This window comes from Gimesia sp. (assembly GCF_048260065.1).
Taxonomy (GTDB): Bacteria; Planctomycetota; Planctomycetia; order Planctomycetales; family Planctomycetaceae; genus Gimesia.
The window spans coordinates 519,044-576,714 of record NZ_JBLXHC010000003.1; the positions used below are offsets into that span (position 1 = coordinate 519,044).

Here is a 57,671-nt window from a genome sequence, read left to right on the forward strand (position 1 = left end):
TCTCTTCCAGTTCCGCCTGTGAACTTTGGACGCCGGCAACACTGGCCCGCATACAGAGTGCAGAATAGCCAGCTCTGGCGGCAATCTCTGCGACCTGGGGAAAGGGAATATTTAATTTTGTCTTACAGGCTGCTTCAGCGATCCGCACTGAAAGTGATAGCTTCATCGAGTTTCCTTCAACTGATTATTGATCTGCTCCCGAGGGATCAACCTGAACGCGACGTGACACGACGGGAATCGGAAATTTACCGGCTGCCCAGGCTTCTGCTTTTTCACTCCCCGGATAAGCAGAATCCACCTCAACATGATAGGTACGCCAGCGGCCTCCGGTGGCACCTCGCATGATCTTACTGGCATTCTGAGGCTTCAGTTTTATTTTTCGGCGAATCCCCACATCTGGCAGATACCATTCCGCATACGTTCCCGCATCGGTCAGCACGGTGATATGAAATGTCATCGGACGAAAAGGCGAAATATTCTGCAGCCAGCCCTCAATTCGTGGAGGCAGAGCTGGAGAATACGATACCGCCGTCATTTTCACAATGGCCATCTCCTGTTTGTGTTTTTCCAGATGCACATATTTATCGTCGAGTGGCGGCAATTTGATCTTCTCTTTGAGAATCGATTCAATCAGTTGCACTTTAAATTTCAGCTGCAGTTCCTCCGGGCGGACTTTGAGAATCTCGACAAATTCTTTGTACTGATCCTTCGGAGAAATTTCCGCGAACGGTTCTTTCGTAGAAAGATTTTGTACATATTTGAGATATTCATTCGGATGTTCCGTCACCAGCATCCAGTGCAGACCCCAGGCATGCACATAGGCGTCACCGGAAAGCACACTCCCCCCGAAGACCCCATCCAAGGCCACGACTTCCCCCCAGTTCAGCAACTTGGCAACACCGGACATCAAAGCATAGTGCGTATTGATTCGATCCGGGCTGACGTTAATCCGGTCTCCTTTTCCTTCAAAACCGGTCGCGATGCCTTCCATAAACCAGGTCGGCACCGGAGCAAAACGTTTGACAACGCCGCGGTTAATCGTCTGCAGGTGAATCGCTTCATGCAAAGGCGTCTCGAAGGAACTGCACTCACTCATTCTGAGGATCAGGTTGTTCGACACATGAGAATAATACGCCAGGATATTTTCGACGCCATCCCCCAACCCCGTCGTCTCTTTCGCGAACGATTCAAAATCAGCGTCCGATTCGAAGATCAGCATCGCCATTGGAAACTCGTAGTCCGCCAGTTCGATTCCCATTTTCCGGGAGTAAGTTTCAAAGATGACATCCACGTTCCGCATGAACCGCCCTGCTTTTTCCAGGAACGTTTTGACACGGAGTTCCGTACGGTCCGAACCATCCAGGGGCGCCGCCAGCACAACACCTACCAGAAACGGACTCTCGAGATGGAAGCGAAATTTCTCTTTGCCGAATTTCTTCGTCAGGTCTTCCGACATCTGTTCGACGGTCAGCGGTTTTGGTGCCGCTTTGAGTTCGCGTTTTTGAATTTTCCCCTGGGGAACCAGCACTATCGAACCATCCGGTTTTAACAGTCCGTGCATCATCTCACCACGGCGTTTGCCGGATCCGTACAACGATGCTTCAAGAGTGACGGTTTTGCCCGACTCATCGACGTAAGTAAAAATATCAGCCTGCAGATCCGGGCTGCAGAGTGAGAGAGATACTGTGATAACAAACAGGCTGAGAAACTGCCTGGTAATAATGTTATGCATAGGGCACCTTGATGCTTTCTGATGCGACTTTGATTCAAAGTCAGTCTGCATTTGCGGGAACGAGCTGGAGCGCATCGACAATGACATGCCCTTTCGTCCCCTGGTTCGTCACACGCAGCACTTCCCTTTTCCCCTGCTCGAACGGGAACCGTCCCAGCAGATGGTATTTCCCCTGATTGGGTTGCTGCTTCTGATTGACCAGGATCTCTTTGGTGCCTGTAGAACTGGTCACAATATAGGGTGTATTAATTGAACGATTGGAACCGGGAGCGTAATAGACGCGGACTTCATACAGACCACTCTGCGGGATGTCTGCGGTGAAGGAAATTTCCCGTTCCCCTTTATCGGCATCGCCATCATGCTGATAGCCTTGCCCGACGTAAGGAGCGCTGGCGGAACTGCTTTTCCAGCCCAGGCTGCGTTTCGCATCGCGATCGTCGACAACGATGCCTTTCAGAGAACTGGTACGGATCGGCGGTTCCCGGCGGGGTCCGTCCCAGATGAGGATCTGCCTGTCTTCGAGTAATTTTTTTCGCAGTGGTGCATAGTCAATATCCTGCACTGCCTGACCGGCATCAATCGACTGGCAGGCCGCGGTCGCTGCGGACTGACCTAACACCATAAAGACCGGTTCCATACGAATTGAACCATAGGCGATATGAGAGGCTGCCATCGCAACTGGTACCATCAGGTTTTCACATTCTTCTTTTTTGGGACGAATCGACCGGTAAGAAATCGGATAAGGGTTTGGCACTCCCACCTGCACATCACCTTCGTTCAACGTTTTTCCATCGATGGCGTAGCGCTGCTGGTTGTGAGAATCCATTGTGTAAGCTGCCAGACCGATACTGTCTTCCGCGACCAGTTCCGAAATACAGTTCTTTTCCGTCATGACATATTCGGAGATCAGGCGGCGGGCTTCGCGAATGTACAACTGGAACGGCCAGCCTGCAGTATCCTGAAATTCATCTTTGGCCGGCTTCCAGGTCTGGAACTGCTTTCGCACTTCAGCGGGAACACGCGGATTGTTTGCCAGCGTCCACATGAGCCCCTGCTGATAAGTCAGATGTTCCTGAATGATCTCTGCCCGTTTTTGATAGTCGGCGTCGGGATATTCGTAGTTCATCCCGATATTGTCGGTGGAGATCGCAAAATTATTATTCGTGTCTGTTTTGCGGTTCGGCATCAGAACCGGATTCCAGGGCACCCGTAAATCGCCGGCTTCAAAGTTTCGCAACAGCAGTTCATAATGCAGTGGATCATAATTGTCGGGCTTCACCCATTCCCGTTGATTCTCGGGTACGTCCGTCGTACACATCCGAAAACAGTAGGCCTGCACGCGATGATCGCCGTCGCCGTCTTTGCCTCCCGGTCCTTCCTGCTGCACGCCTGGCAACAAACCACTACTCTTATCGCCGGGCACCACATAGGGATCGACCGGCTTGATGAACTGGTGAGAGACCGCATTGCGAGTCTGAATTCCATTCAACGTTTCACCGTAAGTCGCATTCGCTTCTCGCCCCACATGGTAGGAGACACCGGCCACTGCCATCAGATCCCCTTCATAGGTCGCATCGATAAACACTTTCCCGGAAATAACGAGGCCACTCTCCATCTTGATCGAAGTAATTCGTGCCTGTTCTTTTTTCACGCCCTGCTTCAGATCCAGACGCTGCTGTTTCAGAACGGGGATGGCCTGTTCGCCGAGCATTTTTTCAAACGTTGCTTCTGCGACATGTGGCTCGAAAGTCCACATCTCTTTTTCAGCCCCTTTGCTGTATCGATTTTTGTAGTCCCCCTTTTTCTGATATTCCCAGGAGGAGTCCAGGCTGTAATAGTTGCCCAGTCGTCGATAAAATTCACGCGCGATGCCGCCAATCGCCGCCTTATTCCCGATGTCGGTGGCCCCCAGTCCCCCTGAAGAGAGACCGCCCAGATGCGTTCCCGGTTCGATCAGCAGCACGCTTTTCCCCATACGGTCTGCCTGAAGTGCTGCGGCGATGCCCCCGGACGTTCCGCCATAGACGACCACGTCATAGCTGGATTTGAGCTGTTCCGGTTTGATTTCCTGTGCCTGAGAGAAAGTTGAAATCCCCACCCAGGAAATCAGAATTAACGCAAATCGGATTATTTTCGTAGAAACAGGCAGCATGCAGACGACCTTCTCACTCGGCTGGTGTGGACAAATCAAATATTATTCGTTAGCGGACATGTTTACACAGGCCCGTTTCGTCCATCATAATCATTACGGTGGAATATCTAAACAGGCTTACGGCAATTCTGAATTTATGTCGGACTTAAATTGTTAAATATGTGAGCAATACCATTTAGGACGATTTCACCATATAATTGTAACCGTCTCTTTTATGAAACCATCCCAGGCGCGCCGTTCCCTACCAACTCCAATCCCCAGCAGGCTGACATGAGTTTTGATTTCCTTAATCCGATGATGCTGCTCGGTTTACTGGGAATTTCACTGCCTGTGCTCGTGCATCTGCTCAGTCGTAAAAAATACGATGTGGTGCAATGGGGGGCAATGCAGTTTCTGGAACTGGGACGCCGCACGCGACGCCGGATTCGGCTGGAAGGCTGGTTGCTGCTGGCGATGCGGATGCTGTTGATTGCATTGATTGCCCTCGCGTTATCCCGCCCCTGGGTTTCCGGCGGATTTTTATCGAAATTTATTTCTACGCAATCCCGTGATGTCGTCTTCGTGATCGACGGTTCCTACAGCATGGGCTGGGAAGGCGAAGCAGAAACGCCGCATGCCGCTGCCATCCAATGGGTGCACCGCTTTTTAGAAGAACTGAACCCCGGCGATACCATCACCCTGATTGATGCCCGCGACCAGCCCCGATTGATTACCGAGTCCCCCACATCCCAGTTTGATGTCGTCCGCGAGAAATTAAATCAGCTGCCTCCCCCTGCCGGTTCCTCCAATCTGGCAAATTCCATTTCCAAAGCCATTCAGACACTCAGTAAAACTTCCAATCTGGAACGGGAAGTCATCGTACTGACAGACGACCAGGCCTTCTGCTGGACACCGGAAGATTCTATCTTGTGGGCCCAGGTCAATGACCTGCTGCAGCAGTCTGCAGTCCCCGTTGACCTGTGGGCCACCAACGTCGCCGGCGAAAAGAATGAGGGACTGCTCACCAATCGCAAAGTAGAACAGCTTTCTGTCTCTCGCGAAGTCTGTGTAAAAAATCTGCCCGTCCGAATTTCGACGACCATTCGTTATGACGGACCGGAGGAGAATCTGATCTGCCCGGTTTACTTTGAAGTCGACGGACAACAGCTGCCGGAAAAAACCCAATCGGTGAAAATCGAAAATCATGGCGAGACCGCCGTCGAGTTTCAACATCGCTTTGAAGATGAAGGGACTCACATTGTCAGCATCGTCGTCGATCCCGACCCGTTGCCCGGCGATGATCGGTCTGATGCTGCCCTGCATGTTACCAGTGCTTTACCCGTCCTGCTGGTAGACGGCACCCCCAGTTTTGACCCGACCCGCAGCGAAGTCTTTTTTGCCAACCTGGCATTGATGGCGCCTGCGAACCGGACCCCCTGGATTCAGACCACCGTCATTGAGAAAAGTCAGCTCAATGCGGATATCCTGAAAAATCAGGCTGTCGTCGTACTCGCGAATGTGGATACCCTCTCGGAAACACAGGCAGGCGCTTTAATCGATTTTGTCAATCACCAGGGGGGAGGCGTATTGATCGCGCTGGGTGATCAGATCAACGCCGACGATTACCAGCGACTGCTGTTCCACGATAAAGCGTTGATTCCGGTGGAGCTGAAGTCCCGGGAATCCAATCCGGGAGCTGAATTCGGGAACCTGACACAGATTCGTTCCGACAGCCTGCAGAGTCCGTGGCTCAATCGCTTTCGCGGCGAGTACGCCAATGGACTGACGTCGGCCCGGTTCAGTGACTGGTGGGATACCTCAGCCATCACACAATCCGATCAGCCTGAAGAGGAACAGCAAGGTGAGAAAAGCGACCCGAAAACACCGGTGGAACTGGCAACGTTGAGTAATAATTCCCCCTTCATGCTGATGATGAACCATGAACGGGGACGTGTGCTGCTGCTGACCTCTTCCCTCGATGCGGACTGGAACAACCTGCCGGCAAAACCCGATTACGTCCCTTTTCTGCATGAGGCGGTCTTTGAACTGTCTTCAGGTCGCGTCTATCGAAACCTGCAGACAGACGAACCCATCGTGGTTCCGGTCCCTGCAAAGACCACGGTAGAACAGATCGAATTTCTCGACCCGAACGGCAAAGCGATTACCGGCATGATCGAAGCAGATCCTGCTGCTAACGCGGCCACGTTTCAGTCTCAGAATACCTCTCTGCCCGGCATCTACAGCCTGTCTCCCAAGCCAGGTGTGCAGACCGATCTCAAAGCAGATCGTTTTGTGGTGAACTTCGACCGGAGTGAATCCGACCTGACGCCATTAAGTGAAGCACAACAGAAAACACTGACGGATGAATCACACCTGACATTTTTCAAGACCCTCGACGAATTGAAACAGGCCATGTTTTCGGATGTTTCCGAAACCGAATTCTGGCGGGTCCTGTTACTGATTTTCCTGCTGTTGATGGTAGGAGAAATGTTTCTGACCAGAAGACTGGTTCAAGGAGGCCATTCCACTCTTCCCGAACAGAACGAAACATGATGCAGCTAACTTATACAGAGATGACGGATTGAAATGATTGAAAGGCACTTTCAGTTTAACGGCTTCGAATGGAGCGGATGGACGATTTTCAGCGTCTGTGCCGTCGTGGCGGCGCTCGTCTCCATCGTCATGCTGTTCCGTTATGAACGTCGCCTGGTCTCATCCTCGATTGGTAACGTACTTATCTCGCTGCGCATTGCCGCTCTGATTCTGATCCTGCTCACCTTTCTGGAACCGGTGCTGACCTGGTCATTCAATGTGAATAAAACCGGCCGGTTGATTGTCGCCGTAGATGTGTCAGACAGTATGAATACCCAGGATCGTCACGCCAGCGATCTGGAAAAACTGAGACTGGCACGCGCGTTGAAAATGATTGGCAATGATCAGGTCAACAGCCGTCTGGATCGCTGGGAAGCTGCTTATGCAGCCGACCAGGAACCGCCGTGGGTGGATGAAGATGAAACGGCCAACCCGCAAAAACGGGAAGAACTGGCGGCCAGCCGGAAAGAGAATCTGACAGCGATTTTTGCCGACATTGATCAGATGTCGCGCAAGGAAATTGCGCAAAAACTGCTGTTAAATCCGGCTAATCCGATCCTGGAAAAACTTCAGGAACGGGGACAGGTCGATGTGGTCCTGTTTGCCGGCGATGCTGTCACTACAGATCAGACCACACTGGAGAAGTCGTTGAAAGAAGTTCCCGATAAAGTACATATGGAACTTTCCAATCTGACACAGGCATTGAAAAACACAGGCAGCGGAGCAGAAACCGGAGAGGCACCGATCGCAGGCTACATCCTGTTGACGGACGGGCGAGATAACAGCCAGTTGAATCCCGTCACCATGGCCGCACAGCTGGGGCAGATGAAAGTCCCCATTTATCCGGTGGTAGTGGGCACCGATCACGAGCCGAAAGACATTTCCATTGCTAACCTGGATTACCCGCAGACGGCATTCAAGGATGACCGCCCCCTGCTGAAGGCCCGTATTGGAACCAATGGGTATGAAGGCCAGGAAATCAGTGTGATCCTGAAACAGGGTGACCAGGAACTGGCGATAAAGCGTTTTACGTCTCAGGGAATCAGCAAGCTGCTGGAATTTGAACTGGATTCGGACAAGCTGGGTCGGCAGGAATTCACACTGGAAACCGAAGTCCTGCCAGGCGAAACGCGTGACGACAATAACGACAAAAAGTTTGCCATTAACATCGTGGACGATAAATCACACGTACTGCTGGTCGAAGAAACCGCGCGCTGGGAATATCGATTTCTGCATCATGCACTGGAGCGTGATAAACGGATCGCCTTGGAACAGGTTCTGTTCGAACAGCCTTACATGGGATTGCTGCCGCAACCGTTTTTTCCCAATCAACTCAAAATTAATGTGCCGGTGGCAAAACCGAATGAGGATCCGGGCTCGAAACCTCATCCGTTTGCCGATCAGGATCTGATTATCATCGGAGATGTCTCGCCGGAGCATCTGGAAGAAGAAAACTGGAAGCATATCCAGACGTTTGTCGGCGATCAGGGGGGGACCCTGGTTCTGCTGGCAGGAAAAAAATACATGCCTCTGGGACATCGTTCTCCCACGTTGAACGAACTGCTGCCTTTGAAATCTCCTAAAGTCATTGACTGGAACCAGGCGAATTTCAAAGTTCCTCCCGGCGAACGGGGCATGCGGCTGCGACTGACGCCGGAAGGGGAAGCGGAACCGCTGCTGCAGTTTGATGCCAATGCGGAAATCAACCGCGATATCTGGCAGGAACTGCCGGGACATCTCTGGTTTCTGCAAGGCGAACTGAAACCGGGGGCAACCGTGCTCGCGTATGGGATCTCCCCGTTCAATGCCCCCCCCAATGAAAAAACGGACGGCGTCATCATCCATCGTCAATATGGTGCCGGACAGGTCGTCTGGATTGGAATCGACAGCACCTGGCGCTGGCGGTTTCGCGTGGGTGATCGCTACCACCACCGTTTCTGGGGACAACTGGCCCGCTGGGCGGCGAAGAATAAAGCAGCCGCTGGAAACGAATTCGTCAAATTCAGCTTAACCAAAACGGACATTGATGCGGGTGAAATCACCACAGCCAGCGCCCGCTGGACCCAGGAATACCGAGATCAGTTCCCGGAAGTCAAATCGACGGTCTCGATTGTGAGAGCATCGGAACCAGAAAAGGTGATTGCCTCACTGGAACTGCTCAATCAAAAAAATCAGCCCCTGCTGCAGGAAGCCAATCTGCCTGCCCTGTCCGAAGGGGAATACCTGTTGAAACTGCAGACGACGCCCCCCATCGCGGGCGAAAAAGAAATCACGACCCCGCTGTTTGTTCATGGCGTCAAAACGATTGAACTGGGCAATCTGACCTCGAATCCGCAACTGCTGACAGAAATGGCAGAATCGAGCGGGGGTAAGCTGCTGACGCCGCAGACAATCAACGAACTCATGGAATTACTCCCTTCTCTCAAGCAGGAAACGACAAAACAGGATGAAATTTCGGTCTGGGACCACTGGTTTTTCCTGATTCTGATCATGGGTATCCTCACAGTAGAATGGGCTATCCGTAAATTGAACGGATTACCTTGAACCAGCTGCCAGGTTTTTGGCTCTGAATCCGTTTTTTTATCCCTATTTCAACCTGGATCTTGTTACAATATCAGGGGGCGAGGTCTGCGCTATGAAGGCTCTTGACCCGGGTGCCTGCAAAACAAAGTGTGCTCGCTGAAACAGATTCCTCAATCACTTCCTGCTGAGATAAGCTATGGATGGTCAGTTAGATCAATTTGTGAACGAATTGAAACGGCAATTGAACCAGCTTGATCGCCGGATTCGCTCCCTGGCGCTGTTACGCGGACTGGGTCTGGTGATCCTTGTACTGGTCTGTCTGATTACGCTGCAGATCAGTATCGACTTTGTCTTTTCGCTCGACTCCACTGCCCGCATTATCATGAGTTCAATCTCACTGGCTGTGCTGACGGGATGTCTCTGGTTTGGAATCCTGCGGCGGGTCATGCAAAAACGCACCCCGGTCGAACTGGCCGCGATTGTGGAAGAGTCACAATCCTCGCTGAATGAACGACTGACCTCAGTTCTGGAACTGGCTACCGCCCAGAATGAAACCAGTTCCGTCATGATGCGGGAACGACTGGCACGTGAGACCATCGCCTCTCTGACCACATTTAATATCACCGATTCGGTTCCTTCGGATCGCGCCATGCGATTTATCATGAGTGCCGGCATCGCCATTCTGATTTTTATTACGCCCCTGCTGTTCTGGCCCGACGCATACCGACTGCTGCTCTCGCGGAGCGTGATCCCGTGGGGGAACTTCGCGACAGTGAGTTCTCTTTATTTCGAAGTCCAGCCCGGTGATGAAACCATCGCTCGCGGAACCGATCTGAAAATTGTAGCGGAACCTCACTGGCATACCAAAAAACCAGGACAGATCAATGAGGTCTGGATCGAATGGAAAGACAGCGCCGGCAAATCAAACGCACGCCGCATGGATCTGGATCAGGAAACCGGTTTTTATCTGACGCAGTTTCCGCGTCTTCTCAGCGGATTCCAGTACACGATTTCATCCGATCGCAGTCGCTCAAAGCAATATACGATTGAAATTGCGGAACCGCCTTCGATTACCGAAACGCTGCTGACAGTCAATTCTCCCGGCTACACTCAGAAACTAACAGAGCAACTGACCGTCCTCCCCAGCGAGCTCCGCGTCATCGAACAGAGCCGCCTGGATTTCAAATTGAAATTTGACCGTCCTGTCACTGCTGTCACTCTTGAACAACAGAGCTACGCATCGGGCACAGAAGAGCGGCACCCCGTGGAACAGAAAGCGTTTTCCATCAGCGAAGACCAGTTATCTGCAGAACTCTCGCTTCCGGTTCACAAAAACAGCTTTCTGTATCACCTCAAACTGGAAAGTCTGGAGGGGAAACTGACGACTCAGACCTCAGAGCATCTGGTGAAGGTCATTCCAGACCGGGCTCCTGAAATTGAACTTTCCCTCTACAATCAGGCGGAATTCATTAAACCTACGGACGGATTAAAGGTACCTGTAAAAGTACTGGATGACTTTTCGGTCGCTGAACTGGAAATCCATGTCCAGAAACTGGACGAGAAAGCCACTGTGGTCAAGGTTCCCGCACAACTGCTGGGTAAGCCTGCAATTGAATACGAGTTTGAAATCGATCTGGAAGGGCTGCGTGCACAACAGGGCGATATCTATACCTATCGTGTGCGGGCAGCTGACAATCGGGAAATTCCGGAACCCAATATCGTCTGGACCACTCCACGCGTTTTTGGAATTGATCAGAATGCAGACCAGCAGCTCTCCGCGGGCGTTGTCTCTCGTCAGGAAAAACTGCGGGATGAGCTGCAGAAAATTCAACAGGAATACAAAGAACACAAAAATCAGGTCGACCAGAAAATTGCAGAGCTGAAAAAAGCCAAAGAAAAAGAAGCTCTGAAAGCGGCCGATCAGGAACAACTGCAGGAATTGAGTAATCAGGAACGCAAGCTGGCTCAAAAGCTGGAAAACCTTGCCAACGAATTTCTACAGCTTCCCCTGTATCAGAAACTGGCAGCGCAGACACAGGAAGTGGCGCGAACTGACTTCGTGAAAAATCATGACACGCTGAAATCAACCGCAGACGCCGAAGATATCAAACAGGCCCAAAACGAACTGAAGCCGGTCCCCAAAGCCATGCAGGGGACCGAACAGAAGCTCGATCAGCTGGCCCGTCAGTATGATAAACTCGTCGAACTGGAAAATGATCTGTTAAATCTGAATCGACTGGCGGATGAAACCAATCATCTGGCCGAAGATCTGCTGGCCTTCAACGACAAACTGGAATCGACGAAGCCACAGTCACAGGAAAACAAAGACGGCACACAACAGGCGACTGAAAAATCGGAAATGGATCGCAAAAAAGAGGAAGCTCATCAACAGCGTTCCCCCGAGATGGAAAAAGAACTGGCCAATCTGCAGGCGGAACTGAAACATCGCCAGAGCCGCCTGGCGAAAGACCTGGATCAACTGCTGGAACGTCGTCCTGAACTCGTGGATGCCGCCCGTAACTATCAGATGAAACAACTGGATTCACTGGTCCGACAGACTTCACAACTGGTGGAACCGCAAACTCAACTGGCGGAAGCCATCCAGGAACAGGCTCCCGTAGCCGCACCAAGACCCACGGTCCCCCAGCCAGCAGAACAACCGGCGGAAGCCAATCCCCCCGCGACCGTGCAGGGAGAAAATCAACCTGCTGGCAATAATGCTGCACCAGCAACAGCCTCCGCCGGACAAGCGGCGCCTGCCACTGCAGAGTCTACCCAGAATGCCGCCGGGGTAGCCGCCGATGGTAAGCCCACGACCGCTATGCAAACGGCCGAACGCAATATGAGCAATGAGCCTTCCCGGGCAAAAGCGGAGCCTGTGAAAGAGGATTCCGTGCTTGATCTGCAAAGGCAGCAGCAGATGCTGGCAGAAGCGGCGACCAATTTTGTTTTGGAAACCGCCCAGCAGTTCGGTCCTGATTCTGAACCGACCCGCAAAGCCACTGAACTCGCTGAAGAATCCATCAAAGCGAAACAGGCAGCCGATGCAGGTCGACTGCATGAAGCCAGCCAGGCAGCAAATCGGGCGTCAAAAGTGGCTGATGAAATCATGCAGGCCCACAAAGACCAAAATCCGGAAAATACCGAGCGGGATCCTTTTCTGGAGCAGGCGGAACTCATGGCAAACCTGCAGCAGTCCCAGGCGGAAAAAATGGAACAGGCTTCTGCTTCCGAATCGAAGCGACAGGAAGCCTTGCAGAATACACAACAGGCGCTCGCCCAACAGACCCAGGCATTATCACAGGAACTGTCTGAGACCTCGCGTAAGCTGGAGACCGACCCGATTGGCTTGAAAAAAGAGAGCCAGCAGGCGGACCGGACTCGCCAGAAAACTGAGACCGCCGGCCAGGCCATGGAAAAAGCAGTCGCAGGTCTGCAGGAAGAAAATCTGGCACAGGCAGCAGAGCAGGCGCAACAGGCAGCCCAGGCACTTCAGGAAGCAGCCCGACAGGCACAGCAGGCCAGCAGGCAGAAAGCCAAGGAATCTCCCGTCCCCGAAAAAGTGGGGAACCAGGTAACTGATGCCGCTCAACAACTGCGTGAAGCTCAGAAGCAGCTGGAACAGAGTCCGGAATTCAAAGACCAGTCAGACCAGAAGATGGCACAACAGCAGCAGTCCTCACCCGGCGATGCGAAAGAAAATTCTCAACAGTCCAGTCCTGCTGATCAGAAAGAGAAAGCGACCGAATCGGGAGATGCCAAAGCACAGGCGAATTCTGAAGCGGGAGACAAATCGCAATCACAGGAACAGATGGCGGAAAACGCGAACAGTCAGCAGGGCGATTCCCAGCAGCAGGGCAAGCCGTCGAAGTCTCGGGAAGCAGCCGAGTCGCTGAAGCGGGCCGCGGAATCATTGTCTCAGGCGGCAACCGAACTGAAATCAAAAGCACAGCAGGGTTCCGATCCGGGCAAAGGACAACAGTCACAGACCGCTTCAAAAAATATGGCGCAAGGCAAAGGGCAAGGCGAAAGTGAAGGCGGCGGTGCACAGACCAGCGTGGACTTCTCTGAACTGAAGATTAAACTGCAGGCGATGTCGGATCAAAACTGGGGTGAACTTCCCGGGCAGTTGAATACCGAAATCCTGCAAGGCTCGCGCACCCGTACCGATCCCGAATATGCCCGGCTGATCAAACATTATTTTGAAGCGATTTCCAAATCAAAACCTGAGAGTAACTGAACCGGTTACTCTGATCAAATCTTCTGGATTCATTTATGATTCGCTGGTCACTCCCGCTGATACTCGTCATTTCCCTGTTACTGCCTGCCAACATCAGTCAGGCTCAGGAACTGGACGCACAGAAGAAACAGCTGGATGCCAGTATTCAGCGGGCGGTTCAGTTTCTGTCTAACTCACAACAGCCTTCCGGCGCGTGGTCGTTTAATTCCTACGGCGAATCGACGGCTGCCACTTCGCTGGCGATTATGGCATTCATGGCCGCCGGTTATGTTCCCGAAGAAGGACCGTACGGGGACCAGATCAACAAAGGAATTGACTGGGTTCTGGATCATCAGGCAGATAATGGTCTGGTGGTTCATCATAAAAGCCACGGGCCGATGTACAGCCACGGTATCAGTACGCTGATGCTGGCAGAAGTCGCCGGGATGCTGAAAGGCGAGCGCGAGAAAAAATGCAGAGAAGTGCTGGAACGCGCCATAAAACTGATCGTCTCTGCTCAGAACGTCAACAAAGACAAACGGAACGCGGGAGGCTGGCGCTACACACAGACCAGTACCGACAGTGATCTCAGCGTGACCGGCTGGCAGTTACTGGCTTTACGGGCTGCCAAGAATATTGGCTGTGATATTTCCAAAGATCACATCGACAAAGCCGTCGCTTATGTCCGCAACTGTCGTGGACGCAATAACGTGGGTTTTGCTTATCAACCGGGTGGCGCTCCCAGTGCAACGCGTACAGGCACCGGAATTTTAGCTCTGGAAATCTGCGGTCAACATCACACCCGGGATGCACTGGAAGCCAGCGATTACCTGATGCAGAAACCATTGCATCCGGATGAATTCTATTACTTTTACGGTGCCTACTACTGCAGCGTCGGAATGTTTCAGATGGGAGGCGAGTACTGGCGTAAAACACGGGACACGATTGTTCCGCAACTGCTGGAAACTCAGAAACATGACGGCAGCTGGCTCGCCACCAAGGGGAGTGAAAAGCAGGCAGGAAAAGTGTATGCGACCTCCCTGGCAGTCCTTGCTCTGGCGGTGGAATACCAATATCTGCCTATCTACCAGCGATAAGGTCTCAGCCTTTCATTAGAGGGAATGTGCTGATTCACAGCTGTTTCAGAAAACTTTCCTGCAAATACCAACGAAACCCGGTGTTCCTGTTCAGTGCCGTCTCTAAGTATCTCCCTGTCAACAAACGGGTTACTCCATTCCATGAATCGAGGGCTGCCACGAATTGACCTTGGTGAACCCGCTGGTTATCTTTAAAATTCGCTTCTGATTTTTGCCTGCTTCCCTCGACCTTAACCCCTCTGGATACCTGACTGTGCGGATTGCTTACTTAGATTGTTCAACTGGAATTAGTGGTGATATGACTCTGGCGGCTCTCGTGGACGCCGGAGTGGACGCCGATCAGATTTGTGCCGGCATCGACTCACTCGGTCTGCCTGGTGTGAAACTCACTTTCTCTTCAACCGTGAAGGGAGGATTCCATGCGACTTCCGTCAAAATCGAACATCCCGAGCAGCACGCACACCGCCATCTAAGTGATATTATCAAGATCCTCAAACAGTCAGACCGCCTGACTGCCCGGCAGTATGAACTGTCGCTGGCGCTGTTCTCCGCAATTGCTGCTGCGGAAGCCAAAGTCCACGGGTCCACTATCGACAAAGTCCACTTTCACGAAGTGGGAGCCATCGATTCCATCGTGGACATTGTCGGCGTCGCCATCGGCTTTGACCTACTGGGAGTAGAACAGATCATTTCCAGTCCGGTGCCTACCGGCTATGGTCAGATCAAAATTGATCACGGGATCTGTACGGTCCCTGCACCGGGGACGGCCGAAATTCTGAAAGGGATTCCCCTGGCTGACATTCCGATTCAGGCAGAACTGACAACTCCGACAGGCGCTGCCATCATCTCAACACTCGTCGATCGTTTTTCGATGCTGCCTGCGATGACAATTGAAGGAATCGGTTATGGGGCCGGCACGAAGAATTTCCCCGAACGGGCAAATCTGCTGCGGATTTTTGTCGGTGAACTGTCGCATTCCAGCAATACCGATTACGTCACACTGCTGGAAACCAATCTGGATGACATCACTCCGGAAGTCATCGGCTATACCAAACAGAAACTGATGGAAGCCGGCGCCCTGGATGTTTATACGGCTGCGATTCACATGAAAAAAGATCGCCCGGCTGTCATGTTGAGCGTGATCTGTCAACCCGCGGACGTCGAACGTCTGGAAGCGATCCTGTTTCAGGAAACCGAAACCCTGGGAATCAGGCGGCATGTGCTGCAGCGCACCATTCGCCCTCGACAGCCACACACCGTCAAAACAACCTGGGGAGAAGTCGCCGGCAAACTGTCACTGACTCCGAGCCATCAATCCGTCTTCACGCCGGAATATGAAGCATGTGCTCAACTGGCGGCTGAAAAACAGGTCTCGTTGAGAACCATTTACCGGGCAGCAGAAGCAGCTTATCTGTTTGATGGAACACAAATGAGTCCTGCTTTACCCGCAGCAAATGTTCCCCACGACCACGACCACGACCACGACCACGACCACGACCACGACCACGACCACGACCACGACCACGACCACGACCACGACCACGATCACGATCACGATCACGATCACGATCACGATCACGATCACGGGTAGGCGCGCGTAAAAGGATCAGGAAGATCCAGCGAGCGTTAAAAAAAGAGAGCCGCAGTTCAAATTTGTCTGGTAGTAAAGGATGACTGACCAATCATGTTCAATTTGAGCGATCCCAATCTGATACTGACGGGAGTGTTACTCTTAACGGTTGCCTGGATGCTGCGAAAAAACTTTCGCTATCAGCATCAGGTGAGAAGCCGCAACCCGCTGGACGAAGCGCAACAGGAGCTTTCCAGCCTGGAACAGAGCCAGTTCAACCGCCTCAATCAGCTGGAAATCAAGCTGTATGAATATGGCCGAGAAGTAGAATCACGGAGCGACGACCGCCTGCGTGTTCTCGATGAACTGCTGCGGGAAGCCGATCAGGAAATCAACCGGCTGCGCCAGCAGCTGGCGCTGACACAACAGAAGCAGAAGGACCCGAGTCAGGAAGCGGGGCCCGATATCCTCGTTTATGAAAAATCGCAGCCCCTTTCTGCCAGTGCGGAAAAGCGATTGATGATGGTTTATCTCAGCCAGGCCGGTTTTTCAGCTCAGGAAATCAGCAACTGTTTTCAGTGCCCCCGCGAGGATGTTGAACGCGTACTGTCCGAAGACTGTCCCCCCGGATCAGAAATCGCGTGAGGTTTGAGTTCAGCATCATTGCAGATCAGCCGCTGATCAATTCGCCCACGGGAGAAGCATCAACGAGTCTGATTTCGTCCTGTTCCGATCGTGCCAGACAGCTGCCCGGATTTAATCCCAGATGATGGTAAACCGTCGCGGTCAACTCAGAAGCATGTACTGGACGTTCGACAGGTGCACTGGCCCGGGCATCGCTGGCACCAATCACCTGGCCGCCGGGAGTTCCGCCGCCGGCAACGAGTGCAGACCAGACGTGCGGCCAGTGATCGCGGCCGCCGTGGGCATTCACCTGAGGCGTACGACCGAATTCTCCTGTCGCGATGACCAGCGTATCATCGAGTAAGCCTCGCGTCGAAAGATCGTCGAGTAACGTCGAGAGAGCTTTGTCAAACGCGGGGCCCAGTGAATCCCGATACTCGTAGACTTTACCGGAAGTCCCTGCACCGGTCCCGTGGCAGTCCCATGTTAACTGCTGATGCAGATCATCAAACAGATTGACGACCACACACCGCGTTCCCCGTTCCACCAGCTGACGTGCCTGCAGTAACAGTTGACCAAAGCGATGTTTACCATACTGCTGTTGAATCGCCTTGGACTCTCCGGTAATTTCGATTTCAAATTCAGCCGAAGATGATCCGACTGCCGTGGCGGGTTCGAATTCTGCTCCCAGGAACGATGCCTGCTGTCCGCGATAGGTATTCACTCCGAGGGAAGTGACCTGGCGGGGTAACACGACAAACGGTGGGGCATCGCCACGAGGTCCCCACTGACGCGCGATGACGGAACCAAAGCAGGGATAATTCAATGCGCCCCGTGACAATCGTCCGGTCATGAGCAGTTGATGGCCGGTTTCGTGAATCGGTGCGGCATCGTGGTACAGAGAACGGACGAGGGAAAACTGCCCCGTTCGCTGCGCCAACTGGGGAAACGCTTCACTCAGATAGACGCCGGGAATGGTGGTGGAGATTGCTTTGAGTGGCCCTCTGAATTCTGAGGGTGCCTCCGGCTTGGGATCGAAGGTTTCCAGCTGGCTCGCGCCGCCGGTCATCATGATGAAAATACAGTTTTTATGAGAGCGGTCCCGCTGCGTGGCCGCCAGCGCGGCACGTTCTGCGATCGACAGCCCGACGAAACTCAAACTGCCCACACGCAGGAAATCACGTCGTGAAACTTCCGATTGATTTTGCCTGGAACTCATAGTGTATATTACTCACTTCTTTTCAGTGTGTTTCGACTTAATCGGGGTCACCATATTATAACAGCCTTCCCCTATAGTCGTAGAATTCCTCTCCGGAATTCAACCTGATTCTGGAACTTCCGCTACAAAAGGCAAAGTTTAGCGGATCTGGTTGATCTGAATTTGCGCCCCTTCGTTCAGGGGATGGACTGTTCTCAATTCACAGAATTCACTGTAACCGTATTCTGTGATTAGACTTGTCACCATTTCGACATCCTGACAGATGATGGACAGGGTCGGCCCCCACGAAGTTTGTGCGATTCCCCGAATTCCCCGGGAAATCAGTCTCTGTTCCAGTTCCGCCATCTGGGGATCCGCGAAGATTCCCCCCTGGGCGGGTCGAAAAAATTCGCCAACCACGTGCCCGAATTCGGTCAGACCCGCTGTAAATTCTTCGAAATCATGGGTCTGGACAGCGGGTGCCAGCCGCATCAGCGCCAGGCGGCAGAGTTTTTCGGTGGTCGCTGTGGGCATGGGGCCCAGCTGCTGCATGGCATCGGCTTCAATGTAACCTGAGATTCCCGCACGATTTTCGGGAGTCACCAGGAGGATCTGCCAGTCTTCAGGGAAATCAGAGCGGACCACCAGCGGACTGATCTCATCTGCAGACTGCTTGCCTCCTTCAATCAGGAAGCCACCTGTTGTAAATCCATGAATGCCCAGAGCCGAGCGGGCACCGCGCTGAACCCGCTGTGCCAGTTCTACAGCGGTCAATGCAGGTTCTTCAGACAACGATGCCAGTGCCTGCGCGACAGCCAGACTCAACTGTGTCCCGGAACCGAACCCGCAGTGCTGGGGGATTTCCGATTGCAGTTCCAGTTCATAGAACCGATCCTGATACAGATCGGGACACTCCCTGCGGATCGCAGCAAGTGCTTCGCTGATTTTTTCGTTACTACCAGGGCTGCCCTTTACACTGTCTGAACTGCCAGTTGATTCTGTGACCGAGAGTTTCAGTTGCGGCTCCTGGATCATCAGACCAATGCCGCCAAACTCGCGTCCCACTTGAGGAGCGAGGGAGAGTAACCCCCAATGCAGACGACTTCCCGTCGTGATGTTCACTTCACGCGACATGACAGATTCAGTTTCAGACTGAGTGAGTTCGATTAAAAAACAGTGGTTTCATGACTGCGTTTCAGCATACGCTTTTGAAATGAATTCTTCCAGTAAACGGAACGCCGTCTGTTCATCTGGTCCCGCTGTTTTTCTGACAATTTCAGCCAGCGCCTGATATTGTGCCAGCAGTTCCCCCTGTGCAATCAGATGTGTACGGGTAGCAAGAATGGCTGCTTCCAGGACTGCATGCTTCGCGCGATTCAAACCGAAATAATCGCGTATACGCCCCTGATGGATTACGTTTGCCTGCATGACCGTGCGGGCTTCTGACTCATCAATGGATTCAACCTGAAATTCATACCAGCGACAGGCCGAAGCCAGCACGCGACCGGAGACTTTCTCCGCGGGAAAGGTTTCCGGAATTTCCTGCAGTGTACCGATTGCGGTTTTTGCCAGCAGCAAGACATCGTCGACCACGTGAAAAATGCCACACCGGGTTTCCTTCAGATTGCTGAAGGTGCGCGAGGTCTGAAAAGGGCGCAATACGAGCTGGGTCATTCCCTGATCGACCTGGGGGCCCATGGGAGCGATATTCAGTTCTCCCAGTTCATTTTGACTGGTGACAATTCCTTCCAGAATCATGCCTGCCGCTTCCTGAAGTATTTCGAATTCCAAATAACCGGTGGTCCATCAAGCTTGTATCATAAGCGAGAGTCTGAGACTTTGGAACCAGTGCCGGCTCTGAAAGTGGAACCCGACAGCAGATCAACTCGACAGCAGGTGTTTCAAACCGTTAGCGGGTGAAGCCGACATAGAAACTGAAGACCTGTGTCTGGTCGAATGTTTCTTTCGCCAGTGGCACAGAGAAGTCGAGTGCAACAGGAACAGGTCCCATAGCAGGCACCGTCAATCGCAGACCGGCACCGACGGAGACACGGAACTGGTCTAGAGAGACATCTTCTTCCACGGTACCGAAGTCACTGAAGAAGACCATCTGAATCATTTCGTCGGCCGTAATCGGCACCATGTACTGAGCACTACCCAGGAAGCTCCAGCGACCACCGATGGCGACGCCGTACTGGCGGGGTGTCACACCACGGAATTCGAAACCGCGGAAGGTCTGGAAACCACCGGCATAGTATCGTTCGAAGACAGGGGTATCGGTATCCGTCCAGCCCAGTGAGGCACTCAATGAAAGAATGTGACGTCCGCCACCATCAGGTCGTTTGTAGATGGTAAAGTACTGACTGGCGTTCGTTTCCAGGCGGCTGTAATCGAAATCACCCACAGCCTGCTCGGCAGCAAATTCCAGGATATGTCCTTCAGCAGGCAGGAATGCTGCATCGCGTGTATCATGTGTGGCTGACAGGCGGAATGTGTTGAGCAGATTGTTGCCCACAGATTCTTGCACGATGGGCGGCGTCGGCTGGCGGGGATTTCTGAGGTCAACATTTTCCAGTCGGAATTGACCGTTCACCGACCATTCCTGTGTCAACTGTCGCCCCAGATTGAGTCGCATACCAACACGCTCTTCATCCCAGTCTGTATAGAACCGGGTAAAGTAAAATCCACTGACGCCCAGGCTGAAATTCGTATCCAGGAAATAAGGATCGGTCCAGTTCACCAGATATCGGCTGACCTGATCACCGGGAACGGCTTCTGCACGGAAACGCTGTCCGCCACCGCGCCAGGCGGTACCATCCAGAATGTCTTCCATGCTGCGTGGTGGTCTCAGGATATCGAAGTTTTCTTCCTGCAGTACGATCGAACCGACGACCCCTGCGTCACTGTTTACACCAACGCCGAACATCAGACGGCCGGTACGACTTTCTGAAGCGTACACATCCAGATCGACCCAGCCCGGCTGCTGTTGTGGAAACTCGGTTCCCATGGGATCCCCCAGAGGACTGTTACCGAACAACGGATTCAAAGGTTCGGGAATACCGTTGTCGTAATTCTGACCACGGAACACTTCCTGGGTTCGCTGCTGTTCATGAATGATGCCGTCATCATAAATCACTCCCTGATCAAGCTTCTGATCGAGTTCATAATTCTGACCACGTACGACATCGTCCCGTCGGACCTCGGCCAGTTCGCGCTGGGGATCAACGCGGGTCACATTAATGCGAGGTCCATTCTGTGGTCCGGTCTGGAAGACTTTGTTACCTTCAATGCGCCGTTTACTCTTGGTGATCAGTCGTTGATTCGCCAGATCGCCGGGCGCAACCATCAGGGGATTGGTTAAGACAGAACTTTTGGTTCGAGGGTTGTCCCCGGAGATATGCGGTGTAATTTTGCGGATGCGATAGGGTTTGTCTTCGCTGATCTGATAAACGAGATCGACTTCACCCGGTGCTTCCAGAAAACGGGGAACGGGATTCACTTTGGCAAACAGGTGTCCGAGTTCGCCATATTTGACCGTCAGTTGATCCACATCCTTCGAGAGCGTGCGGCTGTTAAAATACTCGCCGGAAGCCAGTTTGATGTTATCGCGGATTTCATCTTCCGAAAAGATGCGGTTCCCTTCGATCAGGATGTCCCGGATCTTGTAGCGTTTTCCTTCGTTGACGGTATATTCAATCTGAACGTGAGAACGTTCTTTATTGAAACCGATCTTCTCGTCGATTTTCACATCGAAGAAACCCAGGCTGTTGTAATACTGTTTAAGAGCAACCAGATCGTCTTCCACGGTAGAAGGATCAAATTTACCCCCGAAAACCCCCATACCCAATGGTGCTTTTTTGGTAAGAAGCTTTGTTTTCAAGACGCCGTCGCTGACGAATTTGTTACCGCTGAACTTGATACCTGTGACGATGACCTTAGGGCCTTCTTTGATTTCAAAGATGACCTGACGGTCCTCGGGGTCGCCCCCTTTCAGCAGACTGATTTCGGCAAAGCGGTAACCACGTTCGACATACAGCTGTTTAATGCGCTGTACGGATTCCTGATTGGCAGAGACATCAAAAGGGGAACCGACTTTCAAACCAGTGGTTGCTTCCAGTCGTTTGGTCTTCACTTTTTTATTACCACGAAATTCGACCTTTTCTACAATTGGTCGTTCTTTCACTTTGAAAACCAGTACCAGCCCCTGCTCTGTATTTCGATAAACGGGTTGCACACTGGAGAACCAGCGGGTGGCAAACAGCAGTCGAACATCTTCCAGAACCTGATCACGGGTGGCAGGTCGACCGCGTTGAATTTTTGTTTTCTGTAAAATTGCCAGAGCGGGAATCGAGTGATTGCCTTCTACCTGGATATCAAAAATCGGATCATTTAAAGAGAACGATTTCTTAGCTGGTTCCTGAGCGCAGGCTGTATTGATCAACGGAATTATTCCGTTGATACAGTCTCCGAACAATGTAAGCTGTACCAGGATCAGGCATAAAGCCAATCGAAATGCGTTTCCGCATCTGGTGTCAGACAAGACACCTCTTATCATGTCGAATCCAATTGTAATATTTACGAGAAAAGATATGAGGTTCACTCAAATGTGACAGGATGGAATTCACGTTGTTTCAAGCCCTGTGATCTCAGAGAGGATTTGAGAAAAGGGAGTGTCAGACAGGATAGTTGCCCTCAGGTTAATTGTGGGTTGCGTAGAAATAACGGAAAAGCAAAACAGCCGCAAGATGAGTTTTTCATTGACATTCAGAATTACTGAGATCGTTTGAAAAAAACACTCTGCAGAAGATTGCAGCTTGTAAGTCTTACAAAACCGGACGGTTTTTGAGTTGTTTTACGTAAGAATTACAGGCAATGCGGGAGGAATGGCTGTGTGGTTTGCAGGCGAAATTATTCAGCCGTCGACTGCAGGTGGCAGGCGACACAAGACAGAACCACACTGTTGACGGACGATTTTTCCATCCGGGTAGAAGCACCGGCGTTCTCGTCCCGCTGCGCGATCCAGAGACAGGACTGTTTTCCCTGCGGTACTCCAGCTGCGCCGGTGATTGATTTTTCCGGAACGTCCAGCGAAATCCCCCAACCCATCAGAATTCCGGCCATCAGAATCAGGGCGGCGTTCATCAGTCGTTTGTGATTCGACTTGAGAGGAGCAGGCCTGTCTGCCTTCCGGTTGACTCCTGTTTCAGCGGTCAGTCGTGTGGCAGCCTGTTCAGCCATCCGCACCGTTTCGGCTGAGAGAAATGGTTTTCCTGCAGCGGGAAATGCGGGCAGCGCATTATGGTCGGCGGGCTGTTGTAACTCGGAGTAGAGGTCCGTCAATTCATCTGTCTCAGCAGACTCGTCCAGAATCTGCTGGAACGAACTGAGCGCAGGCGCCAGTGTTTCCTGCATCTGCCGACAACGTGGACACAACTGCAGATGCCATTGCAGTTCTTCACACTGATGGTCTGTAGGATGGGTGATCAGTTCAAATGCTTCGTCACAGTTCATGAGACATCTCCTTCCGAAGCTGTATCTTCAGAAAAACGATGAGCCAGTTGAAGCAGCCCGTTTTTCACACGAATTTTTGCTGCCGATAAACTGCAGTCCATTGTTAACGCGATTTCCGTAAATTTCATACCGCCAAAAAAACGTAACCGCAGTGAATCGGCCTGAACTTCAGGCAGTTCTGCGAGATACATCGTCAGCAGTTCAAACTGTTCTGTTTTCAGTACCGCCTGCAGAGGAGTTTCTGAGGAACTGGGTTCCGGTATTACCGTCTCTTCGGAGGTACTGAAAGAAGAACGCACCACTTCACGTGGTTGACGTATCTGTTGTTTATAATGCCGGCGACACAGGTTCAGAAAAATCGTCCAGAGCCATGTCGAAAAGGCAAAGGACGGGTTATAGGAATTCCTGGCAGCAAAAGCTGCGAGAAACGCTTCCTGTACCAGATCTTCCGCGGCGACCTGCCGACCGTATTTACTCCAGGCAAATTTCAAAAGTCGTTCGCGGTAGCGCAGTACCAGCGCGTCGAACAGGAGAAAATCGCCTGCACAAACGCGTTTCATGATCTCGGCATCATTCAGATTTTGATTCATCTGGGTTCGCGGCCATCGGAGAAAACGTCTGGAGAAACACCTGTTTCCATCAGGATTACATTTAATTCGGAAGCTCAATTCTAGCTGCTCTCGATGAGTCAATGCAACCGGAACCTGTCGTTCCGAGGCATTTTGCTGCCAGGAATCAAGACTGTAGTTCGACACCAATCTGATAGATTTCTTCCGTATCGAGCAGCAGATCATTGGATGCAAACAGCTTCTGGATGGCGGCTTTATGAATCTTCATTTTCGTCCCGCCAACACCGATGGCTCCATAACAGAGAATTCCGTCCCGGTCGGTTGCTTTATCCATCACATCGACTTCTTCGATACCCGCAGGGGGAACCGCGTTGAGGTCGATGACCACCTTGAGCTGTTTCATCGGTTTCCAGCAGGCGGCAGGCAGCAGTTTGACTCCGGCGGCTCCGGCGGAAATGATGAGACTGGTATCGTGGTTCGCCGCTTCGATCTGTTTGTGATCTTTGAGTGCCAGCGGTGTCAGCTGTGCCCCTTCGACAATCCGGGCGATCGCATCACAGCTCGCCTGCGCGCGTTCGACGGAGCGAGAAGCAACAATCACCTTTGCGCCCCGTTTTGCCAGCAGTTGGGCGGCTCTTAAACCAACGGGACCGGTTCCTCCCAGCACCAAAGCCGTCGTCTCGGAAAAGTCGAGATGTTTTCCTGCTGCAAGAACCGCAGCGGCTGCGGTTGTGTTGGAACCGTTCGAATCCATCATGACGGAAACCCGCATGGGACCGAAAAAAGTGTCCTGGATTTTCTGAAACAGATTTTCTCCGGAATGTACATCACTGCCACCCACAAAAAGAGCCGTATTGTTTAACTCTTTGGGGCCCCGGGTAAATATTGCGCCATGCACGAGCGGCTCCACATTCACGGGAGAAACATCGCTGTAGCTCATTAATTCATCAACGCCGGCATCCACGGCGACGACTCGGTCAAATGTGCTGGCGTGCGCATCGGTATCCAGTTGAATCAGTATTTTTTTCATGTGAAATCTCAATCACTCTATCAAATCAGAAACGATCCAAAGAAATACCCCTGTTCCGGAAGAACAGGGGTATGTATTCGATTTCGCCATCCCTACTGTCTGGTTCAGCCAGCGTAGAAGGGGTGAGTTGCTTCACTCTTCTTGGCGATCATTTCATCAGCAGAAGGCTCGTTCTTCATAGCACGAGCGATTGCTTCTTTGGTTGCTTCATAATTGTAATCGAAGATTTTCTTATCGTCGTCCGCTTCCCAGTGGATGAAGACGCCACAGACAATAACGAGATCTTCGCATTGATCCTTAGGAATCACGCCGGCTTCAACACTGTCAGCGACGGCTTTCGCGACGGCGTATTGAGCGGGGCCGAACATCTGCACGGCCTGTTTTGCACCTTTGATGGTGACTTTGGTGACCATCACGGTAGCTGGCTTCACTGCCAGGTTTGGTGACAAGACAGCCAGCAGGTTACTATGACCCATTTTCTGGCTGGACAGAGCGTTTGCAAAAGCTGCACCGACAGGACCGGATTTGTCACCAATCAACAAATCGATATGAGCAACTTCATTACCTTCACCCACAAGTGACTCACCGACAAACATTGACATTCTTCGTTCTCCATTTCTTATCAGGTTCACATAGTTATGCTGTTAGCACAATTAAAAACGGATCACGAATACCGCAGTCCAGAAGGGACGGCGAAACAAACTATTCAAGCCTGGTTCACCTTGGATCATTCGTAGCCTCTAACAAGTAATAACAATTTAAGAAGAGGATTGCCAGTAAACCGCTGGTAATCACTCTAAATCCTCATAAAATTGTCGTGTTACACCATCGGTACTCTCTCAGATGCATAGAAAAAAACAGTGAATTTTCCCGCAACAACTTCTGTACTGATCGTCGGCGCCAGTACGCGGGCAGCCGCCTGTTCTGCCATCCGTGCCGGCTTTCAGCCTGTCTGTGCAGATCAGTTTGCAGACCGGGATCTACGCGCTGTCACAGAGGTCATTTTTAAAATTGATGACAGCAATCACTGGCTGGAAGAGATTCTGAAACAGGAACCACAAGACTGGATCTACACCGGCGCACTGGAAAACCGACCGGAACTCATTCAACAGATCAATCAACGTCATACGCTGCTGGGAAACGCAGGAGAATCGCTAGAAAAAGTGCGCGATCCGTTTTTTCTGCAGGAGCTGCTCGCCAGTCAGCCAATCCCACTCGCCCCCTGTCTGCCTGCCGCTGCACAGACTTCCCCTCAGGAACTCTGGCTGTCTAAACCCCGGTTGAGTGCCGCCGGTCAGGGAATCCGTTTTGCAGGGGAACACGCAATCAATCCAGCCGACTCTGCGCTCTATTACCTGCAGCAGTATCAGCCTGGAATCCCTCTGTCTGCCCTGTTTCTTGCTGATCGAGACGGTTGCGTGCTGGTGGGTACTGCGGTGCAATTTATTGGAAACCCGGCCCTGCAGGCTGACGGGTTTCAGTTTTGTGGTGGAATGACATTGTCCCCGGTCCCAGCGGAATGGCGTGATATCCTGGAGAAACTGGGACAAAATGTCGCGCGCGAATGTCAGCTCAGAGGGCTGTTTGGCTGCGATCTGATCTGGAATCCGGACCAGCAACCGGGATTCTGGCTGACCGAAGTAAATCCCCGTTACACTGCTTTGACTGAACTGTTTGAGCAGCTACTTCAGTTGCCTCTGCTGCGGTGGCATTTTGCCGCCTGTCGCTCCCGGGAGGAGTCGCCAATTGCTGCAGAATACTCCGTCGAGGAACTGATCCGATTATTGGAAATCAGAAAGAAACAGCATTTATCACCTGTTTCCAAGGGAATTTTCTATGCATCAACGGATCTGGCTGCCCCTGAACTGGACTTCGAATCTTTTAACGCACAGCAAGCCTGGCAGATTCCCGCTTTCGCGGATATCCCTGATCCGGGAGCTATCATTCCGGCCGGGACTCCTGTCTGCACACTTTTTGGGACAGGCTCTGACCATGAAAGCTGCCTGACTTCACTGGCAGATCAAATTCTCAACTGTCAACGGCAGATTCAGCCAGAGCTGACCAGGGATCTGAACAGGCAGGAAGTCTGTAACATGCTCTGGCCTCGAAAGGAATCGGAAAAACTGTTTTTTTCAGGTTTTTTCTCAAGCAGGAATGTATGACGTTCGTTTCTTGAAGATTGAACTGAATGGTTATAAAATCCAGTTTAGAACTGACGTTCCCGAGGACGACATATAATTCACAGACGAAGATTTCGTCTGGTTTTCACGCAACATGAAGGAATAATTTCGGACCGATGCCCAAGTCAACAGATATCAAAATTGTTGAGGCAAAATTTTCAACTGAAGAAGTCCCCTTCCGGACCCCACTCAAATTTGGTGGCCGGGTCATGGACAGCAGTGTTCTGTTGAATGTGGAAGTCATCGTTGAAACGCGCAATGGAAAACAGGGTATCGGAATCGGCAGTATGCCGGCAGGTAACATCTGGGCCTGGCCATCCGCAACCGTCAGTCCCGAAGAGTCGCTGAAAGCGATGATCGAGTTTCTGGAAGAAGCGGTTGAGATCGCGAATATCTGCCCGGAAGTCGCACACCCGATCGACCTGATGTATCACATCTCGGCCGAATACCATTTCATGGCGAAGAAGCTTTCCAAGCGACTCGGTCTGGCGGAAGAAATTCCTGAACTGGCACAGCTGGTCGCATCGAGCCCACTGGATGCGGCGATCCATGACGGCTTTGGTCGCGCGAACCATATCAACAGCTACAACGGTCTCTCTGCAGAATACATGAGCCACGATCTGGCCGAGTATCTCGACGATCAATTCACAGGGGAATACCTGGATCAGTACACACTGCGCGATCCCAAGCCGACCCTGCCGCTGTACCACCTGGTTGGTGCCTTAGACCCGATTACAGAAGCGGACATCACCGAACGTGTCAACGACGGTCTGCCTGAAACGCTGGGGGAATGGATTAAAGCTGACGGCCTGACGCATCTGAAAATTAAACTCTCCGGCGATAACCTGGACTGGGATATCAGCCGCGTCATCGCTGTCGAAAACGAAGCCGTCAAAGCACAGGGAGAACGCGGACAGGATTCGTGGGTTTACTCGCTCGATTTCAATGAGAAATGTGAGAACGTGGATTACGTACTCGAATTCCTCAACAAAATTCGCGAGCAGACACCGGCTGCCTTCGATCGCGTGCAATACATCGAACAGCCTACCAACCGCGATCTGAAAGCCAACCCCGAAAACAAAATGCACGAAGCAGCCAAAATCAAACCGGTGGTGATCGACGAATCACTGGTCGATTATGAATCGCTGCTGCTGAGTCGCGACCTGGGTTATTCAGGCGTGGCATTGAAAGCCTGCAAGGGACAGACAGAATCATTGTTCCTGGGGGCCGCTGCCCAGAAGTTTGATATGTTCCTCTGCGTGCAGGACCTGACCTGCTGCGGTTATTCATTCCTGCATTCAGCCAGTCTGGCGGCACGTATTCCCACGATTGCTGCGATTGAAGGCAATGGTCGTCAGTACTGTCCCGGCCCGAACAAGAAGTGGAAACGCTCTTATCCCGGCATGTTCAATATCACTGATGGTACCGTGAAAACAGCAGAACTGAACGGTGACGGACTGGGCTTTTAAGCCCGGTTTCGGTTAACGACATCGCATCTTACCAGATATTGTTGCGCTGCTGGTACGCCTGGAAGTTGAAGAACGCGAACAGTGCGAACATGATTCCTGCATAGCGCTGATGGTGTGTGAAGAAATAAGCAGCCAGGCCGCCGGCCACAACCATCGAGATCTGCATCGCCAGTACATCGCCGCGCGAACGTTTCACTGATTTACAGATATCTTCACAGATATGCCCCCCATCCAGCGGCAGCACCGGTGCGAGGTTGATTAAACCCCAGATCAGGTTGATGAACAACAGGTCGTGAATAGCCATGCCGATATAAAATCGAGCCTGTTCACTGAACCCGTCCCAGACACCATATCCGACTGTGATATATCTGAAAAACAGCACGGCCCCATACAGCCCGAATCCAGCCATGGGTCCTGCCGCGGAAATAATGATCGAACGTTGTGTGGTCAGCCCGGAATAAGGCTGATAAATCGCCAGCCCTCCAAAGTGATACAGCACAATCTCGGGGGGCCAGCCAAAATATTTGGCCATGACAGCATGCCCCAGTTCGTGCATCAGGATCGAGACGAAAACGCAGGCAATCCAGATAATCGTGATTTTTGGATCATCGGGATACCAGCCCATGAACGCCGCCATCACCCAGAACAGAGGATGAACGCGCACCGGTATGCCAAACAGGGAAAAACGCAAATCAAATTCGGTGGGAGAGACATTTCCCAGCATCTGCTCAACTTTCTGTTTGTATATCTATCTGTTTCTGACGCAGATCATGCTCTTCAGCAGCAGGATTGCACCAGTTTTCTGTTATCGTGCGAGAATGTGCTCCCATGAATGATCGCACTGTAGCCGGGTCTGTCAATCGAAGCAATTGCAGTTCAGATCCTGAGTTTCAGCGCTGGGTACTGCACGACTGGTCCTTTCAGTTTACTAAACTTTTATCCTGATGGAAAATAGAGGCATTGGCCAGATTCACAAGACTTAACATTGACGCATCTCACGAAAAGGCTACGATTTGCAGACAGAATGGGCAGTGGGTCGCACAAGTTCTGACTCTGACTGAATCTTGACTGATGACTCAGAGTTCTGCGGGGATACCCCGCGGGAGAAGGATTGACCATACGACGACACTTGAAGTGTCGCTACGATAGACGCTTATCGTAGCAACACTTCGTCACAGGATCGGTTGTGCGGCCCGCTGGCCATTTTTTTAGGCATTGCTGATGCCTTCAAATCGAAACGGAATGACTGCAGGTTTTCTCAATGGGTTTATTTGATTTCTTACGACGGATCTTTTTCGGTTCTCCACCGAGCCAGAGCCAGTCTGTCTCGCCAGTCGAATCAACCCCCGTTCCGGAAGAGTCCAGTCCGCGCCAGCCCCGAACCAAAACAAAGCTGGAACCGTTACGCTACAGCAGCCGTCATGCGAGCCGGGTCGAGAATATCGAAGAAGTGTCTTCCCCCCCTTATGAACTGGCGCGCTACGGAGCGCGTACCGGTCATTATTTCGACATGACCAGAGACGGGGATGCGGAAAAACTGGCGCGCAACGAACTGCCTCAGTTCTCTACGCCGGTCGAACTGGCAGAGTGGCTGAATATTCCCCTGGGTAAACTGGCCTGGCTCACGCATCGCTTCACCCAGTTTGATCGACCTGACGAAGAACAGGAATCACATTATATTTATCACTGGAAACCCAAACGCTCCGGGTTTCGCCTGATCGAATCGCCGCGACCGTTTTTAAAAATGGCGCAGCAGCAGATCCTGCAGGAGATCTTAAACCAGATCCCGCTACATTCTGCAGCGCATGGATTCGTGCAGGGCCGGTCTTCTGTAACGAACGCGGCCCCCCACACGGGCAAACGAGTCGTTGTGAAATTCGATCTGGAAAATTTTTATACCAGCGTCAAATTTTCCCGCGTCGTTGCCATCTTTCGCAACCTGGGTTACTGCCGCGAAGCATCACTGTATCTGGCGCGGTTAACAACTTCAGTAATCCCGATGAGCCTGCCCTTCCCGGATGGCAGCCTGCGTCCTTTGATTCCTTACCTGTCGCGTCATCTGCCTCAAGGTGCGCCGACTTCGCCGGCCCTGGCAAACCTGTCTGCCTACTCGCTGGACGTTCGGCTCTCCGGTTTGGCGCGCGCCTTCGATGCCGACTACACACGTTATGCAGACGATCTGACCTTTTCAGGATCGGAACAGTTTCTGCGATCCCTGCGCGTGTTCCTTCCCCTGGTCAATCAGATCATCAAATCAGAACGATTTCAGGTGAACCAGATGAAACGCCGCGTACTGCGAGATAATCAGCAGCAGAAAGTAACCGGCGTCGTCGTTAACGAGCATCCGAATGTGCCGCGCAAAGAATTTGATCTGTTGAAAGCGATTCTCACAAACTGCATTCGACAGGGTCCCGCCACTCAGAACCGCGAAAATCATCCGGATTTTGCCAGTCATCTGCGCGGGCGTGTCGCGTATGTGCAGCAACTCAACCCGAACCGTGGGCAACGTTTACTGCAACTGTATGAACAGATTCGCTGGTAAACCGGCTGCGTCAGATTTACCTTGTCTGACTGGAGCATTTTAAGGCATAATAGATAAACGATTTACGCTCAAGACCCGGATTTCCCGCGGTCTTTTTTAATCCCTGACAGTACCCCCTGCGTTTCCACTGTCAGGAGACAAACTCGTGCCAATACCCTTCGATCAGATAGGAATTATCGTGGGTGGATTTATTCGCATCCTGTTAAAGCCTTTGATGAGATTCTTTATCGGTCTGATTGCCATTCCGATATTCCATCTGATGCTCAACAAGGTGATTCGAGTTCAGGAAATCGATGACGAGCTGGAGAAGGACCTCGAACAATGGTTTCGCGGTTCACTCTTACTGCTGGCAGCGACTGCCAATATGGAGTCGGCGTTATTTGCAGGATGGGTGCCACTTAGCCTGCAGGGAACTGAGCTTTCCATTCTGACAGGACTTCGAATTCTTCTGGCGATCGGTGTGATCGAAGCGATGCCTGACCAGGAACTGTTTTCGATTATTCACCCGGGTCCTCCGCAATTGAAGTTATCGCGCGAATACGGGATCTGGCGCGAGTTAAAAGAAAAATGGCGCGCAATTTTGAAGGGCGTGATCTGCCAGCATATCAATCGTTCCTCACCAGTGTTTGCAATTCTCTGCGCAACGACAGAAGGCACCGTAGGCTGGGTCTGTTACGGCATGGCAATTACACAATATCTGATTATCGGCCTGGTGACTTCGCGAGATCGCGCCCTGGATGTCCTGAGCGAATTTGATCGTAAAGTCACAATGCGACGGCGCGAGCTGATCGAAGAATTTGATCTGGATCAGGAAGAGGTTGATGAAGCAGACCGCAAGCGGTGCGAAGAGATCGAGCAGGAGCAGGTCGAGTCGAAAAATACACAGACCGACGCCTCGAAAGCGTCAGCCTGAATGGAAGTTTGAAGTTATTCTTCTGAGTCTGCTTTCTTAGCGGCTTTTTTCTTCGTTGTTTTTTTCGCTGCTTTCTTTTTTGTAGTCTTCTTTTTGGCAGCCGCTTTTTTTGTTGTCTTTTTGGCGGCTGTTTTTTTAGTGGCCTTCTTCTCTGCCGCCTTCTTCGTGCCTTTCTTTTTCACGCCTTTTTTCGCGGCCTTGGCATCCAGCCATTCGACAGCCTGTTCCAGAGTTACATTTTCGACTTCGTACTCTTTGGGAATCGTTGCGTTAATTTTGCCGTGTTTGACATAAGGCCCGTAGCGACCATCGAAAATACCGATCGGTTCTTCGTCTTCCGGATGTTTACCCAGGTCCCGAATCGGAGTCGGCGCACTTCGCTTGCGCGCCTGTTTGAGCAGCTCGACAGCCCGAGGCAGATCAATGGTCAGGATGTCATCTTCCTTACCCAGTGATTTATAAACTTTATCGTGCAGAACATAAGGACCAAATCGACCGATGCCTGCGTTGACTTTTTTTCCGGTCTCCGGATGCTCGCCCAGTGCGCGAGGCAGTTTCAGATACTTCAACGCGGTTTCAAAATCGATCGTATCGGGATCAACGTTCTTGGGAATACTGACGCGTTTAGGCTTCGGCCCGTCTTCGGTCACATCTCCCAGTTGCAGATACGGACCAAACGGTCCATGCAGTTTATATATGGGTGTGTTTTCCTCAGGGTGCATGCCGAGCGCTTTAGGGCCTTCCGCTTTCAGGCGAATCAATTTTTCCGCCATTTCGTTCGTCAGGTCCGCCGGGGCAATATTATCGGGAATCGAAGCCGAAACCGGTTCTTCATCCGCATCATTAGATACATAAGGTCCATAGCGACCCACACGCACCGCCGACGTGATTCCTTCCAGATCCAGCGTGCAGATTTCCCGCGCGTCAATGGTCTCTTCCTTGGCTTTCACCTGCTCGTCCAGACCTTCTTCGCCACGATAAAACTGGTTCAGATAAGGCAGGCGATCCCCTTCACCGACGGCAATATCATCCAACTCCTGCTCCATGGCAGCGGTGAACTGCAGATCGACCAGGTTCGGGAAAAACTTCTCCAATAGACGTGTGACGGCCAGCGCCGTGAATGTCGGCACCAGCTGACTGCCCGACTTGTTGACGTAGCCACGATCCTGAATCGTGCCGATGATGGAGGCATACGTACTCGGACGCCCTACTCCTTCGCTTTCCAGCTTGCGGACAATGGTTGCTTCCGTGTAACGGGCCGGCGGCTTGGTTTCGTGCTTGAGCGGTTCGACTTCGCTGGCTTCCAGCGCCTGATTCTCTTCCAGCGGAGGCAGCATCGATTCGCTGTCGTCCAATGCGGCTTCGGGATCATCAGAGCCTTCCACGTACGCACGGAAGAAACCGGGAAATTCGACATGACGACCGGTGGCACGAAACTCGGCATTGTCCGCCTGAATCGTAACGGTCTGGAACCGCAGACGGGCTTCTTCCATCTGGGTGGCCATCGTCCGCTTCCAGATCATGGCATACAGTTTGGCCTGTTGCCCGGTGAGGCCGATCTCTTCTACCGTTTTCATCGATTTACCGGCAGGTCGGATCGCTTCGTGTGCTTCCTGTGCCCCTTTGGACTTGGTATCGAAGCGGCGAATTTCCGGACTGAGATAATCTTTGCCGTACAGATCTTCAATCCGTTTCCGCGAAGCAGAGACCGCTTCGTTGGACAGATTGACGCTGTCGGTACGCATATAAGTAATGTGACCATCTTCATACAGCCGCTGAGCGACCTGCATGGTTTCCCGGGCCGACATGTTGAGCTTGCGGTTCCCTTCCTGCTGCAGCGTACTGGTCGTAAACGGAGCAGGCGGCTTACGCGACTGCATGCGCTGTTCAACAGATGTCACAGTCCAGTCTGATTTTTTAACCCGCTCCAGCAGTTCCTCTGCCTGCTGTTCATTGAGCAGCAGGACATCGGATCCCTCTTTGAGTTTACCCGTTGATTCGTCGAAGTCTTTTCCGCTGGCGACCTTTTTGCCGTCCACCGTCATCAGCATCGATTCGAATTCCGCACCTTCGCCGGTCTTCAGCTGGGCTTTCAAATCCCAGTAAGTACCACTTTTAAAGGCGAGGCGTTCCAGTTCGCGCTGGACGAGAATCCGCACGGCGACCGACTGGACGCGACCGGCTGACAAGCCACGGGCAATCTTCTTCCATAGCAGGGGGCTCAATGTAAATCCGTACAGACGGTCCAGTACCCGTCTGGTCTCCTGGGCAGAAACAAGGTTCAGATCGAGGTCGCGCGGGTTGGCGATCGCTTCCTGAATGGCTTCCTCGGTAATTTCCGAGAAAACCATGCGTTTAACGGGGACTTTGGGCTTCAGCAGCTCGGCCAGATGCCAGCCGATACTTTCACCTTCGCGGTCTTCGTCGGTCGCGAGAATGAGCTCTTCAGCATCTTTGAGGGCATCTTTGAGTTCTTTGACCGTCTTTTTCTTCTCTTTGGGGACCAGATAATAAGGTTCGAACTCGGATTCGACATTGACCCCCAGGGTCGCCCATTTATGTTTTTTCTTGAATTCAGAAGGAACATCGGAGGCTTTGGCAGGCAGATCGCGTACGTGGCCCATGCTGGCCAGAACCTTATAATCACTGCCTAAATAGCTGCCGATTTTCTTGGCTTTCGCCGGTGATTCCACGATCACCAGTGCCTTCAGCTTCTTCTTTGCCACCAGACATGCCCTTCCTGAGAACCGACGTCGACCTTGCCTCCAGAGTCCAGCTGGCTACAATACGCGGCTCAATGTTTCCCGTTTATTCTATTTTAGATCTGTTAAATCCGGATCAGTTTGTAAACTTCATTCGGCAATCTCTAACCGTCTTAAAACTCTCTGTCAAGCCTGTATTTATTTTTTCATATGGCTGGCTGTCCCGAAACCGGGTACTTTTCGGCATAGGAACAGACAGGAAACAGCAGGATTCTTTGAGAGAAGACTTTCACGAATGGCCAGAATAAATTACAACACATGAAATCAACGGAAAACTCTTTTCCAATTGGAAGATACGAAAACCAGCGATTACTTCAATCGGATCTCGTTGACCCCGGAAGTTCACTACAGGAAATCGAATTCATTCGACTTGCAGACTGAAGAAGGAAACAGAATGGCCTCGCCACTGGAATTGTTTCGTAAAAAACAAAAAGTATTAATGGTTCCGCTCACCATTCTGGCGTTGTTCGCCTTTATTGTTATGGACCAGCTGACTCCGGCACAGTTCCCTCCGATTGCGGGAATGCTGTTGTTCGGGTTCGTGTTCTGGTACCTCGGTCGTGACCGGGGTAAAGGAACCCAGTTTGCGGTAGTGGGGGTCGTCATCGGCTTCTTCGTCGGTTATCTCTACATCCCCAAAGTCGGTGCCGAAACAGTGGTTAAGAGTACCGCCGGCAACATTGACATGCGGCAGTACCAGGAGATGGTCCAGAATCGCCAGATCGCCAATCAGTTTATCATGCAGTCTTACATGGCTTCCCTGACAGAAGAAGAGCAGCAGCGTCCGCAACCACCACGCGGCGCCATGTTTGGCTTTGGTCGGGACATGGAAGATGACATCATTCTGGAATACCTGTTCCGCAAAGAAGCGGAAAAGATGAACCTGATCGTTTCAGATGATGCGATCTCCAACTACATTTCCCGCTACACGAATAATAAACTCAGCCGCAAAGCCTTTCAGCAAACCTGCCAGCAACTCGGCAAGACTGAAGGTCAGATTTATGACATCTTCCGCGATCAGCTGCAGGCACGTCTGGCCTTCCAGATGCTGCGTCCTGAAGTTTCTCTGACTCCCGATCAATACTGGAACTTCTACAAAAAGTTCAATGTCCGGGAAGAACTGGAACTGGTTGCCTTGCCTGTCAAAGACTTTGAAGGTGAGGTTCCCGCACCAACAACCGCTGAGAAAAAAGCATTCTTTGAAACCTATAAAACGGTCTTCCCAGGCGAAAAGGGTCCCGGATCACCTGGTCTGCGGCAGCCACAAAAGGTGCAGGTGGAATACCTGATGGCGGATTACGTGGATACCGAAAAACAGGTTCCACCGGTAACAGACAAAGAAATTGCCGCATTCTACGAAGACAACAAAGAAACCCTCTACAAAAACAATACCATCCCGGATCTTCCTGCAGGTTCAACCGTACCAACGGCCCCTGAACTGCCTGCTCCTGCTGGCCCAAAAACCGAGAAACCAGCGGAAGCAGCAAAACCGGGAACGGAAGAAAAACCAGCAGAGAAACCGGCAGCGGCTCCTGCGAAAACAGAAACTCCTGCCAAACCGGAGTCACCAGCGAAACCCAAGGCTGATACCAAGCCAGCGCCGGAATCAAAACCCGAACCGAAACCGGAAAAGAAAGAAGAGTCAAGTGCGCTGGATTCTGAGTCAGCGGTTTTCGTCTCTCTGTTAGATGAAAAACCAGCCAACACTCCCGTTGTCGCTCCCAAACCGGGCGATGAAGCAGGGAAAGCAAAACCGGAACCTACAACAACGACTCCCCCTCCGCTGGAACCGTATCGTCCGCTGAATGATGATTTGAAAAGCGAAATCCGCGATCAGCTGTTACGGGAACGCACACTGGAGTTGATGAAAGATAAAATTTCTGACGCAGTGATGTTCATGAATGAACTCAGCGACAAAATCACCAACCCGGAAGAAGGGGCGACGCCGCCAACTCCAGAAGAAGCAACCAAGGCTTTGAAAGAGTACGCAGCTAAAAATCAGTTGATTTACAACGTCACTCCCATGATGTCCGCTCAGGAGATGTCAGAATCGGAGAAATACCCGCTGGGCACTGCCAAAGAACCCACGATCAATCAGTTTGCAGCTCAACCACGGTCTGTCATCGAACAGCTGTTTGAGACTCCCGTTAATTTGATCTACATCCCTTACGAAGCAGAAGACTCCTTCTCCAGCGGATTACTCTGCTACTGGAAGGTCAAACATGTCGATGCCGTCATTCCTAAATTTGATGATCCTGAAATCGATCAGCAGATCACGGAACAGTTGAAGCTGGAAAAAGCCCGCCCCCTGGCTCAGAAGCGGGGAGAAGAACTGAAAAAACTGATCAGCGGCGACAAAGAAATGACAGCTGCAATCGAAGGTCAGACGATTACCGGTAAGAAGGAAGGGACCGAACTGTCCACAACGACAACCGAATCGTTCAGCTGGATGAGGACCTCAACCGCCAATGCCAGCAACCCGTTCTCCATGCCCCGCCCTGAACTGTCGAGCATTTCTGCTGTGGAAGGTGCCGGTAATGAATTCATGGAACAGGTCTTTGATAACCTGGACGAGGGAGAGGTCGGCGTCATAATGAATGCCGACAAATCGATCTGTTATGTCGTGAAAGTCATCAATCGTATTCCCTCTACACCAGGCGGATTGACTGCCATGTACCAGGAGTTTCTGAAGGAAGACATGTTCTTCTTCTTCTCTCCTTATCTGCCGATGGCCCAGATGGAACAGCAGCAGACCAACTACGAATGGAGCCAGGAACTGGAAGCCAAGTACCAGGTTGAAAAATACTTTCAGCAGGTTGAAGGCCCTGAAATCGTTGCTGAGTAGTTAAGGTTGCGTTTTGAAAAATTGAAATCGGTTGTATCCGGAGCTGGTACAACCGATTTTTTTGTTGTGTGTGAGGATGCTGTCTGATTTTTAACTGATCCGGCAAAAAAATTCAGAAACCAGGTTCAAAAAGACTGGACATCACGAATTTCGGGGATTATTCCTATAGAATCAGGCAGGGACATTTTCCCGTCAGTACGGCCAGACTCCAGGCGTCAGGCTGAATTGGGATAAGATCCACGTAAGTCAAAACGTACTCTCCCCCTTTGTTGTGTTTTTAACAGTTTCCAGTTAAAAATGGACAAGTCATCCAACTGCCGGCTGACTTCTCTCGTAAAAAGATTTGTGCGAGGCCGCTGGCAGACCATGAACTTACAGTCTTTTCTGTTGAATCAACCCACGAGATAATTCATCGGGAGTATTATTGTAATGTCGGAACAGGTTCAGCAATCTCCTGCAGAGCAGTCTGAAACTTCGTCCCGGGAGAACATGATTGAAGCCATTGGATTGAGTAAATTCTATGGCCAGTTCGCCGCGACAAAAGATGTCACTTTTTCTGTCCCCCGCGGCCAGGTCGCTGCGTTCCTGGGTCCTAACGGTGCCGGCAAATCCACGACGATGAAGCTGCTGACCGGGTTCCTCTCTCCCAGTGAAGGCCAGGCGCGAGTCGGCGGGTATGATGTGAGCACCCACCGGATCGAAGCCAGCCAGAAACTCGGATATCTGCCGGAAAACGGCCCGCTCTATGAAGAGATGACTCCCCAGGGCTTTCTGTCTTATGCCGGAAGAGTGCGCGGCATGTCGACCGCGGAACTCCGGAATCGCCTGGAATTCGTTATGGACAAGTGCGACCTGGGCAGTGTGTGGAACAAACCAATCCGAAAACTCTCTCGTGGTTTTCGACAACGCGTGGGTATGGCGCAGGCGTTACTGCACGACCCTGATATTCTGATTCTGGACGAACCGACCAGTGGACTCGACCCGAATCAAAACCAGTCTGTGCGCGATCTGATTCGCGACCTGGGTAAGACCAAGACGATTCTTCTATCGACCCATATCCTGCAGGAAGTCAAAGCGGTCTGCAGCCGGGTGATCCTGATCAATCAGGGTTCCATTGTGTTTGACGGTTCTGTGAATGAACTGGGAAACAGCCAGGACGACATGGAAGCCAGTTTCCACAAAATGACACACGCGTAATTTTTCTTTTACCGACCAATTTATAGTTTCAGATAAAGCTGACGTAAGGACCCTTCTGTTATGTTGCGGAACAACGTTGTATTGGCCGTATTCAAGCGAAACGTACAGAGTTACTTTTCCGGAGTGCTGGGATATCTGTTTATCGTCGTGTTCGTGGTAGCCGGCGCATTTGCAGCATTTAACCAGCAGTTCTTCGCGAACAATCAGGCAAACCTCGACCAGTTGAGCCTGTGGTACCCGCTGCTGCTGCTGTTCATTATCCCTGCCATCACCATGGGGGTCTGGGCCGATGAGAAAAAAATGGGCACCGACGAACTGCTTTTCACCCTGCCCGCTTCCGATCTGGAAATCCTGCTGGGAAAATTCTTCGCCGTACTCGCCGTCTACACGATCGCACTGCTGTTTTCTGTGACGCACGTGTTTGTGCTCTGGAAGATTGGTAATCCTGATATGGGCCTGATGTTTACCACCTACTTTGGATACTGGCTGGCGGGCGCATCGCTGCTGGCGGCTGGCATGTTTGCCTCGGCACTTACCAGCAGTACTACAGTCGCGTTTGTGCTGGGAACGGTCATCTGTGCCATTCCCATTTTCATCGGCCAGATTGCACCTTCCAGTAACCTGGTTCAGGGACTGAGTCTGGTCGAACAGTTCCAGGATTTCAGCACCGGGGTCATTCCCCTCGGCGCGGTTCTCTATTTTGTTTCGCTGGCCGTGATGATGCTGTACCTCAACCGCATCCTGATTACACGCAGGCACTGGAGTTCGCAACAGCAGAATTCCATGGGACTGCAGTATCTGATCCGTACCGTCTCATTGGCGGTGATTCTGATCAGCGTGAATGTCATCGTCTCGTACGGCAGCAGCCGCATGGATATGACGGGCGAAAAAGTTTTCAGCCTGTCGCAGACCACAAAAGATCTGCTGACCAAGATTGATGAAAAAAATCCGATTACCATTGAAGCCTTCATCAGCCCGGAAGTCTCACGCGAATACGTTCCGATCCGCAAACGACTGATTGGTCTATTGCGGGAGTACAACCAGCTGGGCGGCAAACGGCTTCAGGTGCGCTTCGTCGATGTTGAGCCTTTCAGTAAAGCGGAAGAAGAAGCCCGCCTGCTGAATATTTCGCCTCAACAGGTCCAGACCGAACGTGGCGGTCGTGCATTTGTCGATACGATTTTCATGGGAGCGGTTGTCAAAAGCGGCACCGATGAAGTGGTGATCCCGTTCTTCAACGTGGGCACACCGATTGAATATGAACTCACGCGTTCCATCCGTACCGTTTCAAAAGATGAACGGCTGACCGTCGGCATTCTCAACACCGATGCCAGTATCTTTGGCGGCCTGAATATGGGTATGGGGGGCAACCAGCCGCCGTGGCTGATCGTCAGTGAACTCAAGAAACAATACAAAGTCGAGCAGGTCTCACCCGATTCTCCGATCAGCGATACTGCCTACGATGTCCTGATCGCTGTACTGCCCTCTTCTTTAACGGAACCGCAGTTAAACAATCTGGTCGAGTACGTCAAAAAAGGAAAACCAACGCTGATCTGTGACGACCCGCTGCCTGTCTACGGCGGGGGACGCGGCATTCAGAATGCACCGCGCATGCCCAAACCCAGTCCGGGAGGAGGCATGTTCGGGATGCAGCAGCCACCCTCAACCCCCAAAGCGGATCAGGGTCGATTAACACCCCTGTTGAGCCTGCTGCAGATTGCCTGGGACAACGGTCAGGTGGTGTTTGACTATTTCAACCCGCATCCGGAGTTTGCCGAAGTCGTGCGTCCCGAACTGATTTTCATCAGTCCGAAAAACGGCGTCAAAGGCGCCTTCAGTAATAACAGTAATATCACCAGCGGGCTGCAGGAAATCCTGACATTCTTCCCGGGTAATATTCGTCCTCGATCAGATTCCACATTGAACTTCGAGCCCCTGCTGAGAACCGGGCTCAACTCGGGTCTGTTATCCTGGGGCCAGATCACCAGCCCGTTCTTTAATTCCGTCCGTATCGCGCAGGATCCACCTCGCCTGATCGACGACGATTCGCACGTACTGGCGGCACACATTACTTCCACCGATAAGTCACCGATAAAGAACATCAATGTCATCTTCGTGGCGGATGCCGACCTGATTTCAGATGAACTGTTCAATATCCGGGAACGTCAGGCCTTCGGTTTGAAAATTGATAACGTCACGTTTTTATTGAACTGTGTCGACCAGCTGGCCGGCGATGATTCCTATATCAAACTCCGCAAACGCCGCTCCAAACTTCGCACGCTGACTCTTGTCGAACGTGAAACATCGGTCTTCGTGAAAGAACGAAATGCGGAACGAGAAAAAGCGACGGAAACTGCAGACGAAAAACTGAAAGAAGCCCGCGATCGTCTGAAAGCGGAGCGTGATAAAATCATCAAAGACACCACCATCGACGGAAATACCAAACAGCAGATGCTGCGGATGGCTGAGGAAAATGAGAGCCGGCGTCTGGAAGTCGATGAAGCCAATATCGAACGTGAAAAACAGCGTCAGATTGAAAAAATCAAAGCGCAGACGGAACGACAGATTCGGACCATCGAAGACCGCATCCGCTGGTATGCGATCCTCTTCCCTCCGTTTCCAGCGATATTGCTGGGAATCTGCTTCCTGTTTTTCAGAATGAAAAATGAAAACCAGAATATTTCTCCCGACCGGAGACTGAAAAAATAACGCATGCCTGTCGTGCAGAAATCAGATCAGGAAATAAACCTAGAATTCCATTAACTCACTGTTTAATAAGTAAAATCGTTTGCCATGAATGAAACGACCAGAACACTGACATTTGCAGGAATCGCAGCGGTTGCTTTAGTCGCCGCCTATTTCACCGATCGTGCTTCACAGCCGGTGCAACTGACCGGTTATGAAAATGTAGGTAAAGAATTCTATCCCGATTTTACAGACCCGACGCAAGCCAGATCTCTGCGCGTCGTGAGCTACAATGAAGACCTGGCAACGTTGAAAGTCTTCAATGTGGAATTCAAAAACGGTTCCTGGATCATCCCCTCGCATCACGACTACCCGGCGGATGCGGAAGACGAACTGGCGGAAACCGCCACCTCACTGGTAGGTGTCGTGCGTGGTGCCCTGGAGAGTCGTCGCAAGAGTGATCACGAACGTTTCGGCGTGATTGATCCCCTCGATGATTCGAACACCAACCTGAAAGGCCGCGGACAGCGACTGACGCTTTCGAAAGAAGGTGGTGCCCCTCTGGTAGACTTCATCGTCGGAAAGAAAGTTCCCGACCAGGCTGATCAATATTATGTCCGCAAAGTCGATGAAGACGCCGTCTATCGTACGAAACTGAATGTCGATCTTTCGTCCGAATTCTCTGACTGGATTGAACCCGATATCCTGAAAGTCGACCGCGATCGACTGGTGGAAATTCTGATCAGCCATTATTCGATTGATGAAGCACAACAGAAAATCGTTTACGAAAGTGACAAACGAGAAGAAAACGTGACGGTGCTCACACGCAAAAATTCAACAACCCCCTGGGAGATGCAGGGGCTGGATACTGCGACACAAAAGCTCAACACTGCCGACGTCAACCAGCTGGTGAATACCTTGACGGACCTGAAACTGCAGGGGATCCGCCCCAAGTCGAGTGATCTCGCAGCGGGGCTGAAAGAATCGGGATCTTTAAAGCCTAAGACACAGCTCGATCTGTTCGATCTGCAGAGTCGAGGTTTTGTACTGGCACGAGGCCCCTCGGGAACTCCTCAGCTGGCTTCCAATGAAGGTGAAGTGGTTCTGGCTACCAATCAGGGAGTCGTGTACTCCCTGTACTTCGGCGAAATTTTCACAGGCAGCACACTCGACATCGAAGTTGGTAACAGCAACGAAAAGAAAGATAAAAAGTCCGACGCGAAAGAGAAGAAAGAAAGTGACAAAATCGACGATAAGAAATCGCCGGAAAAAGAAAAGTCCGAGAATGGGAACGACAGTGCGCTGAAAACCAGCCGTTACCTGCTCGTGACCGTTTCATTCGATCCATCCTTCCTCGGCGACCCTCCACAAAAACCGGAAGCGCCGGAAAAACCAGCCGGGCTGAAAGAGAAACCGGAAACAGACAAAGCCGATCAGGATAAAAAAGCGGACGACAAAAAAGAGGACAAGGCAGACGAGAAACCGACTCCCGAAGCCGCTTACGAAAAAGCCATGAAAGCCTATGAGTCTCAGCTGAAAACGTATGAACGAAAGCTGAAGGAATACGATGACAAGGTGGTCAAAGGGAATGAACTGGCTCAAGAGCTCAACAAGCGATTTGCTGACTGGTACTATGTCATTTCTGCAAACAGCTTCGAAGCTTTGAAATTGAAACGCAAAGCATTGGTGGAACCGATCGAAAAACCGGAAGGGGATGCTGCGAAGCCTGGCCCTGCAACGCCGCCCACCGGATTCCCGTCGTTACCACCAACAGGGAATAAACCGTCTCCGGCGCCTGCTGAAAAACCGGCTCCTGCGAAGCCAGAAGCCAAAAAGCCTGAGGCTGGCAAAACGGAAAAAGCTGCTGAGGCTGCGAAAAAACCCGCGGCTGAGAAACCAGACAGCAAACCTGCAGCCACTCCCAAAGAGACACCTCCGCAGGAGAAGCCGGAACCCAAGCCCAAAAACTGATCATAAGACCACAGGCTGATCTTTCAGGCCAAAGCTGTGACAGATTTCCCATCAAATCTGTCTGCGGCTTTGGCTTTTTCTGCTTTCTGCGTCGATTCTGTTCCGGTTAGGTAAACTTTGCCGGCGATGTTCCAGTTATTCAGGTGATTCCGGTCGAATCAATCATAGAAGTTCCTCGCCTCACTCCGATAAAGCTTAATGAATGATTTATGACGATTGATCCTGAAATCAGGCGGTTCGTCACTTCGTACAGGCATTTCAGATTGCGCATCTACTGCAACTGTCCTGCCTGAAATCAATCAAATACGTTCAGATCAGTTGCTCACTCTTAACCGGGTCATCATGTTTTAACTACATAAGTTCAGTTGTCAGAGACGACAGCTCAGACTTGTGAAGGAGTCACAGAAATGAAAAGACTTCCCAAATCCATTCAATGGGGCATTATTGGTTTTTCGATCGTTGCCCTGGTTGGTATCTCAATTGAATTATCGAAAGCCGAGACTAAGAAAGCAGATGCGATCAACTGGCATACTGATCTGGAATCTGCTCACAAGGCCTCACTCAAGAGCAACAAGCCTGTATTTATCGTATTCGACGCCAGCTGGTGCACTTACTGCCGTAAACTGGAAAAGGAGACGCTTTCTGATCCGCGGATGTCCCGCTATCTGAATCAGGCCTTCGAACCGGTTCACCTCGATTTCGATAAAGACCGTAAGATTGCCGACGTTCTGGATGTCAAATCGATCCCCTGCACCGTAGTTTTGAGCTCAGAAGCTGATCTTCTGGCCCGTCAGGTCGGTTATGCCAAGGTTCCCCGTTATCATTCGATGCTGGAAAAAGCCCGCAAACTGCAGGCCGTCATCCACCATATCGAATACTCAGAGAGCCACTGATTTCCCTGAGATATAGTAATTCGGGACGGGCGCAAATCTTGAAAAAACTCTACGGAACGTGTACTTTGCGCATATGAATAAAAGCAAAGAGCCGTTTGGCATCAATCCGTCGGGTGAAGGTGACTCCTGGGAGTCTCTCGCAGGTGATCTGTTTGGCATCGATTTTGACCAGCAGGTTGAGCCGCTCCCCATCGACTTTGAGGATGATCTCGCAGAAGACGACGATACTTCTGAACAGGCCGAAGAGTCTGCGCCTGCTGAGAAAGTGCAAGCCGAAACTCCGGCTGCAGCGAAATCAGAGGCAGTTGAAGACGACGATGACGATCAGTTCTTCGGTGCCTCGATCTTTGAAGACGACGATGAAGTACCCCCTGCCAGCAGCAAAACTGCAGATCCCGTTGAGTCAGTAGACTCGGGAATCGACTTCGATGAGGATGAGGAAGATGATGACGAAGATGAGATCATCGCCTCTTTTGATGACGATGAAGACGAGGATGATGAAGCAGACGAAGTCGAAGAAGACTTTGCCCCTGCGGCCTCACTGACTGAAGAAGCCTCCTCGGATGAAGAGGAAGAAGATACTTACTGGGATGCGCTGGATGGCTGGAACTGGGACGAAGATGATTCGTCTCATGCCACCAAAGCAGTCGCCGACAGTGATGAGGATGATGAAGACTTCGAAGACGAAGAAGTTGCGGAAGTCGAAGCGGCACCGGTAACATCACAGAAGAAGCCTCGTCCCGAAAAGAAACAGAAACCTGCCCCTCCTCAGGCTACATCTCGAACAGACGAACGTCTTGAGGATGATAATGGATTTGGTTTCGGTCTCATCTCAGAAGAAGTCGCCTTCCAGGAAGAAGCATTTGCTGCCGACGAAGAGGATGACGACGATGAAGAACAGAGTGAAGCGGTAGCAGAAGCAGACAGCGAAACCGAGGGAGAAGAAGAAACAGCGGAAACCAAACGTCCCCGCCGCCGTCGTCGTCGCCGACGCTCACGCTCTCGCAAGACCGAAGAAACTACCGATTCTTCCGAAGAAGAAACCGAAGACGAAGAGCAGGAAGTCCAGGCGGAAAGTGATGAAGCCGACGAGGACGATTCCGAAGAAGAAACCGAACCGAAGCCTAAACGGTCCCGACGCCGCTCTCGCAGACGAAAGAGCGAAGTGACTGCGGAAACCGAAGAAGGCGAAACAAGTTCCGAAACGGCAGACATCGAAGAAGTTGAGTCTACCAATCCGAAAAAACAGGTGGTCGAAAATAAATACCCGAACGTCCCCAGCTGGGAAGAAGCGATTTCCTATCTGCTGAATCCCAAACTGGTCGGCGGTAAAAGCGACAAGGATGAAGATCCTAAGAAAAATCCGCCGTCAGCGGAAGCGGATGACCAGAGTCGCAGACGCCCCAAAAGAAGACGTTCCAGCAAACGGGGCGGCAGCGGTAACCGAAGCCAGGCTCCGAAAAAAACATAATCAAAACCACACAGTATCTACCAGGCTGAATCATCCAGCCTGAAGCGGCCTTTGCGCCCGTTCTGAAAGTTTTCGATCATGTCTGAACCGGCTCTGGAAACCGTCAGTGAAATTTCTACCTTGCGGAAGCGCGTCACAACACGTCGCCAGCAGGGCGAGAAGATCGGTTTTGTGCCTACCATGGGAGCGCTGCATGCAGGGCATACCAGTCTCATTGAAGCTGCCGGCGCTGACTGCGATTTTGTGGTCGTTTCCATCTTCGTCAACCCGACTCAATTTGGCCCCGATGAAGACTTTGAAAAATACCCGCGCGTGCTGGAACAGGATCTGGCAAAATGTGCGACTGCGGGGGCAGACCTCGTCTGGACTCCGGATACCAGCATCATGTACCCGGACGGGTATTCAACCTATGTGACCGTTGAGGCCCTTTCGCGCATTCTGGAAGGCGCCACCCGCACGAATCATTTCCAGGGGGTGACCACCGTTGTCACCAAACTGCTGTTAAGCTGCCTGCCTGATATCGCTTATTTTGGTGCGAAAGATTTTCAGCAGCAGGCCATCATCAGAAGAATGTGCCTCGATCTGAATATTCCTGTCGAGATCAAAACCTGTCCCATTATCCGGGATACGGACGGTTTGGCACTCAGCAGTCGCAACGCATATCTTTCCGCAGAAGAACGCGAGGCAGGTTTAGCCCTCTCACGCGCTCTGCGACTGGCGCAAGAAAAAATTGCGGCCGGCGAAACGGATCTCGCGCAGATCAAAGCCGCCATGCATCAGCTGTTGAATTCCACCCCGCTGTTAAAACTCGATTATGCTAGCATCGCTGATCCGACTACGCTGGAAGATATCTCCACTGCGCAATCCGAGATGGTCGCGCTGATTGCCGCCTGGGTGGGCACGACGCGACTGATCGATAACTGTCAGTTGACTCCCGCTCCTGCAGAATAAACCTGAACAGACTGCTGTTCGTACAGATTGACATTGACGTAAGATACTGAAAAGTAAGAAGATACACGTTAATCTAATCGTTTTTCGCGGAAAATCCCGGTTTTTGACAAACCACGGGAACTTCGTTTTCCCCCGGATCGTCCAAGAGGTACTGTGACCAACAATGATCAATACCTGATTCAAGAATGTTTGGCAGGTCGTACAGAGGCGTTTGATCAACTGGTACTGAAATATCAGGACCGACTGTTTCGAACACTTGTGCGGATTCTGGGCTCCAGCGACGATGCGCGCGATGCGGCCCAGGAAGGGTTCACCCAGGCCTTTTTTAAATTGAATACATTCAAAGGAACAGCCGCCTTTTATTCCTGGCTGTTTCGCATTTCTTTTAATGCCGCGATTACCCAGAAACGAAAAACAAAGCGAACCTCTGCAACCATAGATCCACAAGAGAATCCGGCCGGTACCTGGCTGGTTGATACACACTCCGAAAACCACCCTCCCGAAGTCGCTGAACTCGCCGAGCGAAAAAAACTGGTGCATCAGGCATTGAATGAGTTACAGGAAGAATACCGCACGCCTTTGATCCTGCGGGAACTGGAAGGCATGTCATACGGAGAAATTGCCGAAATCACAGAGATCCCACTGGGAACTGTCAGGAGCCGAATTTTCAGAGGAAGGAACGAACTAAAACAGAAACTGAACGCGTTGTTTCAGGACGAGCCTTTAACACGTGTATCCGAGTCTGACCGTCAGTCATCGATAAGTGAAACAAAATGAGTAGCCAGCCCCCCTTTAACGAAAATCTGTCCGCCTACTTCGACCATGAAGTCTCCCCCGAGGAACGTCTTGAGCTGGAGTCGCGACTGGAACAGTCCCCTGCTGCACGGCAGGAACTGCATGAGTTCGGCGAACTCTCGCGCCTGCTGCAGGAGACCGCTACGGAATCGGCGTCTCCCGAACTGGCTCCCTCCATCCGCCGCCGCATCGAACAGGAAACCCTGCTTGCTTCCCCCGAGACGGTTCCCGTCAAACGTGTGCCTTCCATGCTGCGTTACCGGATTGCCATTGCCATCAGTGCCTGCTCTTCGGTAGCTGCGCTGGTCTTATTCGTCTTACTTTTGAATACGGGTTCCCCGGAAAGCAGCTGGCAACTCACACAGTCAGATCGCATGGTACTATCACCAGCGAAAGAGTCTGCTCTCAATACGACGGTTGCCCGCAATGATAAAATGGTTGCCGCACGATCGAATGAATTCAGTTTTCAGGCAGGCACAGACATTGGAAAGCCCGGCCAGCCGCATCCTGTTCCCTCAGTCGAGCTTCAGTTGAACAAGCGGGGAATGCAGCTCCCTAAAGTGGAAGCGCCTAAAATGGAAGCGGAAGAGAAACTGGCAATGCGATCTATGAATGAAAAATCGCCTGCCGACTTTTCCGTGCATAATACGCTGGCCGAACTGAATTCCGCTGCCAGGCAGCTCAACCAGACAACGCAGGGTCTGGCCGCCTCTTCCGGGATTCCCAGCCATATTCCACTGGATTCCATCCGCATAGGAGATGTTCTACCTTACTTTCGCGACATTGATGGCAAAGTGGCTGTGATCGAAGTTCGCGTCGTCGACGTCAAACAGGCCCTGGGAACAATGGAACTGCTGTTGGCACAAAATAATATCCCCGTCGACCAACTTAAACAGTCGGAAGTCGAACGCCAGTTACAGCGTACACAATCGATGTTCTACAAAGCAGCTGATTCCAAAACGACAGCAGATCAGAGCAAAGCAGAATTAGACCAGCAGCTGTTTGCCGTCTATGTGGAAGCCACCGATGCACAGCTGGCTTCCACCCTGGAAGAATTCCAGCGAGGTCTCAAACGGGATCAGAAGTTAAGCCTGGCATTGCAACCGGCCATCACGGAACAATCTCTCAAAGAAGAAGTAGCAAGCCTGCCTCAACTGCTGACACAGCAGTCCGCATCCTATAAAAAAGACAAGTCTGTTAATCTGGGTCTACAGCCGGAGACAGAAGTATCAGATCAATACATTAATAATCCGGAAAACAGGAAGACGGCAACGGAGGGACTTGCACAAGCAAAACCGCAAGCCCCAGCAGTATCGCAACGCTCTTACCAGATGCGATACCGGATGCAGGTCCCCGCTGAGCAAGCCCCTGCTCTCAAGCGGATGGTTCAGTCCGGCGCGTTGAAGAAAAAAGAGGCTGATCAGAAATCTCCCTCATTCGCCGATGTCCCCCTGATGGCAGCCAAGCCCACCGGTTTCAATACTGCGAATTCCCGACAGGCTGGAAAACAGAGCGCGGAATCACTGATCTCCGAGGCTCCCGTCAAAGTCCTGTTTGTCTTTAAAAATTCAGAAACTCCCGCGCTCCCCACCGCTCCCCAGTAACGGGCAGCGGTGCAGCAGCGGAGAATCACATTTCTGAACGGATTTATTTCGCAGGACCAACGCGTCCTTTGGTTTTTGTCGGAATCCGAACCAGGTAGGTGTCTGCGGTCAGATAGAGCACCGAACCATCGTTCCCCCAGGCACAGTTGGCTGTTCGTTCGCCCGTACTGATCCGTCCCAGCAACTTGCCTTCGGGAGTGAAGATGTAGCAGCCGCCTGGCCCGGTCGCAAACAGATTTCCGTTGACGTCGGTTTTGAGTCCATCGGGCAGACCAGGCAGTTTGCCGACTTTGTCTGTGACATCATAAAAGATTTTGCTGGCTCCCAGTGTCCCATCCTCGTTAACGGGGAACGCTTTCCAGAGTGCCGCCTCGGGATCGGACTGGGCGACATACAGTGTTTTTTCATCGGGTGAAAATGCAATCCCGTTCGGTCGCGTCATTTCCTTGGTCAGCAGTGTTAAACTGCCATCCTTCGCCAGGCGATAGACGCCACAAAAATCGAGTTCGCGGCGGGGATCGTCATAACGGTTGGGAAGTCCGTAAGGTGGATCGGTGAAATACAGATCGCCGTTGGATTTGAACACACCATCATTGGGACTGTTCAACCGCTTGCCCATATAGTTGTCGACCAGCGTTCGCTTGCCCCCCTCTTTCGTCAGCACTGAGACGCGGCGATCGCCGTGCTCGCAGGATACCAGGCGTCCCTGGGGATCAAGAAACAGGCCATTGCAACCCGGTTCATTTCCGTAGGGAGCGACTCCTGTATAGCCTGACGGCTTCATGAACAGGGATGCCCCTTCCCCCTCTTTCCATTTCATGACGGAGTTGCGGGGAATATCAGAAAACAGTAGAAATCCGTCCTTCGCATCGCCCATCCAGACCGGGCCTTCCGACCAGTCGAAGCCAGACGAGAGAACCTCAATCCGGGCATCCTTGTCTATAAGAGCATCCAGGCCGGGATCGAGCCGAACGACTTCCCCCAGCGTGGGATAATTAGTGGAATCCTGAGCAGATAGCTCAGACTGAGCGAGGCTCAAAACGCAGGTTGTTAAAATCATGCAGGTGAATCTAATGGTTTTCATGCTTTTTTTCCCTGTTTTTTCGGATAGATCAGTGTGACTTGATACGGGAACATAAGAGGGTTCAATTCTACAGATTCTCCGCAGGAGATGCACGTATAGAGGAAATATTCCTGATTCCAAGGCTTGGAATACTTGCATCCCGAAAACAGCTTCGATAACGTAGCGTTTGCTCCTGTTGTCTTGAAATAGAGGCTTTTCAGCAGCACAACAATTGGTTAAAATCAGGTCTTGCTTGATGAAATCATCGATATGGTGGGTATAGCTCAGTTGGTTAGAGCGCCGGATTGTGATTCCGGAGGTCGCGGGTTCGAACCCCGTTACTCACCCTTTTCTTCCTCCGTGTGACGAACCACACAAACCAACGGTCCCTGATCATTCTGAAGTCGGACCGGGTTGCCCCTGCTGTCTACGATTGTAATTCTTACAATCTCTTTCTTCGTACCTGTACTCGGCACAGTTCCCGTTTCACACCCACAACAAATTCTGCTTTCTGCCCAGATTTCTTCCCAGAGACCAAAATGACGCTACAGACAGCGCGCGGCACGAAACAGGGTTGATTTGTGCCATCAGGGGACCTCGCGAAGCTAAAACTTATATTGCCCCGGTTTTTCGAAATGAAGTATACTGGTGCCACACTTGAAGTGATCACCATTCAAAAAGGCTCTCGGACGGTCTACGGGACGGACCGCAACGGAATCCTCCTGATTTCGAAAGAGCATATACCAGGGACGGAAAGCTGCTCTCATGCATCAAGCCAGAAAAATCATCTGCCGCAATCTGGAACGATCGATTGCCGCCAAAAAACAACTACTGGAAAACGTCGAGATACAGCAGGAATTTTCAAAGGCCGTAGATCTCATTCTGCAGAGTTATCAGCAGGGTGGTCGACTGTACCTTGCAGGTAACGGAGGCTCCGCAGCGGATGCACAGCATCTGGCAGCAGAATTTGTCTGCCGCCTGGGCAAGGATCGCGCTTCTCTGCCGGCTGAAGCATTAACCACCGACAGTTCCATTATCACCGCTATCGGGAATGACTACGGTTACGATGTGGTCTTCTCCCGGCAGCTGGAAGGCAAGCTGACTGCCAATGATGTTTTCCTGGGAATCACCACTTCCGGTAATTCGCCCAACATCGTCAAAGCGGTAGAGGCCTGCCGGAAAAAAAATGTTCCCAGCATTGTCTTTACCGGAAACGACGGCGGCGCCGTACGACGGCTCTGCGATGTGTGCGTGATTGCTCCCGGCCAGTTAACCAGCCAGATTCAGGAAGTGCATCTCGTGCTGGAGCATACGCTCTGTGAATGTGTCGAAGCGGCCCTGTTCAATTTTGATCTGGATTGCGGCTCATCCGATCTGAACCAGACCAATCGCCCCCGACTGGCAGCCTGATTGAGTAATGCAGGTTTCGTCATCACGTAAAAAATCGCTGTTTCTCGATCGTGATGGAGTGATCAACGTCGAAAAAGAGTACCTGCACCGGATTCAGGATTTCGAATTCATCGACGGCATTTTTGAATTGTGCCAGGCAGCGACGGAAGCGGGTTACACGCTGATTATCGTCACCAATCAGTCAGGCATCGCCCGCGGTTACTACACAGAAACACAATTCCAGCATCTGATGACCTGGGTACTGGCCGAGTTTGACCGACATGGCCTGACCATCACTGATTATTTCTACTGCCCTCATCATCCCACTAAAGGGACAGGCCATTACCGAACGGACTGCGATTGTCGCAAACCGGGTCCACAGATGCTGCTGGATGCAGCACAGAAGTACGATCTGGACCTGTCACAGTCAATCATCGTGGGAGATAAACGCAGCGACATTCAGGCGGGACAGGCAGCCCATATTGGTACGAAGGCCCTGGTAGGAACCGGGCATGCTGTCAGTCCTGAAGATCAGCAGGCGGCCGACGTCTATGCGGAGACGCTCACCGAGTTGAAAACGCTTTTATTTCCCGCTGCACCAGAGAGCCACTGAAGGAACCGCAGGACCATGTCGAATCAGCAGCGCGTGATTGGAGTCATCGGAGCCAGAAGCCCGGTCGGGCAGTGTCTGTTCTCAGATGAGGTCTCACCTGCTGCAGACGGTGATCAACAGTTTGTCGCGTTTACCAGAAAAGACCTGCCAGTTGAGCAGGATCCCAGTGCGCCGGTTCGCTGGCGGCGTTTAGATGGCTCTCTTCAATCAAATGATCAACGGGAGACGATTACGGACTGGATCAGTCTGGCGCCGGTCTGGGCACTTTCCCAGCACTTTAAGCTGCTCTCAGATTATGGTGCCCAGCGGATCGTTGTTTTAAGTTCCACGAGCCGCTTTACCAAAACCGATTCGATCGACGCCGGCGAACAGCAATCGGCTCAACAGCTGACCGCAGGCGAAACAGAACTGCAAAACTGGGCAGAAGCCCAGCAGGTTTCCTGGGTCATCCTGCGGCCGACTTTGATCTATGGTTTTGGCCGCGATAAAAATATTGCCTCTGTCGCCCGGTTCATCAAGCGCTGGAAATGCTTTCCGCTACTGGGAAACGCACAAGGGAAACGGCAGCCCATTCATGCGGCTGATGTCGCGACCGCCAGCCTGCAGGCATTACGAACGGATACCGTCGTAAACAAAGCCTATAATATCTCCGGAGCAGAAACATTGACTTACCGGGAAATGGTCGAGCGTGTCTTCGCGGCTCTGAAATTGAAACCCCGATTTGTGCGAATCCCGCTGCTTCTGTTTCGCGCGGGTATCGCCGTCGTTCGTCATTTGCCCCGCTATAAAAATCTGACTGCGGGCATGGCCGAACGCATGAATGCGGACCTCGTTTTTGATCATTCAGAGGCAGCGCACGATTTCGGATTTCAGCCACGACCGTTTGAACTGCACAGCGAAGATGTAGCGGTCTCGTAAATAGAAACTCCAGGATTCCTGCTCAAACTTCGAGCGAAACCCCTTCCTGGAATTCGAGTTTTTTCGTGTGCTTCTGCTGCAGTTCGATATTTCCCGGCTTCCCTGCGCCGCAACTGGCGACCAGCAGAACAAGCGGAGTCCAGGCGACAGCGACCGTAAGCAGTCCCCAGGCAGGCCAATACAAGGCAATCACAGACAGGGGAAGTAACCAGCCAACATTGATATACAGCGTCCCCAAGCTGACCTTGCGATGTGCACGATGCCGCGCTTTGCTTCCGGACTGCGTTGCTTCCAGAAAACGCGAGAGCCTTTGATACGCATGGCTCTGATGTGCCTGATACCAGCAGTCGCGGCGAATCATTCGTCTGAGTAGTGTGAACGTGGCATCGACCCAGAAGACAGCCGGGAGAATCAACCAGACCCAGAGATTCAATGAGCCGGAATTAAGAGAGCTCAGAGCGACGATCCCCAAAGTAAATCCGAGGAAAGTACTGCCGGCGTCACCCATAAAAATTTTCGCGGGAGGCATATTAAATATCATGAACCCCAGCAGAGAAACGGCCAGCAGCAGCATGATCGCCTGTTCGGTGGATGCAAAAGATCCTGTTTTGAAAAAAATCAGCAGTGTCGCCGCGACCAGTATACTCGTGGCTTCTACGCCGGCAATGCCGTCGATCCCGTCCATGAAATTAAACAGGTTCAACCACCAGATCAGAGCAACTGTCGCAATCCCCCAGCTGAGCAGAGCGATATCCAGCTTCCACCCCCAGAATTCCAGCGCGGGTAAGGGGGAGAATGCATATACAGAGGCCGCGATAATCGAAGCCTGGGCCACAAGCCGATATCTGACTGGAACATTATAGAGGTCATCCCAAAATCCTAATGCAGCAATTAGAGTCCCTCCACAGAGAATGACAGGAATGACTGTTCCCGACAGATCTGTGGAAAAGAACAAAACCGAAAACGCAAACAGACTTGAGACGACAAAAGAGACACCACCCCCTCGAGGTGTGGGCATCACATGCGAACAGCGACTGGTCGGGGACTTCACCAGCCCCAGTTGGGGAGCCAGCTTCAGAATGGCACAGGTACAAGTGAAAGATACCAGAAACACGCCGACAGCGATCAGGCCCGGTATCATCAAGCTGTCGAACATCATTTGTCAACGATACCTTTTAGAAAATGACATGGACCTGAGACACAGAGCAATACAGGCTACTGAAAACGACGAAGTGAATTGGAATTCTTTTGAGAGTACTTTTCTGTTTACAGCGCTCCGCGATTTTACAGCAAGGACAGCTCTGAAAAACATTTGTTACTCAACCGCGGCGGAGTATACCGGGAACGTAAAAATGGGTCAATCCGTTATAATACCCCTGTTTTTCAGGGGTTATTTGAACAGAGATCATCCATCGAAACCACTTATGTGGTCCCTGCAGCCCACCAGACTGTGTACATTCAAACAGACTGCAGAAATTCTGGCGTCAGACCAATATTTGAAGAGAGATGATCCGTTCCCGCCTTGATTTCATTGATTTTGCTTCAGGTGAGAATTATCGTCGATAGTGATGCAAAAACTGTCTCGTAAACTTGTCTGGGTGCTGTCATGCCTGGGGCTGGTGGGGATGATTCTCCAGAGCCTGCAGGTCCAGGTGGAACATACGCACTCTGCAGGAAATGTAGAACACAGCCACTCACACGGGCACAGTCATTCACATGGACACAGTCACTCGCACGGTCACGGCCATTCGCATTCCCATGGACACGGCCACTCTCACAGTCATCAGGGTCATTCGCATTCTCACAAAACGAGCACTGCTGAAGTTCCGCAGACGCACATTCACGTATTGTTGCTCTGGTGGGAATTCACCCTGAATGTCGATGCAGACCAGAGTCAACCAACGCCCGTAGTTTCTAATTCAGAACAATCAGACGACGAGCCTGCCGATTCGCATCTCCACAAACATCCGACCAGGCGTTCATCCGGACCGCTGTTCACATCGGTCACCTGGGGGCAGATCCTTGCCGAACTCTATTCAAGCTGGAACTCTGTCCTGCCCCCTGCTCCCAATCAGATTCCTGCTCAACAGGCGTTGTCCGCGCTGCTGTCACTCTCCGGCAGCTGTTATCAATGCCAGGCAGAGGCGCCTCCCGTTCCCCCACCTGAAATTCCGCTTTCTGTTTCATTCACGTAATTCCCGCTGAGATGTCTGTGTAGGACATGCCGGGAAAAGTGCGCAGGTTTTTTGCTGCGCTCCTTTCACTCGAATGATTTTCAGAGACAGGGCTCTGTCTGCGCTGATGTTGCAGACTGAGTACGCGCCTCTACTAGAAAGCTGATTTGAAGACCATGAAAACGAAACGTTACTTTCACAGGGGGTTCACTCTGATTGAACTCCTGGTGGTGATTGCGATCATCGCCATTCTGATTGCCTTACTCTTGCCCGCCGTCCAGCAGGCACGGGAAGCAGCCAGAAGACTTTCGTGTAAAAACAACCTGAAACAGCTGGGCCTGGGCTTACACAACTACCAGGAAACTCACGGCTGTTATCCCCCCGGTTATGTGTATAAACCCGGAACCGGGGGAAACAATGCCGGCTTTGGCTGGGTCACGATGATTCTGCCAATGATCGATCAGGCGAATCTGTACAATCAGTTCAACTTCAATGAGCCGATTTTCAGTTCCGTGAATCTGGTTCCGCGAGAACGTCAGATTCCCGGCCTGCTCTGTCCGTCCGACCCGGTTTCGGAAAACGGTTTTATCGAAATGGGAAGTTCCGCCGAGCGTTATGCCATGGGCTGCTATGTCGCCAGTTTCGGTCCTCCGGATCTGGATGCGACCCAGGAAAAACGCGAAGGCATGTTCAGCCGTAACAGTTCGACTCGTCCACGTGACGTGATCGACGGACTCTCTAACACACTTTGTGTGGGAGAACGGCAGAACGGCGTGTTCAGAAATGGTGCCGCCCATGGGAACCATTTTGAATACGAGACCACCTGGGCGGGTGCGGTGCGTGAAATCACCGATGCCAGCGATGACCACGGACACATGATCCTGTTTCAATCAGGCCATGTCCCCAACAATCCGGCCAGTGATGACCGCGATGTCTCGGCTCCGCATGTGGGGTTTGCCCAGTTTCTGCTGGGAGATGGATCGGTCAGACTGATCGGCTCCAGCATTGACTTCGGACTCTACACCTCTCTGAGTACGATTGCCGGAGGCGAAGTGATCGGCGAGTATTGATTTGCTCGACCGTGAATAGAGAAAACGACGCAGGCTCACATCAATGTGGTATGAGCCTGTTTTTTTCTTTATAGGCACAGTAGTCCTATATAGAACCGGACTGATTTCCAGAGTCTGCTCTGAATTTGGAACGTTGCTCTGACAGTTTCCTGTTGTCTGCGACAACCTCGAATTTCATTCGAGGCCACCCGGATCTGAAAGCTTTGGCGCTTAAAAAAACGGCTTACTTCTCTGCAGTTTTTTCAAACACCAGAATGTGCTGGCGGGGAAGAATGCCGATCGTTTCTTTCCACTTGAGGTTCAACTCGGGGCGGGCGACCTCTTTTTTGGCCTGGGCCTCCGACATCTTGTGGACGAGTTTGATGGGAACGGCTGGATCTTCTTTGCGGTATTCGACGAGCACGACGCGGCCCTGGGGTTTGAGGGCTTTGGAGATCTCCTGCATCATCTCATAAGGGAATTCGAACTCGTGGTAAACGTCGACCATAATTGCCAGGTCGATCGACTCCGGTTTGAGACCCGGCGACTTCTGTGTGCCCAGCACGGGTACAATGTTATCCACGCCCTGCTTCTTCATCTTCTTATCCAGCAGATCCAGCATCTCCTGCTGCACATCGACGGCATAGACTTTTCCATCAGGGCTGACATGCTCTGCAAGGATGACGGAGATCACGCCGCTGCCGGCACCGATGTCGGCAACCGCCATGCCGGGCTTGAGCTTAAGTGCCTTGGGAAGCAGTGAGAGTCGTTCTTCCTGTTCGCGTGTTTTGCGTTCCAGCCAGGGCGCTCCCTGGTAACCCATCACCCGGGCAATTTCACGTCCCAGATAAAATTTGCCGATCCCGTTCGGGTCGTGATCCCGCAGGCTGTAGGAATAGCGTGCTTTCTCGTCATTCGACTTCTCTAACGTCGGCTCATCTGCCTGAAGAGAAGCGAACACGAGGAGCACTGCCAGTGAAAAACTGAGAGGACTGAGGAAGCGGTTGACAGACAGGAAATTCTTCGACGCAGTTCTCATCAGATCTCCTCAGACGGTGGAAGGTTTCAGGAGACGAGTTCTCCTGTTTCAGGATTCCGCTGGTGACGCTGCATGACTTCAGCCCACTCTGTCTGAGGGACCTCCACCGCTTCGTCAACCAGCATCACTGGAATTCCATCTTTAATCGGGTACTTGAGTCGTGTTTCAGGATCGACAGAAATCAGAAACTCACCTTCGCAGATCAGTTTCGCCTTGGTTTTCGGGCAGGCAATAATATCCTGCAGATGCTGTGGATCAAATGACATTGGTTCTTACTCTCGAACGACTTTCGCTTTATTGTAGCAGATAGAACAGCGAATCGACAGTTTTTCTCACAAAGCTGACGTTCCTG

The 57,671-nt window shown here is 51.8% G+C and carries 41 protein-coding genes and 1 tRNA gene (1 of these 42 cut by a window edge); 25 read left to right on the forward strand and 17 right to left on the reverse strand.

The window, feature by feature from the left end; translation table 11 throughout:
* The 3 genes in view from ACN0YN_RS08090 to ACN0YN_RS08100 are tightly spaced (at most 40 nt apart) and all read right to left on the reverse strand, a layout consistent with a single transcriptional unit that may run on beyond the window.
* Positions 1–166, reverse strand: partial view of a sugar phosphate isomerase/epimerase family protein gene (locus ACN0YN_RS08090; protein WP_417384498.1) — the start only. Its footprint begins 668 nt before the window's first position; 166 of the gene's 834 nt are visible here — the first part of the coding sequence; its start codon is at positions 164–166; its stop codon lies off the left edge, out of view.
* 18 nt (positions 167–184) lie between these two features.
* Positions 185–1,732, reverse strand: coding sequence for a DUF1570 domain-containing protein (locus ACN0YN_RS08095; protein WP_417384499.1), 1,548 nt, complete (start codon positions 1,730–1,732; stop codon positions 185–187).
* 40 nt (positions 1,733–1,772) lie between these two features.
* Positions 1,773–3,884, reverse strand: a complete 2,112-nt coding sequence (locus ACN0YN_RS08100) for an FAD-dependent oxidoreductase (protein WP_417384500.1) — start codon at positions 3,882–3,884, stop codon at positions 1,773–1,775.
* A 270-nt stretch (positions 3,885–4,154) separates the two neighbouring features.
* On the opposite strand from ACN0YN_RS08100, the gene ACN0YN_RS08105 reads away from it, so the two are divergent.
* The 6 genes from ACN0YN_RS08105 to ACN0YN_RS08130 all read left to right on the forward strand — a co-directional run bounded on the left by ACN0YN_RS08105 (position 4,155) and on the right by ACN0YN_RS08130 (position 16,509).
* The gene (locus tag ACN0YN_RS08105) at positions 4,155–6,416 is read left to right on the forward strand and encodes a BatA domain-containing protein (protein WP_417384501.1); all 2,262 of its coding nucleotides are present in this window, start codon (positions 4,155–4,157) and stop codon (positions 6,414–6,416) included.
* A 33-nt stretch (positions 6,417–6,449) separates the two neighbouring features.
* Positions 6,450–8,999: a hypothetical protein gene (locus tag ACN0YN_RS08110; RefSeq protein WP_417384502.1), complete on the forward strand. Its 2,550-nt coding sequence runs from the start codon at positions 6,450–6,452 to the stop codon at positions 8,997–8,999.
* A gap of 175 nt (positions 9,000–9,174) precedes the next feature.
* Positions 9,175–13,218 (forward strand): hypothetical protein, encoded by a 4,044-nt coding sequence (locus ACN0YN_RS08115; protein WP_417384503.1) that lies wholly within the window; start codon positions 9,175–9,177, stop codon positions 13,216–13,218.
* 35 nt (positions 13,219–13,253) lie between these two features.
* On the forward strand, positions 13,254–14,294 hold the full coding sequence (locus ACN0YN_RS08120; RefSeq protein WP_417384504.1) for a prenyltransferase/squalene oxidase repeat-containing protein: 1,041 nt from the start codon (positions 13,254–13,256) through the stop codon (positions 14,292–14,294).
* A 253-nt stretch (positions 14,295–14,547) separates the two neighbouring features.
* Complete coding sequence (gene larC / locus ACN0YN_RS08125; RefSeq protein WP_417384505.1) at positions 14,548–15,885, forward strand: nickel pincer cofactor biosynthesis protein LarC; 1,338 nt, start codon at positions 14,548–14,550, stop codon at positions 15,883–15,885.
* 93 nt (positions 15,886–15,978) lie between these two features.
* Positions 15,979–16,509: a hypothetical protein gene (locus ACN0YN_RS08130; RefSeq protein WP_417384506.1), complete on the forward strand. Its 531-nt coding sequence runs from the start codon at positions 15,979–15,981 to the stop codon at positions 16,507–16,509.
* A 25-nt stretch (positions 16,510–16,534) separates the two neighbouring features.
* Here ACN0YN_RS08130 and ACN0YN_RS08135 read toward each other — a convergent pair whose 3' ends face one another.
* The 8 genes from ACN0YN_RS08135 to fae all read right to left on the reverse strand — a co-directional run bounded on the left by ACN0YN_RS08135 (position 16,535) and on the right by fae (position 25,398).
* Positions 16,535–17,707, reverse strand: coding sequence for a DUF1501 domain-containing protein (locus ACN0YN_RS08135; RefSeq protein ID WP_417384507.1), 1,173 nt, complete (start codon positions 17,705–17,707; stop codon positions 16,535–16,537).
* A gap of 138 nt (positions 17,708–17,845) precedes the next feature.
* Positions 17,846–18,820 (reverse strand): beta-ribofuranosylaminobenzene 5'-phosphate synthase family protein, encoded by a 975-nt coding sequence (locus tag ACN0YN_RS08140; RefSeq protein WP_417384508.1) that lies wholly within the window; start codon positions 18,818–18,820, stop codon positions 17,846–17,848.
* Positions 18,821–18,868: 48 nt separating this feature from the next.
* A complete protein-coding gene (locus ACN0YN_RS08145; RefSeq protein ID WP_417384509.1) occupies positions 18,869–19,444 on the reverse strand; it encodes a DUF447 domain-containing protein in 576 nt (191 codons plus the stop codon).
* 151 nt (positions 19,445–19,595) lie between these two features.
* On the reverse strand, positions 19,596–22,127 hold the full coding sequence (locus ACN0YN_RS08150) for a BamA/OMP85 family outer membrane protein (RefSeq protein ID WP_417384510.1): 2,532 nt from the start codon (positions 22,125–22,127) through the stop codon (positions 19,596–19,598).
* Positions 22,128–22,594: 467 nt separating this feature from the next.
* Entirely contained in the window at positions 22,595–23,197 is a 603-nt protein-coding gene (locus ACN0YN_RS08155) for a hypothetical protein (RefSeq protein ID WP_417384511.1), read from the reverse strand.
* Positions 23,194–23,787: an RNA polymerase sigma factor gene (locus ACN0YN_RS08160; protein WP_417384512.1), complete on the reverse strand. Its 594-nt coding sequence runs from the start codon at positions 23,785–23,787 to the stop codon at positions 23,194–23,196. Before ACN0YN_RS08160 ends, ACN0YN_RS08155 begins: the two co-directional genes overlap by 4 nt.
* Positions 23,788–23,932: 145 nt before the next feature.
* Positions 23,933–24,796, reverse strand: coding sequence for an NADP-dependent methylenetetrahydromethanopterin/methylenetetrahydrofolate dehydrogenase (locus ACN0YN_RS08165; protein ID WP_417384513.1), 864 nt, complete (start codon positions 24,794–24,796; stop codon positions 23,933–23,935).
* A gap of 104 nt (positions 24,797–24,900) precedes the next feature.
* Entirely contained in the window at positions 24,901–25,398 is a 498-nt protein-coding gene (gene fae, locus ACN0YN_RS08170) for a formaldehyde-activating enzyme (RefSeq protein WP_417384514.1), read from the reverse strand.
* Between the two features lie 258 nt (positions 25,399–25,656).
* On the opposite strand from fae, the gene ACN0YN_RS08175 reads away from it, so the two are divergent.
* Both ACN0YN_RS08175 and ACN0YN_RS08180 read left to right on the forward strand, forming a co-directional pair.
* On the forward strand, positions 25,657–26,958 hold the full coding sequence (locus tag ACN0YN_RS08175; protein ID WP_417384515.1) for an ATP-grasp domain-containing protein: 1,302 nt from the start codon (positions 25,657–25,659) through the stop codon (positions 26,956–26,958).
* Positions 26,959–27,092: 134 nt separating this feature from the next.
* Positions 27,093–28,445 carry an enolase C-terminal domain-like protein gene (locus ACN0YN_RS08180; protein ID WP_417384516.1) on the forward strand — a complete coding sequence of 451 codons (1,353 nt, stop codon included), beginning with the start codon at positions 27,093–27,095 and terminating at the stop codon, positions 28,443–28,445.
* A 28-nt stretch (positions 28,446–28,473) separates the two neighbouring features.
* Here ACN0YN_RS08180 and ACN0YN_RS08185 read toward each other — a convergent pair whose 3' ends face one another.
* Positions 28,474–29,169: a site-2 protease family protein gene (locus ACN0YN_RS08185; protein ID WP_417384517.1), complete on the reverse strand. Its 696-nt coding sequence runs from the start codon at positions 29,167–29,169 to the stop codon at positions 28,474–28,476.
* A 537-nt stretch (positions 29,170–29,706) separates the two neighbouring features.
* Between ACN0YN_RS08185 and ACN0YN_RS08190 the strand changes: the two genes are divergently transcribed.
* Together ACN0YN_RS08190 and ACN0YN_RS08195 are read left to right on the forward strand one after the other, a co-directional pair.
* Positions 29,707–30,987 (forward strand): reverse transcriptase family protein, encoded by a 1,281-nt coding sequence (locus tag ACN0YN_RS08190; protein ID WP_417384518.1) that lies wholly within the window; start codon positions 29,707–29,709, stop codon positions 30,985–30,987.
* Positions 30,988–31,132: 145 nt separating this feature from the next.
* On the forward strand, positions 31,133–31,900 hold the full coding sequence (locus tag ACN0YN_RS08195; RefSeq protein WP_417384519.1) for a DNA topoisomerase I: 768 nt from the start codon (positions 31,133–31,135) through the stop codon (positions 31,898–31,900).
* Positions 31,901–31,914: 14 nt separating this feature from the next.
* Here ACN0YN_RS08195 and topA read toward each other — a convergent pair whose 3' ends face one another.
* Positions 31,915–34,626 carry a type I DNA topoisomerase gene (gene topA / locus ACN0YN_RS08200; protein ID WP_417384520.1) on the reverse strand — a complete coding sequence of 904 codons (2,712 nt, stop codon included), beginning with the start codon at positions 34,624–34,626 and terminating at the stop codon, positions 31,915–31,917.
* Between the two features lie 430 nt (positions 34,627–35,056).
* Here topA and ACN0YN_RS08205 point away from each other — a divergent pair, with 430 nt between their 5' ends.
* The 9 genes from ACN0YN_RS08205 to ACN0YN_RS08245 all read left to right on the forward strand — a co-directional run bounded on the left by ACN0YN_RS08205 (position 35,057) and on the right by ACN0YN_RS08245 (position 49,074).
* Positions 35,057–37,507 (forward strand): SurA N-terminal domain-containing protein, encoded by a 2,451-nt coding sequence (locus tag ACN0YN_RS08205; RefSeq protein WP_417384521.1) that lies wholly within the window; start codon positions 35,057–35,059, stop codon positions 37,505–37,507.
* A 429-nt stretch (positions 37,508–37,936) separates the two neighbouring features.
* A complete protein-coding gene (locus ACN0YN_RS08210) occupies positions 37,937–38,704 on the forward strand; it encodes an ABC transporter ATP-binding protein (protein WP_417384522.1) in 768 nt (255 codons plus the stop codon).
* Between the two features lie 60 nt (positions 38,705–38,764).
* A complete protein-coding gene (locus tag ACN0YN_RS08215; RefSeq protein WP_417384523.1) occupies positions 38,765–41,413 on the forward strand; it encodes a Gldg family protein in 2,649 nt (882 codons plus the stop codon).
* An 84-nt stretch (positions 41,414–41,497) separates the two neighbouring features.
* Positions 41,498–43,360, forward strand: a complete 1,863-nt coding sequence (locus tag ACN0YN_RS08220) for a hypothetical protein (protein ID WP_417384524.1) — start codon at positions 41,498–41,500, stop codon at positions 43,358–43,360.
* 407 nt (positions 43,361–43,767) lie between these two features.
* Entirely contained in the window at positions 43,768–44,253 is a 486-nt protein-coding gene (locus ACN0YN_RS08225) for a thioredoxin family protein (RefSeq protein WP_417384525.1), read from the forward strand.
* Between the two features lie 73 nt (positions 44,254–44,326).
* The gene (locus ACN0YN_RS08230; protein WP_417384526.1) at positions 44,327–45,724 is read left to right on the forward strand and encodes a hypothetical protein; all 1,398 of its coding nucleotides are present in this window, start codon (positions 44,327–44,329) and stop codon (positions 45,722–45,724) included.
* Between the two features lie 78 nt (positions 45,725–45,802).
* Positions 45,803–46,675 (forward strand): pantoate--beta-alanine ligase, encoded by an 873-nt coding sequence (panC, locus tag ACN0YN_RS08235; RefSeq protein WP_417384527.1) that lies wholly within the window; start codon positions 45,803–45,805, stop codon positions 46,673–46,675.
* Between the two features lie 153 nt (positions 46,676–46,828).
* The gene (locus ACN0YN_RS08240; protein ID WP_417384528.1) at positions 46,829–47,452 is read left to right on the forward strand and encodes a sigma-70 family RNA polymerase sigma factor; all 624 of its coding nucleotides are present in this window, start codon (positions 46,829–46,831) and stop codon (positions 47,450–47,452) included.
* Positions 47,449–49,074 (forward strand): anti-sigma factor family protein, encoded by a 1,626-nt coding sequence (locus tag ACN0YN_RS08245; protein WP_417384529.1) that lies wholly within the window; start codon positions 47,449–47,451, stop codon positions 49,072–49,074. The genes ACN0YN_RS08240 and ACN0YN_RS08245 overlap by 4 nt, the downstream gene beginning before the upstream one ends.
* A gap of 43 nt (positions 49,075–49,117) precedes the next feature.
* Here ACN0YN_RS08245 and ACN0YN_RS08250 read toward each other — a convergent pair whose 3' ends face one another.
* Positions 49,118–50,158, reverse strand: a complete 1,041-nt coding sequence (locus ACN0YN_RS08250) for an SMP-30/gluconolactonase/LRE family protein (protein WP_417384530.1) — start codon at positions 50,156–50,158, stop codon at positions 49,118–49,120.
* Positions 50,159–50,410: 252 nt separating this feature from the next.
* Here ACN0YN_RS08250 and ACN0YN_RS08255 point away from each other — a divergent pair.
* The 4 genes from ACN0YN_RS08255 (at position 50,411) to ACN0YN_RS08270 (ending at position 53,057) form a co-directional block, all read left to right on the forward strand.
* Positions 50,411–50,484: transfer RNA gene (locus tag ACN0YN_RS08255), tRNA-His, on the forward strand.
* A 418-nt stretch (positions 50,485–50,902) separates the two neighbouring features.
* Positions 50,903–51,547 carry a D-sedoheptulose-7-phosphate isomerase gene (locus tag ACN0YN_RS08260; RefSeq protein WP_417384531.1) on the forward strand — a complete coding sequence of 215 codons (645 nt, stop codon included), beginning with the start codon at positions 50,903–50,905 and terminating at the stop codon, positions 51,545–51,547.
* A 7-nt stretch (positions 51,548–51,554) separates the two neighbouring features.
* On the forward strand, positions 51,555–52,139 hold the full coding sequence (gene gmhB / locus ACN0YN_RS08265; RefSeq protein ID WP_417384532.1) for a D-glycero-beta-D-manno-heptose 1,7-bisphosphate 7-phosphatase: 585 nt from the start codon (positions 51,555–51,557) through the stop codon (positions 52,137–52,139).
* Between the two features lie 15 nt (positions 52,140–52,154).
* Positions 52,155–53,057: an NAD-dependent epimerase/dehydratase family protein gene (locus tag ACN0YN_RS08270; RefSeq protein ID WP_417384533.1), complete on the forward strand. Its 903-nt coding sequence runs from the start codon at positions 52,155–52,157 to the stop codon at positions 53,055–53,057.
* 22 nt (positions 53,058–53,079) lie between these two features.
* Here the strand turns inward: ACN0YN_RS08270 and ACN0YN_RS08275 are convergent, their stop codons facing one another.
* Positions 53,080–54,216, reverse strand: a complete 1,137-nt coding sequence (locus ACN0YN_RS08275) for an MraY family glycosyltransferase (RefSeq protein WP_417384534.1) — start codon at positions 54,214–54,216, stop codon at positions 53,080–53,082.
* A gap of 409 nt (positions 54,217–54,625) precedes the next feature.
* On the opposite strand from ACN0YN_RS08275, the gene ACN0YN_RS08280 reads away from it, so the two are divergent.
* On the forward strand, positions 54,626–55,252 hold the full coding sequence (locus ACN0YN_RS08280; protein ID WP_417384535.1) for a hypothetical protein: 627 nt from the start codon (positions 54,626–54,628) through the stop codon (positions 55,250–55,252).
* A 155-nt stretch (positions 55,253–55,407) separates the two neighbouring features.
* A complete protein-coding gene (locus ACN0YN_RS08285) occupies positions 55,408–56,301 on the forward strand; it encodes a DUF1559 domain-containing protein (RefSeq protein WP_417384536.1) in 894 nt (297 codons plus the stop codon).
* 223 nt (positions 56,302–56,524) lie between these two features.
* On the opposite strand, the gene ACN0YN_RS08290 is transcribed toward ACN0YN_RS08285, so the two are convergent.
* Together ACN0YN_RS08290 and ACN0YN_RS08295 are read right to left on the reverse strand one after the other, a co-directional pair.
* Positions 56,525–57,319, reverse strand: a complete 795-nt coding sequence (locus tag ACN0YN_RS08290) for a class I SAM-dependent methyltransferase (protein ID WP_417384537.1) — start codon at positions 57,317–57,319, stop codon at positions 56,525–56,527.
* A 26-nt stretch (positions 57,320–57,345) separates the two neighbouring features.
* Positions 57,346–57,585, reverse strand: coding sequence for a Trm112 family protein (locus ACN0YN_RS08295; RefSeq protein ID WP_417384538.1), 240 nt, complete (start codon positions 57,583–57,585; stop codon positions 57,346–57,348).
* Positions 57,586–57,671: the final 86 nt, after the last annotated feature.

Excerpts from the sequence above, each read along its gene's own strand:
- ACN0YN_RS08215 (WP_417384523.1), top strand. The coding sequence starts at position 38,765 with ATGTTGCGGAACAACGTTGTATTGGCCGTATTCAAGCGAAACGTACAG.
- ACN0YN_RS08220 (WP_417384524.1), top strand. The coding sequence starts at position 41,498 with ATGAATGAAACGACCAGAACACTGACATTTGCAGGAATCGCAGCGGTT.
- ACN0YN_RS08110 (WP_417384502.1), top strand. The coding sequence starts at position 6,450 with ATGATTGAAAGGCACTTTCAGTTTAACGGCTTCGAATGGAGCGGATGG.
- ACN0YN_RS08230 (WP_417384526.1), top strand. The coding sequence starts at position 44,327 with ATGAATAAAAGCAAAGAGCCGTTTGGCATCAATCCGTCGGGTGAAGGT.
- ACN0YN_RS08205 (WP_417384521.1), top strand. The coding sequence starts at position 35,057 with ATGGCCTCGCCACTGGAATTGTTTCGTAAAAAACAAAAAGTATTAATG.
- ACN0YN_RS08160 (WP_417384512.1), bottom strand. The coding sequence starts at position 23,787 with ATGAATCAAAATCTGAATGATGCCGAGATCATGAAACGCGTTTGTGCA.
- ACN0YN_RS08280 (WP_417384535.1), top strand. The coding sequence starts at position 54,626 with ATGCAAAAACTGTCTCGTAAACTTGTCTGGGTGCTGTCATGCCTGGGG.
- ACN0YN_RS08285 (WP_417384536.1), top strand. The coding sequence starts at position 55,408 with ATGAAAACGAAACGTTACTTTCACAGGGGGTTCACTCTGATTGAACTC.
- ACN0YN_RS08165 (WP_417384513.1), bottom strand. The coding sequence starts at position 24,796 with ATGAAAAAAATACTGATTCAACTGGATACCGATGCGCACGCCAGCACA.
- ACN0YN_RS08105 (WP_417384501.1), top strand. The coding sequence starts at position 4,155 with ATGAGTTTTGATTTCCTTAATCCGATGATGCTGCTCGGTTTACTGGGA.
- panC (WP_417384527.1), top strand. The coding sequence starts at position 45,803 with ATGTCTGAACCGGCTCTGGAAACCGTCAGTGAAATTTCTACCTTGCGG.
- ACN0YN_RS08290 (WP_417384537.1), bottom strand. The coding sequence starts at position 57,319 with ATGAGAACTGCGTCGAAGAATTTCCTGTCTGTCAACCGCTTCCTCAGT.
- ACN0YN_RS08275 (WP_417384534.1), bottom strand. The coding sequence starts at position 54,216 with ATGATGTTCGACAGCTTGATGATACCGGGCCTGATCGCTGTCGGCGTG.
- ACN0YN_RS08095 (WP_417384499.1), bottom strand. The coding sequence starts at position 1,732 with ATGCATAACATTATTACCAGGCAGTTTCTCAGCCTGTTTGTTATCACA.
- ACN0YN_RS08270 (WP_417384533.1), top strand. The coding sequence starts at position 52,155 with ATGTCGAATCAGCAGCGCGTGATTGGAGTCATCGGAGCCAGAAGCCCG.
- fae (WP_417384514.1), bottom strand. The coding sequence starts at position 25,398 with ATGTCAATGTTTGTCGGTGAGTCACTTGTGGGTGAAGGTAATGAAGTT.
- ACN0YN_RS08185 (WP_417384517.1), bottom strand. The coding sequence starts at position 29,169 with ATGCTGGGAAATGTCTCTCCCACCGAATTTGATTTGCGTTTTTCCCTG.
- ACN0YN_RS08225 (WP_417384525.1), top strand. The coding sequence starts at position 43,768 with ATGAAAAGACTTCCCAAATCCATTCAATGGGGCATTATTGGTTTTTCG.
- ACN0YN_RS08155 (WP_417384511.1), bottom strand. The coding sequence starts at position 23,197 with ATGAACTGTGACGAAGCATTTGAACTGATCACCCATCCTACAGACCAT.
- ACN0YN_RS08210 (WP_417384522.1), top strand. The coding sequence starts at position 37,937 with ATGTCGGAACAGGTTCAGCAATCTCCTGCAGAGCAGTCTGAAACTTCG.
- ACN0YN_RS08145 (WP_417384509.1), bottom strand. The coding sequence starts at position 19,444 with ATGATTCTGGAAGGAATTGTCACCAGTCAAAATGAACTGGGAGAACTG.
- ACN0YN_RS08190 (WP_417384518.1), top strand. The coding sequence starts at position 29,707 with ATGGGTTTATTTGATTTCTTACGACGGATCTTTTTCGGTTCTCCACCG.
- ACN0YN_RS08130 (WP_417384506.1), top strand. The coding sequence starts at position 15,979 with ATGTTCAATTTGAGCGATCCCAATCTGATACTGACGGGAGTGTTACTC.
- ACN0YN_RS08295 (WP_417384538.1), bottom strand. The coding sequence starts at position 57,585 with ATGTCATTTGATCCACAGCATCTGCAGGATATTATTGCCTGCCCGAAA.
- ACN0YN_RS08245 (WP_417384529.1), top strand. The coding sequence starts at position 47,449 with ATGAGTAGCCAGCCCCCCTTTAACGAAAATCTGTCCGCCTACTTCGAC.
- ACN0YN_RS08140 (WP_417384508.1), bottom strand. The coding sequence starts at position 18,820 with ATGTCGCGTGAAGTGAACATCACGACGGGAAGTCGTCTGCATTGGGGG.
- ACN0YN_RS08180 (WP_417384516.1), top strand. The coding sequence starts at position 27,093 with ATGCCCAAGTCAACAGATATCAAAATTGTTGAGGCAAAATTTTCAACT.
- ACN0YN_RS08135 (WP_417384507.1), bottom strand. The coding sequence starts at position 17,707 with ATGAGTTCCAGGCAAAATCAATCGGAAGTTTCACGACGTGATTTCCTG.
- ACN0YN_RS08115 (WP_417384503.1), top strand. The coding sequence starts at position 9,175 with ATGGATGGTCAGTTAGATCAATTTGTGAACGAATTGAAACGGCAATTG.
- ACN0YN_RS08250 (WP_417384530.1), bottom strand. The coding sequence starts at position 50,158 with ATGAAAACCATTAGATTCACCTGCATGATTTTAACAACCTGCGTTTTG.
- gmhB (WP_417384532.1), top strand. The coding sequence starts at position 51,555 with ATGCAGGTTTCGTCATCACGTAAAAAATCGCTGTTTCTCGATCGTGAT.
- ACN0YN_RS08260 (WP_417384531.1), top strand. The coding sequence starts at position 50,903 with ATGCATCAAGCCAGAAAAATCATCTGCCGCAATCTGGAACGATCGATT.
- ACN0YN_RS08120 (WP_417384504.1), top strand. The coding sequence starts at position 13,254 with ATGATTCGCTGGTCACTCCCGCTGATACTCGTCATTTCCCTGTTACTG.
- ACN0YN_RS08100 (WP_417384500.1), bottom strand. The coding sequence starts at position 3,884 with ATGCTGCCTGTTTCTACGAAAATAATCCGATTTGCGTTAATTCTGATT.